General features: G+C 26.6%; 46 protein-coding genes and 3 tRNA genes (2 of these 49 only partly in view). 18 read left to right on the top strand and 31 right to left on the bottom strand.

Annotated elements, in window-relative coordinates; all coding sequences use genetic code 11:
- Both BLBCPU_RS01675 and BLBCPU_RS01670 read left to right on the top strand, forming a co-directional pair.
- Positions 1-822: the 3' portion of a diphosphomevalonate/mevalonate 3,5-bisphosphate decarboxylase family protein gene (locus BLBCPU_RS01675; protein WP_014246269.1), read on the top strand. Its footprint begins 243 nt before the window's first position; the window shows 822 of its 1065 coding nt (coding positions 244-1065); the start codon falls outside the window, past its left edge; the stop codon is at positions 820-822.
- A gap of 57 nt (positions 823-879) precedes the next feature.
- Positions 880-956 (top strand) — tRNA-His (locus BLBCPU_RS01670).
- 9 nt (positions 957-965) lie between these two features.
- Here the strand turns inward: BLBCPU_RS01670 and BLBCPU_RS01665 are convergent.
- Positions 966-2162, bottom strand: coding sequence for a pyridoxal phosphate-dependent aminotransferase (locus BLBCPU_RS01665; protein WP_014246268.1), 1197 nt, complete (start codon positions 2160-2162; stop codon positions 966-968).
- Between the two features lie 76 nt (positions 2163-2238).
- Between BLBCPU_RS01665 and rsmG the strand changes: the two genes are divergently transcribed.
- Positions 2239-2859, top strand: a complete 621-nt coding sequence (gene rsmG / locus BLBCPU_RS01660; protein ID WP_014246267.1) for a 16S rRNA (guanine(527)-N(7))-methyltransferase RsmG — start codon at positions 2239-2241, stop codon at positions 2857-2859.
- A gap of 28 nt (positions 2860-2887) precedes the next feature.
- Entirely contained in the window at positions 2888-3847 is a 960-nt protein-coding gene (locus BLBCPU_RS01655) for an amidohydrolase family protein (protein ID WP_014246266.1), read from the top strand.
- A 29-nt stretch (positions 3848-3876) separates the two neighbouring features.
- Here BLBCPU_RS01655 and lysS read toward each other — a convergent pair whose 3' ends face one another.
- Positions 3877-5394, bottom strand: a complete 1518-nt coding sequence (gene lysS, locus BLBCPU_RS01650) for a lysine--tRNA ligase (RefSeq protein ID WP_014246265.1) — start codon at positions 5392-5394, stop codon at positions 3877-3879.
- A gap of 97 nt (positions 5395-5491) precedes the next feature.
- On the opposite strand from lysS, the gene lipB reads away from it, so the two are divergent.
- Positions 5492-6193 carry a lipoyl(octanoyl) transferase LipB gene (gene lipB / locus BLBCPU_RS01645; protein WP_014246264.1) on the top strand — a complete coding sequence of 234 codons (702 nt, stop codon included), beginning with the start codon at positions 5492-5494 and terminating at the stop codon, positions 6191-6193.
- Here lipB and mtaB read toward each other — a convergent pair.
- From mtaB to BLBCPU_RS01595, 10 genes are all read right to left on the bottom strand, one after another.
- The gene (gene mtaB, locus BLBCPU_RS01640; protein ID WP_014246263.1) at positions 6186-7505 is read right to left on the bottom strand and encodes a tRNA (N(6)-L-threonylcarbamoyladenosine(37)-C(2))-methylthiotransferase MtaB; all 1320 of its coding nucleotides are present in this window, start codon (positions 7503-7505) and stop codon (positions 6186-6188) included. The genes lipB and mtaB overlap by 8 nt on opposite strands.
- Before the next feature lie 57 nt (positions 7506-7562).
- On the bottom strand, positions 7563-8192 hold the full coding sequence (locus BLBCPU_RS01635) for a peroxiredoxin (RefSeq protein ID WP_014246262.1): 630 nt from the start codon (positions 8190-8192) through the stop codon (positions 7563-7565).
- 109 nt (positions 8193-8301) lie between these two features.
- Positions 8302-10140, bottom strand: coding sequence for a DNA primase (gene dnaG / locus BLBCPU_RS01630; RefSeq protein WP_014246261.1), 1839 nt, complete (start codon positions 10138-10140; stop codon positions 8302-8304).
- A gap of 41 nt (positions 10141-10181) precedes the next feature.
- A complete protein-coding gene (rpe, locus tag BLBCPU_RS01625; protein ID WP_014246260.1) occupies positions 10182-10838 on the bottom strand; it encodes a ribulose-phosphate 3-epimerase in 657 nt (218 codons plus the stop codon).
- A gap of 42 nt (positions 10839-10880) precedes the next feature.
- Positions 10881-11681: an enoyl-ACP reductase gene (locus BLBCPU_RS01620; RefSeq protein WP_014246259.1), complete on the bottom strand. Its 801-nt coding sequence runs from the start codon at positions 11679-11681 to the stop codon at positions 10881-10883.
- Between the two features lie 39 nt (positions 11682-11720).
- Complete coding sequence (gene metK, locus BLBCPU_RS01615; RefSeq protein ID WP_014246258.1) at positions 11721-12977, bottom strand: methionine adenosyltransferase; 1257 nt, start codon at positions 12975-12977, stop codon at positions 11721-11723.
- 46 nt (positions 12978-13023) lie between these two features.
- Positions 13024-14100 carry a bifunctional 3-deoxy-7-phosphoheptulonate synthase/chorismate mutase type II gene (locus tag BLBCPU_RS01610; protein WP_041178610.1) on the bottom strand — a complete coding sequence of 359 codons (1077 nt, stop codon included), beginning with the start codon at positions 14098-14100 and terminating at the stop codon, positions 13024-13026.
- Between the two features lie 33 nt (positions 14101-14133).
- Entirely contained in the window at positions 14134-14967 is an 834-nt protein-coding gene (locus tag BLBCPU_RS01605; protein WP_014246256.1) for a prephenate dehydrogenase, read from the bottom strand.
- Positions 14964-16121, bottom strand: a complete 1158-nt coding sequence (locus BLBCPU_RS01600; protein WP_014246255.1) for a pyridoxal phosphate-dependent aminotransferase — start codon at positions 16119-16121, stop codon at positions 14964-14966. Before BLBCPU_RS01600 ends, BLBCPU_RS01605 begins: the two co-directional genes overlap by 4 nt.
- Positions 16121-16954: a prephenate dehydratase gene (locus tag BLBCPU_RS01595; RefSeq protein ID WP_014246254.1), complete on the bottom strand. Its 834-nt coding sequence runs from the start codon at positions 16952-16954 to the stop codon at positions 16121-16123. The genes BLBCPU_RS01600 and BLBCPU_RS01595 overlap by 1 nt, the downstream gene beginning before the upstream one ends.
- 287 nt (positions 16955-17241) lie before the next feature.
- Here BLBCPU_RS01595 and BLBCPU_RS01590 point away from each other — a divergent pair, with 287 nt between their 5' ends.
- Positions 17242-18576 carry an Nramp family divalent metal transporter gene (locus tag BLBCPU_RS01590; protein ID WP_014246253.1) on the top strand — a complete coding sequence of 445 codons (1335 nt, stop codon included), beginning with the start codon at positions 17242-17244 and terminating at the stop codon, positions 18574-18576.
- 17 nt (positions 18577-18593) lie between these two features.
- On the opposite strand, the gene rplI is transcribed toward BLBCPU_RS01590, so the two are convergent.
- From rplI to mnmE, 5 genes are read right to left on the bottom strand one after another with little or no spacing between them, the layout of a single operon-like run.
- Positions 18594-19043, bottom strand: coding sequence for a 50S ribosomal protein L9 (rplI, locus tag BLBCPU_RS01585; RefSeq protein ID WP_014246252.1), 450 nt, complete (start codon positions 19041-19043; stop codon positions 18594-18596).
- Position 19044: 1 nt separating this feature from the next.
- The gene (gene rpsR / locus BLBCPU_RS01580; protein WP_041178609.1) at positions 19045-19353 is read right to left on the bottom strand and encodes a 30S ribosomal protein S18; all 309 of its coding nucleotides are present in this window, start codon (positions 19351-19353) and stop codon (positions 19045-19047) included.
- A gap of 4 nt (positions 19354-19357) precedes the next feature.
- Positions 19358-19705, bottom strand: a complete 348-nt coding sequence (gene rpsF / locus BLBCPU_RS01575; protein ID WP_014246250.1) for a 30S ribosomal protein S6 — start codon at positions 19703-19705, stop codon at positions 19358-19360.
- A 39-nt stretch (positions 19706-19744) separates the two neighbouring features.
- Entirely contained in the window at positions 19745-21271 is a 1527-nt protein-coding gene (gene gltX, locus BLBCPU_RS01570; RefSeq protein WP_014246249.1) for a glutamate--tRNA ligase, read from the bottom strand.
- A gap of 16 nt (positions 21272-21287) precedes the next feature.
- Positions 21288-22709: a tRNA uridine-5-carboxymethylaminomethyl(34) synthesis GTPase MnmE gene (gene mnmE, locus BLBCPU_RS01565; RefSeq protein ID WP_014246248.1), complete on the bottom strand. Its 1422-nt coding sequence runs from the start codon at positions 22707-22709 to the stop codon at positions 21288-21290.
- Between the two features lie 70 nt (positions 22710-22779).
- Here mnmE and BLBCPU_RS01560 point away from each other — a divergent pair, with 70 nt between their 5' ends.
- The 6 genes from BLBCPU_RS01560 to BLBCPU_RS01535 all read left to right on the top strand — a co-directional run bounded on the left by BLBCPU_RS01560 (position 22780) and on the right by BLBCPU_RS01535 (position 29631).
- Complete coding sequence (locus BLBCPU_RS01560; protein WP_014246247.1) at positions 22780-23664, top strand: HemK/PrmC family methyltransferase; 885 nt, start codon at positions 22780-22782, stop codon at positions 23662-23664.
- Positions 23665-23677: 13 nt separating this feature from the next.
- Positions 23678-25726: an NAD-dependent DNA ligase LigA gene (ligA, locus tag BLBCPU_RS01555; RefSeq protein ID WP_014246246.1), complete on the top strand. Its 2049-nt coding sequence runs from the start codon at positions 23678-23680 to the stop codon at positions 25724-25726.
- Positions 25727-25888: 162 nt separating this feature from the next.
- Complete coding sequence (lon, locus tag BLBCPU_RS01545; protein WP_014246245.1) at positions 25889-28291, top strand: endopeptidase La; 2403 nt, start codon at positions 25889-25891, stop codon at positions 28289-28291.
- Positions 28292-28346: 55 nt separating this feature from the next.
- A complete protein-coding gene (locus tag BLBCPU_RS02995; RefSeq protein WP_148256102.1) occupies positions 28347-28532 on the top strand; it encodes a hypothetical protein in 186 nt (61 codons plus the stop codon).
- A gap of 401 nt (positions 28533-28933) precedes the next feature.
- Positions 28934-29197: a hypothetical protein gene (locus BLBCPU_RS02990; protein WP_083817733.1), complete on the top strand. Its 264-nt coding sequence runs from the start codon at positions 28934-28936 to the stop codon at positions 29195-29197.
- 346 nt (positions 29198-29543) lie between these two features.
- Positions 29544-29631, top strand: a tRNA-Ser gene (locus BLBCPU_RS01535).
- A gap of 453 nt (positions 29632-30084) precedes the next feature.
- Here BLBCPU_RS01535 and metG read toward each other — a convergent pair.
- Positions 30085-31770 (bottom strand): methionine--tRNA ligase, encoded by a 1686-nt coding sequence (gene metG / locus BLBCPU_RS01530; RefSeq protein WP_014246244.1) that lies wholly within the window; start codon positions 31768-31770, stop codon positions 30085-30087.
- Between the two features lie 39 nt (positions 31771-31809).
- Between metG and BLBCPU_RS01525 the strand changes: the two genes are divergently transcribed.
- A complete protein-coding gene (locus BLBCPU_RS01525; protein WP_014246243.1) occupies positions 31810-32709 on the top strand; it encodes a 5'-3' exonuclease H3TH domain-containing protein in 900 nt (299 codons plus the stop codon).
- 12 nt (positions 32710-32721) lie between these two features.
- Here the strand turns inward: BLBCPU_RS01525 and nadD are convergent, their stop codons facing one another.
- Both nadD and BLBCPU_RS01515 read right to left on the bottom strand, forming a co-directional pair.
- Positions 32722-33315 carry a nicotinate (nicotinamide) nucleotide adenylyltransferase gene (gene nadD / locus BLBCPU_RS01520; RefSeq protein WP_014246242.1) on the bottom strand — a complete coding sequence of 198 codons (594 nt, stop codon included), beginning with the start codon at positions 33313-33315 and terminating at the stop codon, positions 32722-32724.
- Between the two features lie 67 nt (positions 33316-33382).
- A complete protein-coding gene (locus tag BLBCPU_RS01515) occupies positions 33383-34486 on the bottom strand; it encodes a porin (protein ID WP_014246241.1) in 1104 nt (367 codons plus the stop codon).
- 58 nt (positions 34487-34544) lie between these two features.
- Here BLBCPU_RS01515 and BLBCPU_RS01510 point away from each other — a divergent pair, with 58 nt between their 5' ends.
- The 3 genes from BLBCPU_RS01510 to ribB are packed head-to-tail and all read left to right on the top strand — an operon-like array spanning position 34545 to position 38507.
- Entirely contained in the window at positions 34545-36470 is a 1926-nt protein-coding gene (locus tag BLBCPU_RS01510; protein WP_014246240.1) for a DNA translocase FtsK 4TM domain-containing protein, read from the top strand.
- Between the two features lie 48 nt (positions 36471-36518).
- Entirely contained in the window at positions 36519-37826 is a 1308-nt protein-coding gene (locus BLBCPU_RS01505; RefSeq protein ID WP_014246239.1) for an LptF/LptG family permease, read from the top strand.
- Between the two features lie 33 nt (positions 37827-37859).
- Entirely contained in the window at positions 37860-38507 is a 648-nt protein-coding gene (ribB, locus tag BLBCPU_RS01500) for a 3,4-dihydroxy-2-butanone-4-phosphate synthase (protein ID WP_014246238.1), read from the top strand.
- A gap of 22 nt (positions 38508-38529) precedes the next feature.
- Here ribB and BLBCPU_RS01495 read toward each other — a convergent pair.
- The 11 genes from BLBCPU_RS01495 to dnaE all read right to left on the bottom strand — a co-directional run bounded on the left by BLBCPU_RS01495 (position 38530) and on the right by dnaE (position 54469).
- A tRNA-Asp gene (locus BLBCPU_RS01495) sits at positions 38530-38603 on the bottom strand.
- Between the two features lie 16 nt (positions 38604-38619).
- On the bottom strand, positions 38620-38940 hold the full coding sequence (gene trxA, locus BLBCPU_RS01490; RefSeq protein ID WP_014246237.1) for a thioredoxin: 321 nt from the start codon (positions 38938-38940) through the stop codon (positions 38620-38622).
- A 52-nt stretch (positions 38941-38992) separates the two neighbouring features.
- On the bottom strand, positions 38993-40072 hold the full coding sequence (locus tag BLBCPU_RS01485; protein WP_014246236.1) for a M20 family metallo-hydrolase: 1080 nt from the start codon (positions 40070-40072) through the stop codon (positions 38993-38995).
- Entirely contained in the window at positions 40063-40854 is a 792-nt protein-coding gene (argB, locus tag BLBCPU_RS01480) for an acetylglutamate kinase (RefSeq protein ID WP_014246235.1), read from the bottom strand. The genes BLBCPU_RS01485 and argB overlap by 10 nt, the downstream gene beginning before the upstream one ends.
- Complete coding sequence (locus BLBCPU_RS01475) at positions 40851-41810, bottom strand: N-acetylornithine carbamoyltransferase (RefSeq protein ID WP_014246234.1); 960 nt, start codon at positions 41808-41810, stop codon at positions 40851-40853. Before BLBCPU_RS01475 ends, argB begins: the two co-directional genes overlap by 4 nt.
- Positions 41811-41817: 7 nt before the next feature.
- Positions 41818-45036 carry a carbamoyl-phosphate synthase (glutamine-hydrolyzing) large subunit gene (gene carB, locus BLBCPU_RS01470; protein WP_014246233.1) on the bottom strand — a complete coding sequence of 1073 codons (3219 nt, stop codon included), beginning with the start codon at positions 45034-45036 and terminating at the stop codon, positions 41818-41820.
- Positions 45037-45080: 44 nt separating this feature from the next.
- Entirely contained in the window at positions 45081-46154 is a 1074-nt protein-coding gene (gene carA / locus BLBCPU_RS01465) for a glutamine-hydrolyzing carbamoyl-phosphate synthase small subunit (RefSeq protein ID WP_014246232.1), read from the bottom strand.
- Positions 46155-46157: 3 nt separating this feature from the next.
- On the bottom strand, positions 46158-47291 hold the full coding sequence (locus BLBCPU_RS01460; RefSeq protein WP_014246231.1) for an aspartate aminotransferase family protein: 1134 nt from the start codon (positions 47289-47291) through the stop codon (positions 46158-46160).
- Between the two features lie 11 nt (positions 47292-47302).
- Positions 47303-48277: an N-acetyl-gamma-glutamyl-phosphate reductase gene (gene argC / locus BLBCPU_RS01455; RefSeq protein ID WP_014246230.1), complete on the bottom strand. Its 975-nt coding sequence runs from the start codon at positions 48275-48277 to the stop codon at positions 47303-47305.
- Entirely contained in the window at positions 48277-50049 is a 1773-nt protein-coding gene (locus BLBCPU_RS01450; RefSeq protein ID WP_014246229.1) for an argininosuccinate synthase domain-containing protein, read from the bottom strand. The genes argC and BLBCPU_RS01450 overlap by 1 nt, the downstream gene beginning before the upstream one ends.
- A gap of 121 nt (positions 50050-50170) precedes the next feature.
- Positions 50171-54469: a DNA polymerase III subunit alpha gene (gene dnaE / locus BLBCPU_RS01445; protein ID WP_014246228.1), complete on the bottom strand. Its 4299-nt coding sequence runs from the start codon at positions 54467-54469 to the stop codon at positions 50171-50173.
- Between the two features lie 263 nt (positions 54470-54732).
- Here dnaE and rpsA point away from each other — a divergent pair, with 263 nt between their 5' ends.
- Positions 54733-56550 carry a 30S ribosomal protein S1 gene (rpsA, locus tag BLBCPU_RS01440; RefSeq protein WP_014246227.1) on the top strand — a complete coding sequence of 606 codons (1818 nt, stop codon included), beginning with the start codon at positions 54733-54735 and terminating at the stop codon, positions 56548-56550.
- A gap of 24 nt (positions 56551-56574) precedes the next feature.
- Positions 56575-57671, top strand: partial view of a ribonucleoside-diphosphate reductase subunit alpha gene (locus tag BLBCPU_RS01435; RefSeq protein ID WP_014246226.1) — the 5' portion only. Its footprint extends 598 nt past the window's final position; the window shows 1097 of its 1695 coding nt (coding positions 1-1097); the start codon lies at positions 56575-56577; its stop codon lies beyond the right edge, outside the window.

The following is a 57671-nucleotide window of genomic DNA, read 5'->3' as shown; positions in this document are numbered from 1 at the left end:
GGAAAAGAAAAAACTAATTTTCTCCCAAAAATTTTTGAATTTTTTCATAGAATATCATTTTATTGTTCTTATTTACGATATTTTAATTTTGTTATAAAAACCGATAATACTTTCCCCCACAGTAGTGGAATTGCTTCTTCTGCTTCTTCTATGAGTGCTTTAGCTTTATGTATTATGGAAATAGAAAAAAAATTAGATTCTTCTTTAAAAGAAGCTTTTTTTTTAAAAAAAGCTTCTTTTTTAGCTAGATTAGGATCTGGAAGTGCTTGTAGATCAATATATCCAGGACTTGTAGTTTGGGGAAAACATAAATCAATAAAAGGGAGTAATAATCTTTATTCTATCCCTTATCCCTATAAAATACACCCAATTTTTAAAAAAATTTGGGATACTATTTTAGTAATAGATGAAGAACCTAAAAAAATTTTAAGTTCAAAAGGACATCAATTAATGAATCACCATCCTTATGCTAAAGAAAGATTAAAATTCGCTAATAGAAATATGGATCAACTGATATCTATATTAAAAATAGGAGATTTTCCAAAATTTGGAGAATTAATAGAACATGAATCTTTAAATCTTCATGCTATGATCATGACCTCAAATCCCTATTTTTTATGGATGAGACCGAATACACTTCACGTACTTCATAAAGTATGGGATTTTAGAAAACAAAGTAAAAAAAACATCTATTTTACACTAGATGCAGGTGCAAATGTTCACCTTTTGTATCCTATTCAAGAAAAAAAGGTCATAATAAGGTGGATATATAGTGAACTTATCTATTATTGCAAAAAAATTATTGAAAGTTTTTGTCAATAAATTATAATTGATTGTCTATATTTGTTATTTATTATTACAATCTAATATAATAGTGATGGTGGATGTAGCTCAGTTGGTTTAGAGCATCAGATTGTGGTTCTGAGGGGCGCCGGTTCAAATCCGGTCTTCCACCCAAAATTAAATTATTTTAATACTTTTTTTATCCTTGTAAGAGCTTCTATAATTTGATCTTCTGTAGTAGCATAAGAAATACGTAAATATTCATTATCTCCAAAAGCACTTCCACTAACAGTGGCAACTTGAGCTTTTTCAAGAAAAAAAGAAGATAAATTTTCTGAATTTTGAATAATTTTTCCATAGAACTTTTTTCCAAAAAGATTTGAAACTTTTGGAAATACGTAAAAAGCTCCATTTGGTTTATTGATTATTTTAAATTCAGGAATTTCCTTCATCATATCCAAAATTAAATTTCTTCTTTTTTTAAATTCTTTGATCATATATTCTATTTTAATTGGTGAAGCGTTTAATGCAGAAATAGCTGCACGTTGTGCAATAGAATTAGCACAAGAAGTTATTTGTCCTTGTATTTTTTCACAAGACTTAGCAATCCATTCAGGAGCTCCAATATAACCAATTCGCCATCCAGTCATAGAAAAAGCTTTAGATAATCCATTTAGTGTTATGACTCTATCATAGATATCAGGAAAGATGGCAATACTAGTATGTTTTACTGAATAACAAATATGTTCATAAATTTCATCAGAAAGAATAATTATTTTTGGATATCTCTTAAAAATTTCTACTAAATTTTTTAATTCTTTATAAGAGTAAACACTCCCTGTAGGATTGCATGGTGTATTTAAAATAAATAATTTTGTTTTTTTTGTAATAGATTCTTCTAATTTTTTTGGATTAATTTTAAAATTTTTTTCCATAATCGTTGGAATAATAATAGGAATAGCTTCACATAATTTTACCATTTGATAATAACTTACCCAATAGGGTGCGGGAATAATCACTTCATCTTTTGGATTAAGTAAAGATAAAAGAACATTCATAATAGATTGTTTACCACCAGTAGAAACCACAATTTGTGATGGAATATATTTCAATCCATTATCACGATAAAATTTCTTGCATATTATTTCTCTAAGTTCTAAATATCCAGATACTGGAGTATAGTAATGATAGCTACCTTCATCAATAGCTTTTTTTGCATCGTTTAAAATAAAATTTGGTGGATAAAAATTAGGTTCTCCCAAACTTAAGTTAATAATGTCATACCCTTTATTTTTTAATTTTATAGTTTTATTAGACATAGCTAAAGTTTGCGAATAAGATATATTTTGTAATCGTTTGGATAATAATCTATTTTTCATGGATAGATAATTTGAAATGATTGCAAATCTAAATAAATTTGATTATAAATTTGGATTCATTTATCAATAATATGGAATGGAATTAATTAAAAAGTATTTTCCAAATCTATTGGATTATCAAATACATCAATTATCTTCTTTAAAAAATTTATATGAATATTGGAATACTTATGTAAATATTATTTCTAGAAAAACATTTTATAATTTTTATCAACAACATGTTCTTTTTTGTTTAGGGATTGCTAAAGTGTTTCCTTTTTTTCCTGGATCCTTTGTTATGGATTTAGGTACAGGAGGTGGATTTCCAGGAATTCCTTTATCTATAATTTTTCCTAATACACAATTTATATTGGTTGATTCCATTAAAAAAAAAATTAAAATTGTAGAGAAAATAATCTATGATCTACACTTAAAAAATGCACATGCTATTTGTATACGTGCAGAAAAATTAGAATATCGATTTGATTTTGTTGTTAGTAGATTTGTAACAAAAATATCCAAAATTCAAAAATGGATAAAAAATAAATTTAGATATAAATCTAACTATATAATCCAGAATGGATCCTTATATTTAAAAGGTGGTGACCTTTCTAAAGAATTAGAAAAATTTCCTCATGCAGTAGAATATCCTCTCATTAATTATTTTAGAGAACCATTTTTCATTTCCAAAAAAGTTATTTGGATTTCCAATATTTAATATTTGTTTATTATAAATAAAAATAAAAATGAATCCAAAAAAAAAAATTATTGAAAAAGTAAAACAGAAAGGAGGGTGGGTAAATGCTCATTCTCACTTAGATAGAGCTTATACTCTGACAAAAAAAAATTTTAAATATTCTTATTATCCCCTGAATAAAAAATGGTATTTAGTTGATGAAATGAAACGTTTATCTTCAGAAGAAGACATTTATATCCGAATGGAAAAAGCTTTGGAATATTTTCTAAAACAAGGGACACAAGCTTTATGTACTTTTATTGATGTGGATGAAATTATTGAAGATAGGGCATTAAAAGCAGCTAAAAAATTGAGAAATAATTATGGAAATTTAATTCATATTCGTTTTGCAAATCAAGTACTTAAAGGAATTTTGAATAAACAATCGAAATATTGGTTCGATAAATCAGTGGAATTTGTAGATATTATTGGTGGATTACCAGCTAAAGATTATGGAAAAGAAAATGAACATTTAGATGTATTATTACAAATAGCTAAAAAAGAGGGTAAATTAGTACATGTCCATGTAGATCAATTTAATACAAGTGAAGAAAAAGAAACTGAAAAACTAGCAAAAAAAACTATTGAACATGGGATGCAAGGAAAGGTAGTAGCCATACATTGTATTTCTTTAGCAGCACATGATAAAAAATATCGTTATGAAATATATAGATTAATGAAAAAAGCTAATTTAATGGTAATATCTTGTCCTATAGCTTGGATTGACCATACTAGAAGTGAACGTTTGACTCCGATCCATAATTCGATTACTCCAGTAGATGAAATGATTCCTGAAGGAATTATAGTTGCTTTTGGAACAGATAATATATGCGATATATACAAACCTTTTTCTGATGGGAATCTTTGGATAGAATTACGAGTTATGTTAGAAGCTTGTCATTATTATGACATAGACCATTTGGTGGAAATTTCTACAAAAAACGGATTAAAAGTGTTAGGGTTATGTTAGGGCGGGTTAGAAGAATAGACCTATTTATTTTATTTTTTTTCTGGTCGCATTTGCGGAAAAAATAAGACTTCTTGAATAGAACTTTTCTGCGTAAATAACATGACCAATCGATCTATTCCAATTCCAATACCTGCAGTAGGAGGCATACCAAATTCTAAAGATCGTATAAAATCTTTATCAAGAAACATAGATTCATCTGTATTTTTTTCAGATAATTTGATTTGTTCTCTAAAACGATCGAGTTGATCTATAGGATCATTAAGTTCTGAATAAGAATTAGCAATTTCTTGTCCATTGATAAGTAATTCAAAACGTTCTGACAAATTTTTATTCTGACGATGTCTTTTCGTTAATGGGCTCATTTCTATAGGAAAATCGATAATAAAAGTAGGATTGATGTAATTTTTTTCGCATTTTTCTTCAAAAATTTTTTCAATCATTTTAGCTTTGCTCATTTTTATATTTTCCTCTATCTCTATATGCAATTTTTTACAAACTTTTCTTAATTCTTCCTCTTCCATATCTATAAGATTAAATCCCGTATTTTTTTGAATAGAATCTAATATAGGAATTCTTGGAAATGGAGTTTTAAAATTAATACGATTTTTTTCTATTAAAATATCCTTATCCTCCTTTTGAACTTTTTTGTAAATACACTTTAAAAGTTCTTCTGTAAATTTCATCATCCAATAATAATCTTTATAAGCAACATAAAGTTCTAATACCGTAAATTCTGGATTATGAATACGATCCATCCCTTCATTTCTAAAATTTTTAGAAAATTCATATACTCCGTGAAATCCACCAATGATTAGTCTTTTTAAATAAAGTTCATTAGCAATACGTAAATATAATGGAATTCCAAGTGAATTATGATAGGTAATAAAAGGACGAGCTACAGCTCCACCAGGAATAGATTGTAGAATAGGAGTATCCACTTCTAAATAACCTTTATGGTCTAAAAAATTTCTAATTTCTCGTATTATACGAGTACGTTTTAAAAAAATATTTCTAACATGATCATTCACAATAAGATCTACATAACGCATACGATAACGTTGTTCAGTATTAGAAAAAGCATCATATATTTTTTTATTTTTTTTATCTATTTTTACTTGTGGCAATGGTCGTAAAGATTTAGATAGGATAGTTAATCTATGGACATGGATAGTAATTTCATTCATTTTTGTCTTAAATAAATTACCTTTAATTCCAATAATATCTCCTATATCTATAAGTTTTTTTAAAAAAATATTGTAGGATTCTTCTTTTTCCATTTTTTCTGAGTAAAAATGATTCTTATTAAAGTATATTTGTATACATCCAGTGTGATCTTTCATTTCTCCAAAAGAAGCTTTTCCTAAAATTCGCAAACGTATTAAACGTCCAGCTATGCTGATTGGGTCTTTTTCTCTAAAATTTTTTTTTATATCAAAAATTGTGTTTGTAATGAAATATTCCTCTGGAGGATAAGGATTTATACCTAATTTTCTTAGTTGATTTAATTTTTTTATACGTATAATTTGTTGTTCTGATAAATTAGGCATAAAAATATTTCATGCAGATAATTGTACGATTGTAAAAACAATACGAAGGTACATTTGTTTTTTTATTGTATTATTAATTTTTCAAAATTAAAAAATTATGAAAAAAAAAATACTTTTTTTCGAAGATTTAGGAAAAAAAGAATATAAAGAAACTTGGAAATATCAAAAAATATTATTTGATGATATTATCCAAAAAAAAGTAAAAAATATATTTTTTCATAATAATAAAAACGAAATAGCAGGATATTTACTATTTGTAGAGCATCCACATGTATATACGATAGGAAAAAATGGAAAAAATAAACATTTATTAGTATCATCGGATTTTTTTAAAAAAATAGATGCTACATTTTATCAAACAGATCGAGGAGGTGATATAACTTATCATGGGCCAGGACAATTAGTTGGATACCCAATTTTAAATATGGACTATTTTTTTACTGATATTCACAAATATTTACGTTTATTAGAAGAAGTCATTATTCATTTTCTAAAAAATCATGGAATAAAAGGAGAACGAGAAAAAGGAAAAACAGGAGTTTGGTTAAAGAAAAAAAACGGTAAATATAAAAAAATATGTTCGATAGGAATTAGAATGAGTCGTTGGGTTACCATGCATGGTTTTGCTATAAATATAAATACAGATTTACGGTATTTCGATTATATCATTCCTTGTGGCCTTTTCAATAAAGAAGTTACTTCGTTAGAAAAAGAATTAAAAAATAAGATATCCTTTTCCGATACAAAATATCTAGTAAAAAAATCTTTTCAAGAAATTTTTAATGTAAAATTTATCTAATAGATTTAGCAATCATGATCCCATCTTGATCTACTTCCGTTAAAAGTACATTTTGTAATGTATTTTTTAATATTGGATTTGAAGATATTTTTGTTCGAATATAATTTTCTGTATATCCATATAAATATTCATTATTAGTAGAATTTTTTTCAAACAAAACAGTTTTTTTTGTATAAATTTGTCTTTCACAAAAAGAAAGATATTTTTTTTTTGAAAGTGCTCTTAATATTTTATTCCTTTTCCATTGTATTTTTTTAGAAATTTTCTCCTGTATAGTTATAGATCTAGTATTGGGTCTTTGAGAATAAGAAAATATATGTAAAGAAGAAATTTCTAATTTTTTCAAAAAATGAAAAGTTTCTAAAAAATGTTTATGTGTTTCTCCAGGAAATCCAACAATAATATCTGAACCTATATAAGCATCTGGTAGAATTTTACGGATAATTTTCACTTTTTCTTGATAAAGTTCTCTTCTATAACGTCTTTGCATTTTTCCCAATATATCGTTACTTCCAGATTGTAAAGGAATATGAAAGTGAGGAACAAAATGTTTACTTTTTGATAAAAATTCAATACATTCTTTGTTCAATAAATTAGGTTCTATTGAAGATAAACGTATTCTTCCCTTTTCTTTTATTTTATCTATTGCCTGGATCAAATCAAAAAATGTATAGAAACGATGTTGATGGATCCCATCTATTTTCTTTCCATAGTCTCCAATATTTATCCCCGTTAATACTATTTCTTTTATTCCTTTATTAAAAAGAAACCTTATCTTTTTTAAAATATTTTCTATACTATCCGATCTAGATACACCTCTTGCCATAGGAATAATACAATAACTACATTTATAATCACATCCATCTTGGATTTTTAAAAAAGAACGAGTTCTATCTCCAATAGAATACGATGAAAAATAAGAAGATGTTTTTTTTGAAATAATTTTTGCAGGATATCTTTTAAATAAATAGATCGGATGGATATAATCGATTATTTTAAATTTTTCTTCAGACCCCAATACCATATCTACACCACGTATATAAGAAATCTCTTTAGGATTAAGTTGTGCATAACATCCTACTGCAATAATAAAAGATTTTGCATTTTTCTTCATAAAAAAACGTACCATATACTTAAATTCCAAATCTGCATTTTTGGTTACAGAACAACTATTTATAACATAAATATCTGCAACTCCCTTGAAAGAAACATGTTCATAATTTAAATTAGAAAATTTTCTCGCTATAGTGGAAGTTTCAGCATAATTTAGCTTACACCCCATTGTATAAAATGCAATTCTTTTTTTACCCATTTCGATAAAAAATAATATTCATTAACGGAAAGGAACCTTTTTTTACAGAGTTTTTTTTTAAGAAGAAAAATAATCTAAAAGTCCACTATGACTAGCTTCTAGAGATTTTTCACCTTTTTTCCAATTTGCTGGACAAACTTCACCACTTTTTTCATAATACTGAAGAGCATCAATCATCCTAATTGCTTCATCTACATTTCTACCCAAAGGGAAATCATTAATTAAAAGATGTCTGATAATCCCATTTTTATCTATTAAAAACAATCCTCTATAAGCAATAATTTCTCCTGTTGCTTTTAATTCTTCATTATTATTGCAAATCCAATTTTCAGATAAAACTCCATAATTATGGGATATAGTTTTATTGATATCGGAAACAATAGGATATGTAACACCAGATATCCCACCTTTTTCTTTTGGAATTTGCAACCAAGCCCAGTGCGATTGTTCTGTATCTGTAGATATAGCTATTATTTGTACATTTCTAGATTCAAAATCATTCATTTTTTCTTGAAATGCATATATTTCTGTTGGACATACAAAAGTAAAATCTTTAGGATAGAAAAAAAGCAATACATATTTACTTCCCTTAAATTGTTCCAAAGTAAAATTGGGAACAATATCTTTTCCATTCAATACTGCATTAGCTGTAAAATTAGGTGCTTTTTTTGCAATTAATGTATTCATTTTTCTATATTTTTATATGCACGAATTTACCAAAATTATTATAAGAATCAAAAATAAAACAAGTAATTTCCCCTTTTACATCCATTCTATAATGAATATTTTTTCATTTTTATACATATCTATGTAATTTTTTATTCAGTTCATTTTTTAAACTTGTTAAATTCATTATCTTTTGCAAAAGATCTTTCTTATCCTCAATTTTAATATTTTTTCGAAAATTACTGATTTCGTTTTGAATTAATTTCAAAAAATATTGGGACTTATATCTTAATAAAAGGTCGATAAGATATCGATCTATGTTGTCCTCTTTGGAGGATACTTCAATTCCTTTTTTATCCCATTTGGATAAGGAATAGGATTTCGTATTTTTATGATACAAAAATTTCCATTTTTTTATGGAATTTTTTTGTAAATAAATTTGGTCAAATATTTTCTGATGATAATCTAAAGAAAAACGAAAGTTATGGAATTTAAAAGTCTGGAATATTTTTTCGGAAACTGTAGTCTTAGATCCTTCTATTTTTATTTTTTTATCTCCATAATTTAAAATTAACTGAATCAACTTTTCTTCAATTAGAATAAGAATATTTTTGTTAGTTTTTTCTGAACTAATACTAATAGTAGAATTTTTCTTATAAATTTTTTTATGACTTATTCTTTTCAATTCAGAAATTAAAATTTCTTTACGAATTTTTAGATTTTTGGAAGCGACTTCTATATATAATTCTCTTTGGATAAGATTGGATACTTTTGAAATGCTATTCAAAATATTCAAAACTAAAAATGATTTTTTAATTGGATCATCTTGACAGAATTTTTCAAACATTTTTTGTTTAAAAGAAACAAAATTATAACTTTTTTTTTCTAAAAAATATCTCAATTGAGAATAAGAATATTTTTTCGAAATAGTATCTGGATCTTCTCCATTATGAGTAAATAATATACGTAAATTCATTTTTTGTTCTAATAACATATTTATTCCTCTTAAAGAAGCTTGAATTCCAGAACGGTCCCCATCATAAAAAAGAACAATATTTCTTGTAAATTTCTTAATTAACAATATTTGATCAATGGTCAAGGAAGTCCCCGAAGAGGATACCACATTTTTTATTCCAGATTGATGCAAAGAAAGTACATCTGCATATCCCTCTACTAAATAACAAAAATTTTCTCTTAAAATAGTTTTTTTAGCTTGAAATAAACCATACAAAATTTTACTTTTTTGAAAAATATCGTTTTCAGATGAATTTAAATATTTCGTTGTACGGGAATAACTATTAATCGTCCTACCACCAAATCCTATTACCCAACCTGATAAATCATGTATAGGAAAAATGACACGTTCACGAAAACAGTCAAAATTATTGGATTTTTTGAATCTAGTAAGACCAGATTTTTTTAAATCACGTATTTTAAATCCTTTTTTTAAAGCTGTTTCCGTAAATAATATCCAAGAGGAATGGGCATAACCTAATTCAAATTGATGAATCGTTTTCATATCAAATCCTCTTTTTTTTATTAAATAATTCAATCCCTTTTCTTGACCTTCTTTTGTGGAATGCAATTGTTTAATGAAAAAACATTTTGCATAATTCTGTATTAAGTATAAAATTCCATATTTTTCATGATAAATTTTCCTAAAATCTGTATTTTTTTCAGATTCATGAATCTTTATATTATACTTTTTAGCTAGATAATATAAGGATTCTACATAAGTAAATTTTTCGTATTCCATAAGAAAAGTAATAATATTTCCACCTTTTCCAGAACTGAAATCTTTCCATATTTTTTTTGTAGGAGAAACGATCAGAGAAGGTGTTTTTTCATTAGAAAATGGACTAAGACCTCTATAGTTTAGACCACTTTTTTTTAAAAAAACAAAATCTCCGATAACTTCTTCTATACACGAAGTAGAAAATATTCGTTTTATAGTTTCTTTAGAAATCATGATTATTAAAAAAAAAAGAATAATAATACAAAAATCTGATTTTAAATGCTTTCTAATTTCATTCTATGAATAATTTTTTTTGGGTTAGAATTCGAAAAAATAGTAGTTCCTGCTACCAATATATCTGCCCCATTTTTGAATAATAAAGAAGCAATTTCTAAATTAATCCCTCCATCTACTTCGATAAGTGCAGAAGAATGTTTTTTTAAAATCAAATCTTTAGTATCTTCTAGTTTTTGATAAGTTTGATGAATAAATTTTTGTCCGCTAAAACCAGGATTTACGCTCATTAATAAAACAAAATCTATATCTTTAATAACATCTTGTAAAAGAAAAACTGGAGTATGAGGATTTACTGCTACACCTACTTTCATACCATATTCTTTAATGGAATAAATAGTTCTATTTAAATGTATACAAGCTTCATAATGAACATGTAAGTTATCTACCCCACAAAATTTAAATTCTTCTATATAGTATTCTGGGTGCATAATCATTAAATGCACATCTATAGGTTTATGAGTATATTTTTTTACATGTTTGATAAATAAAGTACCAAAAGAAATATTAGAAACAAAAGAAGAATCCATAATATCAATATGGAACCAATCTGCTTCACTTTTATTCAGCATTTCTATATCACGATATAAGAATGCCAGGTTTGCTGAAAGTAAAGATGGAGAAATAATTTTTTTCATATTTTATATTTTTCTAAAAAAATTGAAATGAATAAATAAAGATTATGAAATCATCGTTTCATTAATCCCTGTTTTAGAAAAACCTCCATCATGATACAAATTTTGCATTGTTACTTTTCTTGTAAAATCTGAAAATAGTGTAATTATATAGTTTGCACAATCTTGTGCCGAAGCATTTCCTAAAGGAGATATTTTTTCAGATAAAATAAAAAATTGATTGAATCCTTTAATAGATTTTGCGGCCTTTGTAACACTAGGAGATTGTGAAACCGTATTCACCCTAACTTTTTTTTTTATTCCCCAATGATAACCAAAATTACGTGTAATACTCTCTAGATAAGACTTATAATCCGACATATCTCCATAATATGAAAAGCTTCTTTTAGAAGCAATATAAGTTAGAGCTACAATAGATCCCCATTTATTCATGGCATTTTTACTCCAAGCCGTTTGCATGATTTTATGATAGGATACGGCAGATATTTCCCATCCTTTTCTTAAAAATTCATAATTAATAGAGGTATAAGGAATTCCTTTTCGAATATTTATGGACATAGCGATGGAATGCAATAGAAAATCTATTTTTCCTCCAAAATGATCTAAAGCTTTATCAAATAAAATATTAAGATCTATAATAGAAGTAGCATCTGCTGGGACTACCATGGATTCTGTTTTATGAGATAATTCATAAATTTTTCCCATTCTTAAAGCAGCAGGGGTATTTGTTAAAATAAAAGACGCTTTTTCTTTATAAGCACGTTCTGCTACCTTCCAAGCAATAGAATTTTCATCTAAAGCTCCAAATATAATCCCTTTTTTTCCTTTCAATAAATTGTAAGACATAGTTAAAAATTTAACCAAAAATACCTATTTTTTATTGAATTAAATATCAAAAATTTCTTTGATTATAGGCAAATAGTCCAATTTTTCCCATGTAAAAAGTTCTACTTCTTGTTTTTTTTTATTTCCTTCTATATCCGAAAAATATTTCCATACTTTTTTTGGAATTTTTCCCATATGGCCATAAACAGCTGTTTCCTCATATATTGGGTTACACAATTTTAATCTCTTTGTTATAGCGTAAGGACGAAAATCAAAAATTTTTTTAATTTTTAGTAAAATCTCTTCATCAAGAAGTTCTTTTTTAGATGTACCATAAGTATTCACAAAAATTCCTATCGGTTTTGCAATACCAACTGCATAAGATATTTGTATTGATAATTCATCTGCAACTCCTGCTGCAACAAGATTTTTTGCAATATGCCTAGCAGCATAAGCAGCAGATCTATCCACTTTAGAAGGGTCTTTTCCAGAAAAAGATCCTCCTCCATGAGACCCTCTACCTCCATAAGTATCCACGATAATTTTTCTTCCGGTAATTCCAGTATCCCCGTGAGGTCCACCAGTAACAAATTTACCTGTAGAATTTATGTAATATTTCGTTCGATCGGTAAATAATTTTTTTATATCCTTCGATAGTATATTCTTGACCCTTGGAATTAAAATATTTTTAATATCTTGAACTATACGTTTATGCATTTTTTCTTTTTTATCAAATTCATCATGTTGAGTTGAAATTACAATAGTATGAATATGTATAGGGATATTTTTATCAGAATATTCCAGAGTAACTTGTGATTTTGCATCTGGACGTAAATAAAGCATTTTTTCTCCTTCATTTCGGATGGATGAAAGTTCCCTTAATAAATAATGAGATATTTCTAATGATAAAGGCATATAATTTTCTGTTTCCTTAATAGCATATCCAAATACCATACCTTGGTCTCCGGCACCTTGATTTTCTTTTTTTTTATTTTGTATTATCCCCTGGAATAAATCTCTAGATTGTTCTTGAATAGAAGAAATTACCCCACAAGAATCTGCATTAAATCTATATTCATTTTTAGTATATCCAATCTTCCTAAGGGTATCACGAGCTACTTTTTGAACATTAACCCAAGTTTTAGAATTTACTTCTCCTGCTAATACAATTTGCCCCGTAGTAACTAAAGTTTCTATAGCAACTTTTGCTTCTGAATCATAGGCCAGAAAATGATCTAATATAGCATCCGATATTTGATCCGATATTTTATCAGGATGTCCTTCCGAAACAGATTCGCTAGTGAATAAATAAGGCATTTTTTTTATTTGATGACTTAGCTTGCTATTATCCTAAATTTTATTTTTAATATTTTTGAATATTAATAGATTCTTTATGCAAAATTTTGAAAATTTCTTCAATAATTTCTTCCGAAACACCTAATTCTTTTCCTAATTTTATAGATTTATTTAAAATATACTCCCATCTATTTTTCTGTAATAAAGCTATATTATATTTTTTTTTCAGAATTCCTAATTTTTTGGAAATTTTCATTCTTTCTGCTAAAAGAGTAATAATATTTTCATCTATTTCATCAATAAGTATTCTTAAAGAATCTAACTGATTTTGATATTTTTCATCATCATAATTAGAATATATCAAATTTTTTAACATTTCCAAAAGTTTTTCAGGAGTAATTTGTTGTTTAGCATCACTCCAAGCATTATCAGGATCACAATGACTTTCTATCATCAATCCCTCACATCTAAAAAAATGAAAAGCTATTTTTGAAATTTCTAAAATTCCTTTTTTATTTCCACAAATATGTGAAGGATCACAAATAATAGGAATTCTAGGAAGAATACTATTAAAATTCAATAATATATTCCAGTTGGGTTGATTACGATATTTAGATGTTTTATAAGTATAAAAACCACGATGTATAACTCCTAATTTTTTAATTCCTTTGGAAAATAAACGTTCTAAAGCTCCTATCCATAATTCTAGATCAGGATGTATAGGATTTTTTACTAAGATAATTTTCTCCTCTTTTCCTTTTAAAGAATCCGCAATTTCTTGGACAGTAAATGGACTTGCTGTACTTCTTGCTCCTATCCAAAGAATATCTATATCAAAAGATAACGCCAACTTTACATGTTCTGCATTAGCTACTTCCGTAGCAACCATTAATCCTGTATTTTTTTTTACATTTTTTAGCCATTGAAGTCCAACTTCCCCAATCCCTTCAAAATTATTCGGTTTAGTTCTAGGTTTCCAGATACCTGCTCTAAACACTTGTACATAGGATGTGTCCATCCTTATAGCTGTTTCTTTGATTTGTTTTTCGCTTTCTGCACTACAAGGTCCAGATATGACTAGGGGTTTATCAAACTTTTCAATCCAAGATCTGTCTATACTATTATTTAGAATATTTTTTTCCATCATAATACAATTTATACATTAAACATATTTTTTTTATTTTATATCATTTGCTTTTTTTATATACCGATCAATTTGATGAAATTCTTTTTTTCTTAAATATTTACGAAATATTTTTAAGTGATCTATATAAACATCCATAGCTTGAATCAGATTATTTTTATTAGAAATAAAAATAGGTAACCACGTTTCAGGGTTGCTTTTCGCTAAACGTGTAGTAGAATCCAATCCACTTCCCCTCATATTATTAAAAAATTTTTTTTCATTTTTAAATCTTTCTAAAACAGTACTAGCTAAAGAAAAGGAAACTACATGAGGTAAATGAGATACGTAAGAAATATAAAAATCATGTTCTTTAGATGTGATATAAATCATCCGCATATCCATTATAGAATAAATTTTCTCTACGATAAATATCGCATCTGGATCACTAAGTTCAGAATCACAAAGAATACAATTTTTTTTATGGAAAAGATCTGAATGAGCATATTCTGGTCCAGAATTTTCTATTCCTGCAATAGGGTGGGTAGCCACAAAACGACTTCTTTTTGGATGAGAATAGACACTATTACAAATTTCATACTTAGTAGATCCAGTATCTAAAATAACTGTATCATTACTGATTTTATTAAGAATAATTGGAAGTATTTTTTTTATTCCATCTACAGGAATGGATAAAATAATAACGGAAGATTGTATAATAAGATCTTGAAAAGAAATTATTTTATCTACAATTCCAAGTTTTACAGCATGAATAGCATTTTCTTTATTAGAGTCTATTCCTAGAAATTTATCTCCAAAATTGGATTTTCTTAATCCTAAACTAATAGATCCACCGATTAAACCTAATCCTATAATTCCAATATTCATGAAAAAATTCTATTTTTTGCTTTTTCCAAAGTTTTTACAGGACAACACATAGATAATCTTACATACCCTTTTCCATTATTTCCAAAAATGCTTCCAGGTGTAATAAATATGTGATAATTTTTGAGAATTTTATCGGACCATTTCCGATCATTTTTTTCTAAATCTAGAATCTTAGCCCAAACAAATATTCCAGAACTTTTTTTTCTATATTTTAAATATAGACGATCACATATTTCCAATATAATTTTTTTACGTTTTAAATATTCTAGATTGAGTTTTTTAAACCATTCTGAATTTTGATTCATTGCTTCTATAGCCCCAATTTGTATTGGATAATACATTCCAGAATTGATGAGACTTTTTACTTTTAAAATATTTTTAATATATTCGTGTTTTCCTATTATCATTCCAATTCTCCATCCAGCCATATTATAACTTTTACTTAAAGAATTTAATTCTAAAGCAATATCTTTAGAACCTCGAATATTAAATATACTCAAAGGACGTTTATTATTATTTAATATTAAACTATAAGGATTATCGTGCACTAGTAAAATACGATTTTTTTTCGCAAAAAAGACTATTTCTTCCAACTTTTCAAAAGTTATAGTTGCACCTGTTGGCATATGAGGATAATTGATCCACATAATCTTAACCTTAGATAGATTTTTATTTTCCAATAGTTTTATATTAGGACACCAATCCTCCCTATCATAAAGATCATAATAAATTACTTCCGATTCTAAAAGTTTGGATATAGAAGAATAAATAGGATATCCAGGATTTGGAATTAGAACTTGATTACCTTTGTTCAAATAAGAAAGGCTTATATCCATAATTCCTTCCTTTGACCCCATCAAAGGTAACACTTCTTTTTGATAATCTACATCCACTTTATACGTATTTCCATACCAATCTGCAATAGTTTTACGTAACCTTTCTATACCAATATAACTTTGATAAGTGTTCGCATTTTTTATTTCTGATGCTTCTTTCATTTTAGGAATAACTCCGTATGGAGGAAGAATATCCGGATTCCCAATTCCTAAATTAATGATATCTATTCCCTTATTTTCAAGAGTCTGAATCTCTTTCATTTTTTCGGAAAAAAAATATTCCGATATTTGATGTATTCTTTTTGCTACAACAATCATTAAGATCTAATTCTTCCATTTTTATATTCTCCAATAATAGAAAGTTTATGAAGATTGGGGTTACTTTGTATACATATTTTCATTCTCTCATAATCTTTTATATTATTGAATATAATATCCACATAAAAAAAATATTCCCAAGGTTTTTTTATTATAGGAATAGATTGTATTTTAGTCATATTTATTCCAAGATTTGATATAAGACTCAATATTTGAGATAAACTACCAGTAGTATGGAAAATTTTGAATCTTAGTGAAGCTTTATTAAAATTATCTTCTTTATTTGAAAAATTTTTAATAATAAAAAACCTGGTAAAATTTCTTCTAATGGTTTGGATATTTCTAGAAATAATTTCTAATCCATATTCTTTAGCTGCATATTCTGATGCAATCGCAGCTAATCCTTTTTTTTTGCATATAGAAATGTATTTAGCGGCAGAAGCCGTATCAGAATACTTGGATATTTTTACATAAGGATGTGAATTTATAAAAAACTCACATTGCAAAATGGCCATTGGATGAGAGTAAATTTCCTTTATTTCTTTCATATTTTGTCCAGGAACAGCCATCAAATGATGTCTTATAGGCATATATATTTCTCCAACTATTCTTAAGTTATATTCAGATAAAAGACTATAATTAGTCAATATAGTACCTGCTATAGTATTTTCTATAGCCATTACCCCAATATCTACATTAGATTTAGCAACCGAAAAGGCAAGTTCTCTAAAGGAATAACATTCCATTAATTTGTAATGAGATCCTTCAAAGTATCTAGAAACTGCAGCATGATGAAAACACCCCTTTATCCCTTGTATAGCAATTTTTTTCATGTTGTAAGAAATATTTAATTTACCTCATAATACTATATACTATACTCCTCCATAAACCGATTCACCAATTCTATAAAAAAATAATAATAATAAGGAGTCCTATTCATTTTCTTTTTATTTCTTACTTACTTCGCGGAATCAAAAAAATAAAGAATAAAGGTAAAAAATAATTTTATTTTATACAATTTTTTTTAAAAAATTTTATCCTAAAGAAGATAATCGTAAAAAAAAATAAAAATAGTAAAACGGTTAACTTTATATTTTCATACTCTACTAATTCTATTTTTATGCTAAAAAATAAAGATCCAATAAAAGGATGGAGAAAAAAGAATAAATCTCCTTCCCTTTCTGAGGTTTTTTCTACTGTTTATGTTCCTAAAAAAAAAGGAATATGGAGAAAATTTTTTGCTTTTACTGGACCAGGACTATTAATTGCTGTAGGGTATATGGATCCAGGAAATTGGGCAACAGATATTGCTGGAGGGTCGAAATTTGGATACATGCTTTTATCCGTTATTTTTATATCCAATATTTTTGCTATCATTTTGCAACATTTATCTTTAAAATTAGGAATTGTTTGTGAACGAGATTTAGCACAAGCCTGTAGGGATCATTATCCTCCCTTTATTAGTTTTATATTATGGATTTTATGCGAAATTGCTATTGCTTCATGTGACTTAGCAGAAATTATTGGTTCCGTATTAGCCTTAAAATTACTTTTTGGAATTCCCATTACGTGGGGGGTATTAATTACGACCATAGATGTTTTACTCATTTTATTTTTTCAATATAAAGGATTCAGATATATTGAAAGTGTAGTAGCTGTATTAATTTTTACAATTTTGATTTGTTTTAGTTTTGAAATTATTAGTTCTAAACCCGAAATTTTACCTATTTTAAAAGGAATTATTCCAAATCCTGAAATCATTAAAAATTCACATTCTTTCTACATTTCTATTGGAATCTTAGGAGCAACTGTAATGCCACACAATCTTTACCTACATTCAAGTATCATACAAACAAGGAACTACCAACGTACTATTGAAGGTAAAAAAATGGCCATAAAATATGCAACGATAGATAGTACATTATCTTTATCTTTAGCTTTTTTTATCAATGCAGCAATATTAATCATATCTGCAGCAACTTTTCATAAATATGGGCATACAGAAGTAGCAGATATTCTGGATGCACATAAACTTTTATCGCCTATACTAGGATCTAGTCTTTCAGGAGTTTTTTTTGCACTAGCTTTACTAGCCTCAGGACAAAATTCTACACTTACTGGAACTTTATCTGGACAAATTGTGATGGAAGGATTTCTTCATATACGATTAAAACCTTGGGTTAGAAGACTAATAACTAGGTTAATTGCTATCGTTCCTGCTATGATCGCCTCGATTATTTATGGCGAAAAAGGAACTGCAGAATTACTAATAATTAGTCAAATAATTTTATCAATCCAATTAAGTTTTGCAATTATTCCTTTAGTTAATTTTACAGGAGATTATAATAAAATGGGATTATTTGTTAATGGACCTTTTTTAAAAATATTATCTTGGTTTATCACTATTATCATTGTTCTATTAAATTTAGTTTTATTATACAATACTTTTCAATAATTTAAAATTAAGTCGTATCAGGAAGACAATACTTCAAAATTGAGAGTGAACTCTTTTTTATGATGTAAACGTATACTTACCTGATGTTTTCCAATTGTCTTAATGACTTTATTACCAGGAATTCTTATAGATTTTTTTTCTATAGAAATTCCTTTTTTATTTAAAACTTTCATTAGTTCTTGATTGTTAATGGAACCGAATAGTTTTCCTCCTTTTCCTACTTTAGCTTTTATTTTTATAGTTAATTTTTTTAATTTTTTTTCTATTTCTTTGGATTTTTCGATTAAAAAACTTTCCTTTTTATAGCGTTGTTTCAATATTTCATGAATATTTTTTATTGTTCCAGGAAGTGCTAAAATAGCATAATCATTAGGAATTAGATAGTTTCTAGCATACCCGGGTTTAACATCTAATTCATCGTATTGAAACCCTAAATTTTCCACGTCTTTTTTGAGAATAATTTTCATATTATCTTAAATCATCTGTCACAAAAGGTAAAAGACCAATTTGTCTACATCTTTTTATAGCAGAATTTAATTTATTTTGATTTTTTTTTCGAGTACCTGTAATACGACGTGGTAAAATTTTACCTTGTGCATTCAAAAATTTTATTAAAAATGTAGGATCCTTATAATCTATATACTTTATATTACTTTTTTCAAAAAAACAATATTTTTTTTCTAATTTTGTTTCTATTTTAAGAGGAGATAAGTATCTTAAATCGCTATCACCTCCTTTTTTTTTTATATTTTTTTGATCTATATATTCTAAAATCATAATTCTATTCTTTGTCCTGTTTAAAAAATTTATTTCTTCTCCTTTCTGCATATTCTATTCCATATTTATTTAATTTTACAGTAATAAAACGTAAAATTCGTTCATCTTGTCTTAATTTCAATTCTAAATCAGATACTAAGTTAGAATTGAATAAAAATTCAAATAAATGATAACAACCACTTTGTTTTTTTTGAATTGGATAAGCTAATTTTTTTAACCCCCAATGTTCTTGATAAACTATTTTTCCATTTTTTTTTATTAGATAATTTTCATATTCCTTTGCCGTTTTTTTTGCTTGATCATCAGACAAAACTGGTGTAATTATCATTATATTTTCATAATGTTTAAGCATTTGAATTTTTTTTTCAAAAATGTAAATCTATATTTTTTTTCAACAAAAAGAATCATTTTTTTCTTTAATTTTTTTCATCATATTTTCTATACGGCGTATACTTTCTTCTTTACCTAACATTTCCAATATCATGAAAAGGTCAGATCCTTTTAAAGATCCTACTAAAGATAAACGAAATAGTTGCATTATTTCACGGATATTTTTATCGTAGATTCTTTTTTTGAACAAAAATCGTAAATTTACGGATGTAAATTTCTGAACCTTGGATAATAATTCTTTACAAAGTTTTAATTGATCAATAGTATTTTGATGACAAATTTTATCAAAAAAACTGGGATCATAATAACTAGGATAAACAAAAAAGTAAAAAGAATGTTCCCAAATTTCATGAATAAAATTAATCCTATTTATTGTTAGATGGATCACTTTCCATAAGTAATCTTTTTCATAGAAAAGAGAACGATTTTGGAGTTCTGTACAAAGAAATGAAAATATTTCTTCTTTTTTTTTATTTAAATATTGTTTATTGAACCAATTTGCCTTTTTTAGATTAAAAGTAACTCCAGATTTATTGATTTTTTCTAAAGAAAAAGAATTTTTTAATTCTTGTAAAGAAAAAATTTCTTTTGTCCCTCCAGGATTCCATCCTAAAAAAGCTAGCATATTAACAAAAGCATCTGGAAAATAACCTAGCTCTCTGTATCCTTGAATAATGGTTTTATGACCGGGGACTTTCCATTGCAAAGGAAATATAGGAAAATCTAAACTTTCTGCATTTCGTTTGCTTATTTTTCCTTTTCCATCATCTCTTAATATTAAAGGTAAATGTGCAAAAAGAGGAGGTATCCAACCCAATGAACGATACAACAATAGGTGAACTGGCATGGAGGGGATCCATTCTTCTCCTCTTATTACATGAGTAATTTTCATTAAATAATCGTCTATAGTATTAGCTAAATGATAAGTAGCAACTCCATTAGATTTTAATAATACTTTATCGTCTAAAGTATCTGTATTTACCATAATATTTCCACGTATCATATCCTGGATTTTCAATTTTTCTCCAGGTTTAATTTTAAATCTAATGACATAGGAAGTCCCATCATTTAATTTGTAAGATAATTGTTTTTTTGTCATGGTTAAGGAATTATTAAGGTACATTCGTACTCTTGCATTATAAGAAAAAGTTAATCCACGATCGGAATATTCCTTCCTTTTTTTATTAAGTTCTTGATCGGTGTCAAAAGCATAATAAGCATATCCTTTATCTAACAGTTTATTTAAATAAATACGATAAATATATCCACGTTGAGATTGATAATAAGGAAAATATTTCCCACCATAACCAACTCCTTCATCAGGTTCTATCTGGCACCATTTTAATGTTTCCAAAATATAGGATTCAGAATTTGGAACAAATCTTTTTCTATCCGTATCTTCTATTCTAAGAATAAATGTTCCTCGATTTTTTTTAGCAAAAAGATAGTTATATAAAGCAGTCCTTATTCCACCTAAATGTAGTGGGCCTGTAGGACTAGGGGCAAAACGAACTCTTATACATGACATTACTTTTTTTTTTTCTTTATTTTCCAATACAAAATTTGGAGAATATGTTTTTTAGTACCTCTTCATTAGTTATTTCACCGGTAATTTTTCCTAAATGATGTAAAGCTTCTTTGATATGTATAGAAACTAAATCTTCTGGTACTTTTTTACTTAATGCATCATGAGCAAGTAATACTTCCTTTAAGGATTTTTTCAATGCTTCATAATGTCGATTTTGTGTCACAATAATATTTTTTTCTTTTAATTTTTCAATGAATAACTGACTTAAAGTATAGAGAATTTTTTTTATACCGTGATGATTTTTTGCAGAAATTTCAAAAAAATAAGAAAACTTTGATTTTAAGTTATAGAAGTCTTTAAAAGAGGATAAATCCGATTTATTAGCAATCACTAAAATTTTTTTAAGTGGATTTTTTTCGTGTATAATTTGAATTTTTTTGAGAATTTTTTTCTGTTTTTTTCTATCATTTTTAGAGGAATCCAAAAGGTATAATAGGACTTGAGCTTCTTGTATTTTTTCCATAGTCTTTTTAACCCCCATTCTTTCAATTGTATCTTTCGGATCTCTAATTCCTGCTGTATCCACAAAATGAAAATGTATACCATTCAAAATCAATTCTCCTTCTATACTATCTCTAGTTGTACCTTCTATGTTAGATATAATCGAACGGCTTTCCTTAATTACGTAATTGAATAATGTAGATTTACCTACATTTGGTTCTCCAATAATGACTACATAAATTCCTTTTTTTATAGAATTTCCTAGAGAAAAAGATTCAATTAAATCTTTTAAAGTTTCTTCTAAATCCTTTAAGAAAGAAAAAAGATCGGATCTTTTTGCAAAAATCACATTTTCTTCAGAAAAGTCCAGTTCTAATTCTAATAAGGAATAAAAATCCAATAATTTTTTACGTAAATTTTTAATAGTACTAGTTAAGGCTCCCTTTATTTGTTGCAAAGATAATTCATGAGAGGCTTGATTATCCGATAATATAAGATCTGCTATAGCTTCTGCTTGAGATAAATCCATTTTTTTATTTAAAAATGCACGAAATGTAAATTCTCCAGGCCGAGCTAAACGGATTCCTTTTCTGATTAACAATTGTAAAATATTTTGTTGAATATAATAAGATCCATGACAAGATATTTCTATCATATTTTCTCCTGTATAAGAAAAAGGAGATTTAAATATAGATACTAAAACTTGATCCAAATAATTCCTTCTACTACTATCACTTCTATCATCTATATTATCATCTACAATATATCCTAAATGAATAGTATGAGTAGATTGATTTTCCAATTTTTTTCCATAATGAACGGAACTAAAAATAGTTTCAACGGTAGATATAGATTTTTTTCCAGAAATACGAATCACCGAAATTGCACTGGAACCAGTAGGAGTAGCTAAAGCCACAATGGTATCATCATCAAACATAAAAAATTATTTATTAATCAAATAAAATTCCACAAAAAATAAGTATTTTTTTGAATTCATTTTTTATTTTATGATGTATTTATATGAATTTTACCATTTATTTTATGATACTCTTAAAAAAGTATATCCAGAAATCCAGGAATTAAATCATCTATTTTTTATTCTAACAACTCATGTTTTGAAATGTGATAAAATAAAAATAATCTTAAAATTAAGTATAAAGGAAAAAATAGATGATTTCATATACAAAAAATTAATAAGAAAATTATGGGAATTGAAAAAAAACAGACCCATTCAATATGTAATTGGAAAGACCAACTTTTTTGGAATGGATTTCATTGTTAATGAAAAAGTTTTTATCCCAAGACCAGAAACAGAAGAATTAGTATATTGGATAATAAATGATTACAAAATAAAAAATAGTGAAAATATTCAAATATTTGATATTGGAACAGGATGTGGATGTATTAGTATTACTTTAAAAAAAAAACTTCCTAAAATACGTTCTATTCATGCAATCGATCTTTCTCATGAAGTCCTTTCTATAGCAAGAATAAATTCAAAATTACATAACGTAAAAATTTTTTTAAGAAAAGTGGATATTCTTCATAATTTAATTTTTTTACAAAAAATAAAAAAATATCCCGTTAATATTATCGTGAGTAATCCTCCATATGTAAGAGTCTCTGAGAAAAAATTTATGCATCCAAATATTTTTCAATATGAACCTTTTCAAGCATTATTTGTTCCAGATGAGGATCCATTCATTTTTTATAAAAAAATTATTTATTGGATAAAAAAAAAGTTTACTGGTGTAGTAGTATATGTTTATTTTGAGATCAACCAATTTATTCATTTAGATTTTATTCATTTTATGAAAAAATATGGGTTTACGGATATAGAAATTAGAAAAGATTTTCAAGGGGGGTTCCGAATGATTCGTGCAAAATATTAATTAAATGAATGAAATGAATAATAAAAAAAAATATATCAAAGAAAAAATATACAAACTAAGAAAAGAATTATCAGAATACAATTATCAATATTATATTTTAGATACTTATAATGTATCGGATTACGAATTTGATAAAAAATTGAGAGAATTATATTTATTAGAAAAAAAAAATCCAGAATTCTATGATCCTAAATCTCCTACAATAAGAATAGGTGGAAATATTCACCCCAAAAAATATGGATCTACAATCATTCATCATAAATATAAAATGTACTCCCTTCAAAATACCTATTCTAAAAGTGAATTAATGATTTGGAAAAATCGAATTGATCAATCTATTTCTTTTTATTCTTTCGTGTGTGAACTAAAATATGATGGAGTATCCATTAATTTAATCTATCAAAATGGATTATTAACCAATGCCGTAACTCGTGGAGATGGGAAAAAAGGAGAAAATGTTACAAAAAATGTACGAACCATAAAATCAATTCCCATAAAATTAATTGGAGAAACCTATCCTAGGTATCTTGAAATACGTGGAGAAATTTTTATTTCTAAAAAAAAATTTATAGAAATTAATATAGGAACGAAAAAAAAAGGAATAATTCCTTATTCTAATCCAAGAAATACAGCTAGTGGGACCCTAAAAATTAAGGATGCCAAAGAAGTATCTAAAAGAAATCTATCTTGTATTGTATACACGGTTATAGGAAAAAATCTTCCTTTTGATACACAATATCAATCTTTCAAATATCTACGAAATTGGGGATTCAAAATACCAGAAACGGCTATGCTTTGTAAAACAAAAAAGGATATATTTCATTTCATGGACTATTGGAATCTATGGAAGAATCATCTACCCTACCATATTGACGGGATAGTAATTAAGGTTAATGAGTACCAAAAACAATATCTTTTAGGATTTACGAATAAATATCCAAGATGGGCCATTTCTTATAAATTTAGACAAATATTATCAGAAACAAAGTTGTTAAACATAAAATTTCAAGTAGGACGTACTGGGATCATTACCCCTGTAGCTTATGTACGTCCTACAAATATTTCTGGAACCATGGTTAAAAAAGTTTCTCTTTATAATGATCGTTTTATACAAAAAATGGACCTCCATTATGGAGATTCTATTTTTTTGGAAAAAGGAGGGGATGTCATTCCTAAAGTGACCAAAATAAATGTAAAAAAACGATTGATCAATGCAAATCCGATATATTTTTTAAAAAAATGTCCATCATGTGAGAGTTATTTAATAAAAAAAAATAAATTGTTATACTGTTCCAATAATAATAACTGTCCTTCTCAAAGGATTGGAAAAATCCAACATTTTGTAAGTATACAAGCAATGAATATACAAGGAATTGGAAATAAAATGATTAAAAAACTATATAAAAAGGGTTTTTTATACAAAATTTCCGATTTATATAGATTAAAAAAGGAAGAATTTCTTCAACTGAAGGGAGTTAAAGAAAAATTAACAGATAATATAATAAAAAATATAGAAAAATCTAAATATAATTCTTATTATAGAGTTTTATATGGATTAGGAATTCCTCATGTAGGAGAATATATTTCTAAAAAGTTAACAGAAACCTTTACAGATATAAATTATTTGATAAATGCAGATTATAATATTTTAACGTCTATTTCAGGTATAGGTAAAAAAATAGCAAAAAGTATAAGTACTTATTTTTCAATCATGGAAAATAAAAAAATGGTCGAACAACTTATAAAATATGGATTAAATTTTTCAAAAAAACAATATTCTATAATTGAAGGAAAATCTATAATTGAAGGAAAATCTATAATTGAAGGAAAATCTTTTGTTTTTACAGGAAAACTATCTTGTATGTCACGGAATATAGCTAAAAATATGGTAGAAATTTTAGGTGGAAAAGTATTTAGTACTGTTACTAATCAAACTAATTTTATCGTTGTTGGAAAAAATTTTGGTTCAAAATTAGAAAAAGGAATGAAAAAAAATAATGTTAAAATTTTGACTGAAGATATTTTTATTGAGCTCCTTAAAAAGGAAAATAAAGAAAAATAAATCAAATCTTAACAGAATTATTAAGAATAGTATAAAAAAAGGGATATGGAGTCTATATTTAAGGTTTTTTTTTCATATAGAAAACAGTATATTTAAAAATAAAGGTGATGATTATTTTATTAATCATCATTTGCATCATTTAAGTAAGAAATCTATTTTTTTATGTTACTAAAAAATATATTTACCGAATCTGGATTCGAGTCTGAAGCAGAATTTATCCCTTTAATTAGTCAAGATGAAGAAGATCAGCTTCTTAAAGATGAGATACCAGAACAATTATGTATATTAACAGTGAGAAATATGGTTTTGTATTCTGGGATCGTTTTTCCTATTATAGCCGGAAAAAGTGGATCAATTCAGTTATTACAAGATGCTTATGGATTGGATAAAACGGTTGGGGTATTAACACAAAAAAATTCTGTAATAGAAAATCTTAGTGAAAAAGATTTATATACTATAGGAACAGTAGCTAAAATATTGAAATTGTTAAAAATGCCTGATGGAAATACTACTGTAATTTTACAAGGAAAAAGGAGATTTAAAGTGAACCGTTTTATTCAAAACGATCCATATTTTAAAGCAGAAATTATAGCGTTAAAAGAAAATAAACCGTCTTGCAAAGATAAGGAATACCTTGCTTTGGTAGAATCAATCAAGGAAATTTCCATAAAAATTATTCAGGATAATCCCAATATTCCATCAGAAGCTAGTATTGCTATTCGTAATATAGAAAGTCCTTCTTTTTTAATCAATTTTGTAGCTGCTAATATGAATTTAGCTACTAGAGATAAACAAAAATTATTAGAATACAATGATTTAAAAAAAAGAGCTATGGAAACATTACGTTTCCTTAACGTAGAACATCAACAAATAAAGTTAAAAAATGATATTCAGTCCCGTGTTCGTAGTGATATGGATCAGCAACAAAGAGAATATTTTTTACATCAACAAATTAAAGCTATACAAGAAGAATTAGGTGATATATCTTATGAAAAAGAAATTGATGAAATGCGTGCTAAAGCTTCCAGAAAAAAATGGCCTAAAGAAGCTAAAAAACAATTTGATAGAGAATTACTTAAAATGCAAAGAACTAACCCCCAAATGCCAGAATATACGGTTCAAAGAAATTATTTAGAATTAATGATTGATCTTCCATGGGGTCGATATTCAAAAGATAATTTCAATTTAGAATTTGCACAAAAAATATTGGATAGAGATCATTACGGATTGGAAAAAGTTAAAGAAAGGATTATAGAATATTTAGCTGTATTAAAATTAAGAGGGGATATGCGTTCTCCTATTTTATGCTTTTATGGTCCACCTGGAGTAGGAAAAACATCTTTGGGTCGATCTATAGCTACCGCTCTTAAAAGAAAATATGTACGTGTTTCTTTAGGAGGATTACACGATGAATCGGAAATACGGGGTCATAGAAGAACTTATATTGGAGCTATGCCAGGACGTCTGTTACAATCTATACGAAAAGTAGGAACTTCCAATCCAGTTTTTGTAATTGACGAGATCGATAAAATGGGATTAGGAACAAATGGAGATCCATCTTCGGCAATGTTAGAAGTTTTAGATCCGGAACAAAATACTTCTTTTTACGATAATTTTTTGGAAATGGGTTATGATCTATCAAAAGTATTGTTTATTGCTACAGCAAATTCTCTTTCTAATATCCAAGCGGCTCTTATAGATCGGATGGAGGTAATCGAAATGAATGGATATACGGTGGAAGAAAAAACTCCAATTGTAAAAAAACATATTTTACCTAAGCAATTGAAAGAAAATGGATTGAAAAAATCTGATTTAATACTTGGTAATAAACAAATTGAAAAGGTAATTGAAAGTTATACCCGAGAATCGGGTTTAAGAACTCTAGAAAAACATATTGCTAAATTAGCACGTTATGCAGCAAAGCATATTGCTATGAATAAAAAATATGTAAAACGTTTAAATATTGAAAAAATAGAGGAAATTCTTGGAATTCCCAATGATCCAGATCGTTATGAAGGAAATAATATTACAGGAGTCGTTACAGGTTTAGCTTGGACTAATTTTGGTGGAGATATTTTATATATTGAATCCAGTCTTTCCAAAGGAAAAGGAAATTTAAGTATTACCGGGAATTTAGGAGATGTAATGAAAGAATCTGCAACAATTGCTTTGCAATATATTAAAGCTCATTATGAAGAATTTCATATTGATCCTAAAATGTTTGAAGAACAAAATGTACATGTTCATGTCCCGGAAGGTGCTGTACCTAAAGATGGTCCCTCTGCAGGAATTGCTATGTTAACTTCTCTTGTATCCAGTTATAAAAATAGGAAATTAAAACCTCATTTAGCTATGACTGGAGAAATAACTTTAAGAGGAAAAGTACTACCTGTAGGAGGAATTAAAGAAAAAATATTAGCTGCTAAAAGGGCTAATATCAAAGAAATTATTCTTTCACAAGATAATAAAAAAGATGTAGAAGAAATTAAACAAGACCACTTAAAAGGATTAATCTTTGATTATGTTAGAGATATGAATGATGTAGTTCATTTATCCCTATTATAATAGATTTTATAATAAAAAATACATTCTATTTTTTTTATATATGTTTTTTAAAAATATGAATCATACAATTCATAAAGAACAGTTAATTAATACAAATAGGAATACAATTCAGTACTCCACTTACTTTATATATATGATTATGGAAAAATATAGATACAATATCTCTAAGATTAAAAAAGCTTTTAGTAGTGGAAAAAATTTAAAAATTAATGATGCTTGTATAAAGAAAACACAAATTTGAATATTTTAAAATTTTTATAAAACTTGAGAAGTGGATTATATACCGGATCTATTCAAGAAATCGAACTAGGATTAAAATCTGGATTTCATACAAAAAAATATTATATTTACTCCTGTTTTTTTATACAAAAAATAAAAAAAGCGGTTGATTTCGGAATTTGAATCAAAATAGAAGATAATCTATCTATTTTAGAACAGTTGTTTTGGGAATTATTATCAAGATTATCCTGTAGTAAAATAAGAATAAATCTACAACATATTATGGATGGAGTAAATTATAAAATTTCAGTGACTATGTAGATTATAAATTTGGAATATCTTACCATAAAATTACTCATATGAAAAGAATATTAAAAAATACAGTACTAAAAATAGAGGGTATTCATATATTATATATAATATATGCATACAGGATCTTATATTTTAGATATCAATTTTTTTTTACGAGCAGCTAAAATCTTATTTCAAATAGCTATCGATTTTACCAATTTTGATTATATTGATTTTGTAATTGGATTTTCCGTTCCATATAAAAAAAATGATATAAAAACGGATCTTTATTTTTTAAGTAATTATTTTACAGAGGAGTTTCAATCTTTTTGTAAAGATTATGATAGTCATGGGACTTTGATATTGGAACCAGAAAAATTTTTGGTTAGTGAATAATATACGGATATTTTTTAGTTAATGTTAATGTGATCAAACCTACCACTTATACCGTATTTTATGGGGAGTATATTTTCGTTTTTATCCAGTAGTATGATATATTGGTGAATCGTATATCCCTTTGGGTAAAATCGGAAGATTTCATAAATCAGGGAAGGGTATATTTTGTGGATTCAAAATGTGGGGGGTTCCCGTTTTTCTATGTCCTCAAAAAATTATTATAATTCTCGTTATATACCTTATTAGGTAATGATTATTAAAGGAAAATATTTTCTTATAATAAGAAGATAAACTATGCAAGATATTATTAGAAATATCGTGTATATAATAAAAATATAAAAAAAATGGAGAGATGGCAGAGTGGTTAATTGCGGCGGTCTTGAAAACCGTTGAGGTTTTTTATTCCTCCGGGGGTTCGAATCCCTCTCTCTCCGCAAATTTTAATATGGATTGAAATAAATTTTGATATGATTCAATTACATACTTAAAAATTTTTAATTTTCCTAAAAATAAGATGATGGAATTACACTTTTTTATAGAATATTTTAAATCTAGTTTATCATTTTTTTTACTGTAAATTTGAACTAAAAATTACCTTTTAAGTCTAACTTGTATGGAAAAAATATCTGAAATAATAATATTCCTAAGGAATCATGGATAAATATAACTTTACCATAACTGATATTTTTATATTTTTTTTCCCTTAATTAAGGTTTTTACTCAATTTCATCCAAAAAAATATTAAAAATTATCCATCCAAATAAACTTTAATAATACTACTTACACTATATTCGTAAAAAATGGATATTTATGTATATTTTCGCTATCAAATAAGAAAAAATAATTCCTTTTTTGGAATCATTTTCTAATGAAAATACATTCATTACTCATATATTTATTTTTTTTAATTTTTTTAGTTGTTTTTCAACCTTTTCATTTGTTATTTTTTTAAATAACAATATGGATTTTCCCAATACATGTCCTGGACATAAAATTTCTTCTTTGTTTTCGATTTTTTTCCAAAAAAACGCTTTTAAACGTAGCATTTTTAATAATTTTTTGGCTGTATATGGAAGAAAAATATCGGATAATTGCGCTAACATTCCAACAATTTGGAAAGAAACATAAATAATGGGTTTAAATCTTGGATTAGATAAACCTTTCCAAGGTTCTTCTTTTGTTAAATACTTGTTTCCAAGTCTAGCCAAATCCATAAAGCATACTAAAGCATCACGAAATTGAAAAGCTTCGATCAAATTACCTATATTTTCTGGATATTTTCTTACTTTTTTTAAAATATCTTTATCCCTAATCGATAGAATTCCAGGATTAGGAATAATTCCATTATTATATTTTTGAATTAAAGTTATACTTCTATTCACGAAATTTCCTAATATAGCTACTAATTCCGTATTATTTTTTCTTTGAAAATCTGTCCAATTAAAATTATTATCTTTTTTTTCTGGCATATTTGCTATGAGAATGTAACGAAGTGAATCCTGTTGATTGGGAAAATCATCCAAATATTCATGTAGCCAGACACCCCAATTTCTAGAAGTAGAAATTTTCTGATTTTCTAAATGAAGAAATTCATTAGCAATAATCTTATCCGGTAAAATATATCCCAGATTACACGCTTTAAGTATAACTGGAAAAATAATACAATGAAATACAATATTATCTTTTCCTATAAATTGAATTAATCGAGTATTCTTATTTTTCCAATAAGGCTTCCAGTCGATTTTTTTACGATTTGCCCATTCTATGGTAGAGGAAATATATCCTATGGGTGCCTCAAACCATACATATAGAACTTTTCCTATTTTTTTCGGAAAAGGAATAGAAATCCCCCAATTCAGATCTCTTGTTATAGCACGAGGTTGTAATCCTTTATCTAACCATGATTTTGATTGTCCATAAACATTGACTTTCCAATCTTTTTTATGATCTTTTAAAATCCATTTTTCTAAAAATTCTTGATATTCGTTTAAAGGTAAATACCAATGTTTAGTTTTTTTTAAAACGGGTAAACTACCACTGATAGTAGATTTTGGATCTATTAATTCATCAGAACTTAACGAAGAACCACAATTTTCACATTGATCTCCATAAGCATCCTTTTTTTTACAATGAGGACATTTTCCCGATATATATCTATCTGCTAAAAATTGTTTAGCTTCGTTATCATAATATTGTTCAGATACTTTTTCAAAAATTTTTTTTTCTTTATAAAGTTTTTTAAAAAAATAAGTCGAAATTTCGTGATGAATCATTGTAGAAGTTCTGGAATAGTTGTCAAAATGTATTCCAAAATTAGTAAAACTATCTTTAATCATGAAATGATATTTGTTTACTATTTCTTTAGGAGTAGTATTTTCCTTTTTAGCTTGTATAGTAATAGGAACTCCATGTTCATCCGATCCACATATAAAAACAACCTCTTTATTTTTTCGTCTAAGAAAACGAACAAAAATATCTGCAGGTAAATAAACTCCTGCCAAATGTCCTATATGGATTGGTCCATTTGCATATGGAAAGGCCGCTGTTACTATATATTTATTTGATTTTTTCATAAATTATAACTACCTAATCTTGCAAAATTATTATGAAATATGAATAATAAAAAATTATTTTTAATAGATACATATACAATCCTTTATCAAGGATATTATGCATATATAAATAATCCTCTTTGTACTTCTAAAGGCCTAAATACTTCTCCTATCTTTAATTTTACTTATTTGTTGATTAATACCCTTAATGAAGAAAAACCTTTCTATATGGCTGCAATTTTTGATAGCAGTAAAAAAACTATTCGTAAAAAAGAATATCATAAATATAAAGCTCATAGAAAAAAAACACCAAAAGATATTTCTATTGCTATTCCTTATGTGATAAATATTTTAAAATCTTTTAGTATTTCCTTTTTTTATGCTAAATATGGCTACGAAGCAGATGATCTTATCGGAACTATAGCAAAAAAAGCAGAAAAAAAAGGATATATAATTTATATAATTACTTTAGATAAAGATTTTTTCCAACTTGTTACAAAAAATATAAAAATTTTAAGACCGCCTTTTAAAGGAAATCCAAAAAAAATATTAGGTATTGAAGAAATAAAAGAAAAATTTGGGGTAAAAAACCCAAAACAAGTTATAGATTTATGGAGTATGATGGGGGATAATTCGGATAATATTCCAGGACTACCAGGAATAGGAGAAAAAAATGCTAGAAAATTTATTCAAAAGTATGGAACTCTTGAAAATTTTTTAAATTCCACTCATGATCTTAGTGGAAAAATTAAAAAAAATATTGAAGAAAATAAAGAATTAGGTTTTTTATCTAAAAGATTAGTAACTATTGTTACTAATATTCCTCTTTTTTATTTTCATGATGAAAAATTTTATATAAAAAAACCAAATTGGAATTCCATAGAAAAAATATTTTTGGAATTAGAATTTCGAATATTATTAAAAAAGGCCTATCAATATTTTCTTTTTAGAATGAAATAAAAAAAATACAATCTAATTTTTTGTTCTATAAAAATTATGTTTTTTTATATACTTCCAAACTTCTGTTTGAAGTAAATGGTTCATATTCTTTCCTTTTTGAATAGAATTTCGAATGAAAGAAGAAGATATTTCAATAATTGGCGCTTTCAAAAAAATATTTTTATTATGTTTAATAGGAATAAAAAAATGATTATAGTTAGAGAAAGTACCAATACGAGGGTATACAAAAATATCATATTTATTTAAAATTATTTTATAATTTTTCCATTTTTTGATAGAATATAAAGTATCTATTCCTATAATGATAGTAAATTTATCTTTAGGATATTTTTTTTCTATAACATAAAGTGTATTAATTGTATAAGAAGGGGAACATCCAGATTCTATATCTAGAACACTCATTTTTTTATAACCGAAAACGGCTATACGAAGCATTTTAACTCTATGAACATAATCTAAAAGATTCGTTTTTTTTTTTAGTGGATTTTGTGGAGAGACTACGAACCAAATATGATCTATATCTAAAAATTCTACTATATGGTTAGCAATAATAATATGTCCTAAATGAATCGGGTTAAAGGATCCAAAATAAAGTCCTATTTTCATAATACCGAAAAAAAATAAAAAAAAATACCGAGCTGCATTGCAGACTCGATATTTTTTGTGTTATCTTTTAAAATAACTTCACACGATAACTCAATCCTAAAGAAATAAAATGATTATTTTTGTTTTCTTGTTCAACTATATCCATATATTTTACATTTTTTCTTTGATATACAAAATATAAATTTAGATCCTCATTATGTTTAATAGGTTGATATTCTATACCACCATAATAAGTATATCCCTTTTTGAATAATTGATTTTTTCCAATAATTTTATTAATTTCTTTTTTAGATCTTCCTAGTTCATACACACCTTTCGCAAATAAGTTCCATCTTGGAATAAAGTTGTATTTAAATTTAAGTAAATATGTTCCATATTTTATAGAGGATACCTCCTTGGTAAGGGAACTAAAAATTTGTGTAAAATATCTATTTTTTTCTATATCTTCATCACTCAATATATAATCTGATTCCAGAGAAATAGGTTTGAAATCTAATTTACTTCCCAATGCTAAAACTTTCCAAAAGTGATCCTTTACCATCTCTTTAAAAATAGAATATGACCATCTATTTTGGATTTTATTATGTAATAAATTCCAATTCCAATTCAAAGAATATCCCATAGGATGACTTTGAATTGAATTATTTTCCTTATTCAAATGATTTACAATTTGAAATCGAAATTCATGATTTTTTTTTGGAGTATAAATAAAATTTATCCCAATAGGATTCTCCTCATTTTTGTATATATCTGGATACTTATATACCTGAAGAGCTTTTGAATTATATTCCATACTTCCAAAAGAAATTGGTTGTTTCCCTATCAAAAAAGATAGTTGATTATTGAGTTTGCATTTCAAATAAGCTATATCCATTTTTGTATCAATATTATAAGATTCAGGATACAGATTAATTTTTTGTACAAAACGATAATCAATATTTTCATTGGCCTTTCCTATCAAGTCTAATTTCAAAAATTCTTCAGAAAAAATTCCTCCATCAAAAACCTCTTTTTCAACTTTAGAAGAAATATTACTAATAAAATCTATATACATGTTCAAATTCCGATCTTCATTTTTTTCTATGTTTTTTTTTATTTTGCTATGTATACCATCAAAAGGATAGAAAAAAACTAAAAGAAGAAAAAAAAAGATAGTTTTTATTTTTTTCATTGTTTTCAATATTTTTTTATATAATATAATAATTAAATTCCTTTATCCATAATTAATTATGGATAATAAAATTCAAAATAAAAGAATGTACAAAAATTTTACGAAAAAAAAGAAAAAAAATATTATGGAAACTATTTTTGGTTTTTTTTTATTAGGGAATAGCCTATTCTTATTTTTAAGCTTTTTTTCTTTTATTTTTCATTGGAAAAATGATCAAAGTCAAATTAACCAACTCTTTGATAAAGATATAGTAGCAGAAAATTTACTTGGAAAAATCGGAGCAACTCTATCTCACTATTTTATACACTGTGGAATAGGAATTAGTTCCTTTTTTTTTCCAATATTCTTTTTATTAATAGGGTTAAAAATACTTTTTAGAGGAATCCTTCTATTGAATATTTATAAATTCATAACATATAAATTTTTATTTTTTAGTATATGGATACCAATCACATTTTATCTTATTTTTCCTAATTATGGAATATTAAGTGGGATTTTTGGGTTTGAAATAGGAAATTTTTTGATAAGTTTATTGGGAAAAGTAGGATTAGGAATTCTAGTATTGACTAGCTTTTTACTTTATTACGTAATCATATTTAGTCATATAAAAAATACTAAAAAATTAAAAAAAGAAAAGGAAAAAAATTTCAAAGACAATAAGGGTCTATTCCTCAAATTATTCCATAATTTTAAAAAAAATTTTTTCAATTATAAAAAATATGAAAAAAAGGAATATGCTATTAATAATCATCCATTTTTTATTAATTTTAAAGAAAAAAAAAGAAGGATAGATATCCCTATTTTATCTTCTTCTATTTCTATTCATGAAGAAAAAAAAGAAAAATATATAGAAAAAGATAATAAAAAAAAAATACTACAAATACTTAACTATTATAAAATAGGAATCGATCAAATAAAGTCCACTATAGGACCTAATATCACTTTGTACGAAATATTTCCTAAGGTAGGTGTACGAATTTCAAAAATAAAAAATTTAGAAAATGAGATAGCTTTAAATTTATCTTCTTTAAGTATAAGAATTATAGCTCCAATACCGGGAAAAGGGTCTATTGGAATAGAAGTTCCAAATAATCCAACTACTACCGTATATATGAAAAATATCCTTTATTCAGAAGAAAGTTTCAATAAAAGTACCAATATGGAACTTCCCATTGCCTTAGGAAAAACAGTATTTAATGAAACTTTTATTGTAGATCTAACAAAAATGCCTCATTTGCTGATAGCAGGATCCACTGGACAAGGAAAATCAGTAGGATTAAATTCTATAATTGTATTCTTATTATGTAAAAAAAATCCAGAAGATATTAAATTTATTTTGATTGATCCAAAAAAAGTAGAATTATCTATTTACAAAAAAATTTCCAAATCTTATTTTGCTATGTTGCCTAATTCCAAAGAACCTATCATTACAAACATATATGAAGTAAAAAATATATTAAATTCTTTATGCAAAGAAATGGATAAACGATATGATCTTTTGGAAAAATCTATGGTAAGAAATATCAAAGAATACAATATAAAATATGAAAAAAAATATCATTTTCCTTATATTATCCTAATTATTGATGAATTTGCAGATTTAAGTTTTTCTTTTCAACAAAAAAAAATAGAAATATATATCACTCGTTTAGCACAGTTATCCCGTGCAGTAGGTATTCATTTAATTATTTCTACACAACGTCCATCGGTAGATGTGATTACTGGATTAATTAAATCTAATTTTCCTGCAAGAATTGCCTTTAGAGTTAGTTCTAAAATAGATTCTAGAACCATACTAGATTGCACAGGAGCGGAACAACTCATTGGAAGAGGAGACCTGTTATTTTCCAATAAAAATGAATTAATCCGATTACAATGTCCTTTCATAGATCTATCAGATCTTCAAAATATTATTTCTTTTTATGGAAAAAAGAACTTAAAAAAAACGAATACTTTTTTTTACCGTATCCGGATGAATAATTGATAAAATACTTTTTTATTATCTTAATAATTAATTAATAAAATTAACATAATGTTAAAACTAAAAAAACTGGATCTATATATGATTCGTTTATTTATAGTTCCTTTTTTAGTTATTTTTTTTTCGGTAATTTTTGTATTTATCGTTCAATTTTTTTGGAGTAAAATTGATGAATTAACAGGAAAAGATATTAATATTTTCATCATCCTAAAATTTATATTTTATTTTGGTATTACGATAGTTCCTTTAGTAACTCCAATTTCAATATTGTTAACTTCTATCATGACTTATGGAAAAATATCAGAAAGCCAAGAACTTATATCAATTAAATCTTCTGGAATTTCCCTTTTTAGGATTATGAAACCTATTTTAGGTTTAACATTGCTCCTTTCCTTAGGTTTATATTTTTTCTCTGATTATGCCATTCCAAAAGTAAAAAAAAAAGCGAAAGAATTAGGTTATCAAATTTCAGTAGCCCATCCATCTTTAAAGTTAAAGGAAGGAATTTTTGTTAACATTTTTCCCGATTTTTTCATAAAAATAGATAAACAATCAGGAAAAGATAAAAATCATATGAATGGGATATTCATTTTTTTTTATGAAAAAAATTTATTTATCAATACTATTCTTGCTAAAGAAGGAATTTTGATACCAAATAGAGAAGATGGGTCCTTTAGGATCAAACTCATTAATGGTTTTTTTTATAGTGACCACCATGATGAAAAAAAAAGACCATCTTATCAAATCGTTCAATTTGATACTTTAATTCAATATTTTAAAATACCTTTGATAGAAAATAAAATAAAAAACTTAGAGGATTATGATTCTTATCAAACTTTTGATACAATCAAATTGATCGAAAAAATCAATTTTTTTAAAAAAAAACAAAATCAATTGGATTCTGAATTTAAGAAAAAAAATTACGATTTTCTTTTTTTTAAAAAAAAATTGGAAAAAATTTCAAATAATAGATCTATTATCCTATATAATAAAATGATAGATCGTTTATCCTTTTGGATAGAAAAACTTAAACATCAAAAAAAAATTCTAAAAAAAAGAAAAATAAATTTAGCAAAGTATCAATTAGAATTGCAAAAAAAATTTATATTTCCAGTAACATGCATTATAATGTTTCTTACGGGTGCTCCAATAGGAGCTCTTATACGAAAAGGAGGAATTGGTTTTCCAACTATTATGGCAATAACTATATTCATCATTTATCATACTTTACTTACCATTACACAAAATCAAGGAGAGAAAGCTGATATTTATCCATGGATAAGTGCTTGGATCCCAAATTTTACTTTTTTTCCTATCAGTATATGGATTACTTATAAAACTGTAATGGATGATTTTTAAATCATACTAATAAAATAAAAATAGATAATTTAGATGGCTTTTTATTTTTATGATAAAAACAAAAAATTGTTTAATCTAAATGGGATTGAAGAATCATTACAGGATATCCAAAATGGAAAAATGATTATTGTGGTTGATGATGAAAATCGTGAAAATGAAGGGGATTTTATTGTTGCAGCAGAAAAAATAACTCCTAAAATTGTTAATTTTTTGATCACTCATGGAAGAGGATTAGTTTGTGTTTCTTTAACAGAGGAAAGATGTGATCAATTAGAACTTACAATGATGGTAAAAAATAACACAGATCCTAGAAAAACGGCTTTTACGGTATCTGTAGATGTCCGAGGTTATGGAGTTAGAACAGGAATATCTGTTTTCGATAGAGCAAAGACAATCCTAGCACTAGTACATGAAGAAAACCCAGAATCTTTTAATAAACCAGGTCATATTTTTCCTATTCGAGCAAAAAAAGGTGGTGTCCTAGAAAGACCAGGACATACAGAAGCTGCTATTGATATAACTAGATTATCAGGATGTATTCCAGGAGGTGTTTTAGTGGAAATTCTTAATAAAAACGGATCTATGGCACGTCTTCCACAATTAATTCAAATGGCTAAAAAATTTCATATGAAAATTATTTCCATAGAAAATCTCATCCAATATCATAAAGAAGCATCATAGAGTAGTTTATTTTTTTTAAATGCGGTCTGGACGGGATTTGAACCCGCGACCCCATGCGTGACAGGCATGTATTCTAACCAACTGAACTACCAGACCAAAATTTATTGAATTCTTATTTTATTAAAGAATCTAATTTTTTACTTATCTCCTCTTTAGAGGCAACTCCAATATGCATATCTTTTTTTTCTCCGTTTTTAAAAAAAAACATGGTAGGAATACTTCGGATTCCATATTTAGAAGAAGTTTTTGGATTTTTATCTACATTTAACTGGAAAACCATAGCTTTTTCTTTATACTCTATGTATAGATCTTTTAATATAGCAGATAAAGTTCTACATGGAGCACACCATGGAGCCCAAAAATCTACTAAAATCGGTTTATCCGATTCAAGAACAACTTTTTCAAAGTTATCATCGTTTATTTCTTGTATCATACTTTTTTCCATTTAAATAAAATAATAACAAGACAAATTTACCTTTTTTGTTTTAAAATTGAAAGTCTTTTAACAAACGTATGTAAATATCTATTCCATCTAGAATTTCTGAAATAAGAACATACTCATTAGGAGTATGAGAGCGTATGCTGTCTCCTACACCAATTTTAATGGTTGGAAATGGCATAATACTTTGGTCAGATAAGGTAGGAGATCCATAAGTTTTTATACCTATTAATTTTGCTTTTAATACAATGGGATGTATTGGATTTATGAAAGAAGAATGGAAATGTAAAGAACGTGGTTTTATTTTAGAACGAATTTTTTTTTGTATTATTTCAATTAATTCCTCATTGGAATATAATTCATTAGTTCTAATATCAATGACAAAAGAGCATAAATCAGGAATAACATTATGCTGTATCCCCCCTTTTATTTGAGTAACCGTTAATATTGGAAATCCGAGCAATTTAGATTTTCGATCAAATTGAAAATTTCTTAAAAATTCTATATCTTTTGTAGCAATATAAATGGCATTAACCCCTTGATTACTTGCAGAATGTCCAGTTTTTCCTTCTGAAATTCCATCTAATATGATCAATCCTTTTTCAGCTATTGCCACTTTCATTTTTGTTGGTTCTCCTATTATTCCTAAGTCAATATATCCTAATTCAGGTAAAATTGATCTTACGCCTAATGATCCCGAAATTTCTTCTTCTGCAGTAATAGAAAGTACCAATTTGTAAGGTAATACATAGAAATTACTTAAATAGATAAAGGTAGAAATTAAGGAAACAACGGAAGCTCCCGCATCGTTACTTCCTAATCCTATTAACTTATCCTCTTTTTTTATTGAAGTAAAAGGATCAGTTTCCCAATTTTTTCCTGGTTTTACTGTATCATGATGAGAATTCAATAGGATAGTACGAATATTTTTTTTTTTATTATAATTAGTATTTTCTGTCCATATATTGTTAAATTTTCTTTTTATGTAAAATCCATATTTAGAAATATAGTTTTCTATCAGATAAGAGACCTTTTTTTCTTTTTTAGATAGAGATGGAGTATTAATTATTTGTATAAGAAGTTTTATAGCTTCTTCCTTTAAAACTTTCAATTTCACTACAGACATATAATGGTCTTATTATTAAGATCATTTAAATAATATGGATGACCAATACTTACCTTAGATACTCCATTTTTTAATGCAAGGAAGGCATTTTCTAATTTTGGTATCATCCCATTTTTAATAGTATGATTTTTTTTTATTATTTGAAATAAAGTAAAATCTATTTTTTTTAAATAGGATTCTTCATCATGTAAATCTCGTAATACCCCCTTTTTTTCGAAACAAAAATGTAACTCTATTTCATCCTTAAAATTCTTTTTCAATGATATAGCAATCCATGCAGCTATAGTATCTGCATTCGTATTTAGAAGATTTCCTTTACCATTATGAGTGATAGAACATAATACAGGAACAATATTATTTTTCAAAAGAAATTTTATAAAATATGTATTAACACTTTTATTGGTGATATCCCCTACATATCCATAATCAATATCGGTATTTTTTTTTTTTAAACGGAAGCATGACTTAAGACAATTTCCATCTGCACCACATAATCCCAAAGCATTACAGTAATAAGATTGTAATCTTGCGACAATATTTTTATTTATAAGACCAGCATAGGTCATGACAACTAGGTCAATCGTTTCTTTATCCGTAATCCTTCTTCCTTGTATAAATTTTGGAGTAATCCCCATTTGATCAGAAATAAGGGTAGCCTTTTTTCCTCCACCATGAATTAATATCTTATTCCCTTGTAGTTTTACAAATTCTTTTAAAGAAAAATTAAGCCATTTTTGATCACTAATTAAATTTCCTCCAATTTTTACTATATGTATTTTCATGAGAAAGATTGTAAAATTTTCAAGAAAATTATTTGCGAAGCATAAATTCTATTTTCTGCTTGTTGCAAAACAATGGAATTTGGACTATCCAAAACTGAATCTTCCACTACCATATTTCTCCTTACAGGTAAACAGTGCATAAATTTTGCTTTATTTGTTATTTTCATTTTTCTTTCGGTAATCATCCAATCATTATTATTACAGAGTATTTTTCCATAATTTAGATAACTACTCCAATTTTTAGCATAAATAAAATCTGCATTTAAAAATGCTTCATTTTGGTTATATGTAGTATAAACTCCATTAGAAAATTCTTCATATAAATCATACTGTTCTGGACAAGTAATGGTTAAATCTATTTCTTCAATTTTGGATATCCATTGGGAAAAGGAATTTGCCACAGAATGTGGCAATGGCTTTACATGAGGAGCCCAACTTAACACTACTTTACATTTTTTTTTAGAAAAAAAAGGTATAAATTCTGCAATAGTCATTACATCCGCTAAAGACTGCAAAGGATGCAAAGTAGCACTTTCCATGTTAACTACGGGTACTTTAGAATAGCTCAATATTTTCTTAAAAAGAACTTCATTATAATCATAATCTCTGTCTATAAGATGAGGAAAAGTTCTTACTGCAAGAATGTCACAATATAAACTCATTACAGAAATAGCCTCCTTTATATGTTCTTGAGTATCTTTCATCACATTTCCATCTTTCATTTCGATATTCCAGGAATCCCGATGAATATTTAACACCCAAGTATTACTTCCTAAGTTAAAAGCAGCTTTTTGACAACTAATTCTTGTACGTAAACTAGGATTAAAAAATACCAATCCAATTGTTTTATTCTTCCCAATATGTTGAAAACAATATGGATTTTTCTTCAAATTTATGGCTTCTTTAATGATATCATATACGTTTATAACATCTTCAACGCTAAAAAATCTTTTCATAAATTTATTAATATTCATCCCAAGAATTTATGGATAGTTTATCCATAGATAAATTACAAAAAGCTTGTATAAAAGCTTTTGCCAAGCGCGTATTAGTTAGTAGAGGAATATTAAAATCTACGGAAAAACGTCTTATCGCATAATCATTATCTAACTCGAATTTACTTAAATTTTTAGGAATATTGATAATAAGATCGAATTTTCTATCTTTGATCAAGTCAATTACATTAGGATATTTTCTTTCATTTGGCCAATGAACTCTTATTGATGGGACTCCACAATCGGAAAAAAAATTATTTGTTCCTTCTGTAGCAAATAATATATATCTTTTTTTATGCAAAAGTTTAACCATATTTAACAAATCTAATTTAGAATCCATCGGACCACTAGATATAAGAATATTCTTTTTTGGAATAGTATAACCAACAGAAAGCATAGATTTTAAAAGAGCTTCATCAAAGGAATATCCTAAACATCCTACTTCTCCCGTTGAAGTCATATCTACACCTAATATAGGATCTGCATCTTTTAACCTAGAAAAAGAAAATTGAGAGGCTTTTATCCCTAAAAAATTAGTAGTAAAAAAATTAGGATCCTTTTTCTTTTTTTTCTTTCCAAGAAGTACTTGAGTTGCGAGTTCTATCATATTGAACTTAGATATTTTTGATACAAAAGGAAAACTCCTAGAAGCTCTCAAATTACATTCAATTACTTTTACTTCATTTTCTTTAGATAAAAATTGAATATTAAAAGGTCCAGATATATTAAAATATTTTGCTATTTTATTAGATATACGTATGATTTCCTTTAATGTAGATAAATATAAATTATGTGGAGGATATACCAAAGTAGCATCTCCTGAATGAACTCCAGCAAATTCTACATGTTCTGATATAGCATAATATAATATCTCTCCATTTTGAGCAACAGCATCTAATTCCATTTCTTTGGCATTTCTAATAAACTCTGTGATCACCAATGGATGATCCACCGATTTTTTATTACGAATAAGATAGTGCTGTAGTTCTTCATAATTGGAAATAACATTCATATACGAACCTGAAAGAACATAAGAGGGTCTAACTAATATAGGATAATCTACTTCTTCTACAAACTGATAAATACTATCAAAATCTGATAATTCTTTCCATCTAGGTTGTCCAATACCTAAAAGATCCATAGCGTTAGAAAATTTATATCTATTTTCCACTTGATCTATAGAAATAGGAGATGTCCCTAGAATTTTTACTCCTTTTTGATAAAGTTTTAAAACTAAGTTATTGGGAATTTGTCCTCCCATAGATACTATTGTTCCTTTTGGATTTTCTAAATCAATAATATCTAATACACGTTCTAAAGTAATTTCTTCAAAATATAAACGATCACAAACATCAAAATCTGTGCTAACTGTTTCTGGATTGTAATTAATCATTATTGATCTATAAGATTCTTTATTAATAGTATTTAATGTATTTACACAACACCAATCAAATTCAACACTACTTCCAATTTTATAAACACCAGATCCTAAAGTAATTACAGATTTATAATCTTTTTCATAAATAACGTCATGTTGAATTGAATGGTAGGTTAAATACAAATAATTTTTATCTGATGTATATTCAGAACCCAAAGTATCAATTTTTCGAACATATGGAATAATTCCTTTTTCTTTTCTATATTTTCTTATTTTTTCTTCCATCGCATCAATATTATCTTGATCCTTATTATCAATAATAAAAAGGTTAGCAATTTGCATATCAGAAAATCCTTCTTTCTTAGCTTGACGTAATAATTCATCTGGAATATCCCTCCAATCGTTATAAGAAGAAATCTCTTTTTTTGTTTGAAATATGTTATCTAACTGGTATAAAAACCATGGATCTATCTTTGTAAGATCATGTATTTCTTTTATAGAAATTCCTTTTTCGAAAGCTTCTTCTAAAAATAGAATTCTTTGATCAGTTGGTTTTTTCAAAAATTCCTTAAGTAAAAGAGTAGATCCAATTTTTTTTTTAGAATTTATGAATCCTAGCATTCCAATATCTAACATTCTAATTCCTTTTTGTAAGGCTTCTTCAAACGAACCTCCAATAGCCATAACTTCTCCTATACTTTTCATACTACTTCCAATTCTATTGGAAATACCATAAAATTTATTTAGATCCCACCTGGGAATTTTACATACTACATAATCTAATGCGGGTTCAAAAAACGCATAAGTTTTTTTATTCGAATTCTTTAATTCATGCAATCCATATCCTATAGATAATTTTGCAGAAACAAAAGCTAATGGATAACCAGTTGCTTTAGAAGCAAGAGCACTAGAACGAGAAAGACGTGCATTCACTTCAATAACACGATAATCTTCCGATCTAGGATCTAATGCAAATTGAACATTACATTCTCCAACTATCTCTAAATCCCTAGCTATATGGATAGCTAAATTTCTTAAACCATAATATTCTGAATTTGTTAAAGTCTGCGAAGGAGATACCACAATACTTTCCCCAGTATGAATTCCTATAGGATCAAAGTTTTCCATATTGCATACTGCAATACAATTATTATATTTATCTCTAACTATTTCATATTCAATTTCTTTCCATCCTTCTAAATATTCTTCTACAACAACTTGAGAAGAGTAATCGAAAGCTTTACGGACGATTTTCTTTAAATCATGAATATCTTTGGCAAACCCACTACCTAAACCTCCAAGTGTATAAGAAGACCTAATTATAATAGGAAACCCAATCTTTAAAGAATAGGATATGGCATGATCCATGGAATGGACTACAAAGCTTTTTGCCGTTTTTATATTAATACGACTTAACCGATTTCGAAATAGATTTCTATCTTCACTGTTCATTATAGATTCAATAGATGTTCCTAAAACTTGAATTTTATATTTTTCTATAATTCCTTCTTTAAAAAGTTTTATTCCACAATTTAATGCAGTTTGTCCTCCAAAAGAAAGAAAAATTCCTTTTGGTTTTTCCTTTTCAATGACGTTTTTTATAAAAAAAAAGGTGAGAGGTAGAAAATAAACTTTGTCAGCAACTTCTTTCGAAGTTTGAACAGTTGCGATATTTGGATTAATCAATATAGTATAAATTCCCTCCTCTTTAAGAGCTTTTAAAGCTTGTGTTCCAGAATAATCAAATTCACCAGCTTCTCCTATTTTTAATGCACCTGATCCAAGTATAAGTATTTTATCTATTTTCATTTCATACTATCTATTTTTGTAATTTTCTTGAAGATCCAATCAAATTAATAAAAAAAATCGAATAAAAATTCGGTATCGGTCGGTCCACTGGATGCTTCTGGATGAAATTGAACCGAAAAAAAAGGTTTAAAATCATGAATGATTCCTTCGCAAGTGTTATCATTTAAATTTTTAAAGAATATCTTCCATTCTCTAGAAATATTGGTAGTGTCTAAAACATATCCATGATTTTGGGATGTAATAAAATTTTGTCCTGTTTCTATAAATACAACCGGTTGATTATGTCCTCTATGTGCATACTGAAGTTTATAAGTATATCCTCCTGCAGCAATACCCAAAAGTTGATTTCCTAAACATATCCCAAATATAGGTCGTTCTTTTTTCATAGCAATACGAATATAGGAGATAGGTTTTTCATAAATATGGGGATTTCCAGGTCCATTAGAAAGGACTAGTCCATCATATTCTTCCTTCGTAAAATCATAATCCCATGGGACCCTTATTATGGTACAATTTCTTCGCAATAAACAACGTAAAATATTATTTTTTAATCCAAAATCTACAAGTAATATTTTATATTTTCCATTTCCATATATGATTTTTTTAGAGGTAGAAACTTTTTTAGAAAGATTCTCTTTATTAGGATCATAAAAGGGAATATTTTCTTGTTCCATTATTAAAATTTTACCTAACATGGATCCTCCTTTATTTATAAGTTTTTTTGCAATAAATCTAGTATCTATCCCATATAATCCAGGAATTTCATTTTCTTTTAACCAATCAGATAAAGTCGTATACATATTCCAATGATACGGACGGTTGGAATAATATGAAATAATCAGGCCGGATACTTGAACCTTATCAGATTCGTAAAATTCATGGATAGATTCTTTAGAAGATGGAGCAGGAATGCCATAATTTCCTATTAAAGGATAAGTATAAGTCAAAATTTGACCTTTGTAAGATGGATCCGTCATACTTTCCGTATATCCGGTCATAGCAGTATTAAATACTACTTCTCCGGAAGAGGAAACTGGAGCTCCAAAATGATAAGCTTCATACTTAGTTCCATCTTCCAATATAAGCATAGCCTTTTTACTCCTATTATTTTTTTTCATTTTTTATATATATGATAAGGCCTTTTTTAGTTTTTTAATAAATAATTTTATATGACTTAGGTTGATACTAAGTGGAGGTAGCAATCGTAATATATATGAGTTATTGGATGTTCCTACAAATACTTTTTCATTGTAAATTAAAATATTTTTTAAATCATCAATAGGAAAATCAAATTCTAACCCTAACATAAGTCCTCTACCACTTATTTTTTTTATTTTAGGAATCCTACGCAATTCGTTTAATAGTATTTCTCCCATTTTTTTTGCATTTTCAATTAAATTTTCTTTGAGAATAATTTTTAATACAGCAATACCAGCTACACAAGCTAAATGATTTCCACCAAATGTAGTTCCTAACATTCCGTAATATGGTTTAAATTTAGGATGGATAAGAACCCCTCCTATGGGAAATCCGTTTCCCATACCTTTAGCAATCGTGATTAAATCTGGTTTTATAGAATATAATTGGTGAGAAAAAAAAGATCCAGTTCTTCCATATCCACTTTGAATCTCATCAATAATAAAAATTGTGTCATATTTTATACAAAGTTCCCAATATTTACGAAAATAATTTAAACCAGGATCTATAATTCCAGATACCCCTTGTATTCCTTCCGTGATTAAGGCACAAATATCACCATTTTTTAATTCCTTTTCTAAGGAATTAAGATCTTTATAATCTACAAATATAGTTTTATGTTGCGTATTAAAAGGAGATATAATTTTATGATTATCCGTTACGGATAAACTACCGCTCGTTCTTCCATGAAATGCCCCTTTAAAAGCAATAACTTTTTTTTTTCCTGTATGAAAAGAAGCTATTTTCAATGCATTTTCATTAGATTCAGAACCAGAATTGCAAAGAAATAACGAATAGTTTTCATATCCTGAAATACAGCCAAGTAAATAGGCTAATTCTTTTTTTTGAGAAATAAAAACACTATTTGAATAATAGGATATCTTATGAATTTGTTCTGTTAAGGATCTTATATAATATGGATGAGAATGACCAATGGAAATGACTGCATGTCCTCCATAAAAATCTAAATACATATGTCCTTTTTTATCAAAAACATAGATTCCTTTACTCTTGGTTAATTCTATATCTAAAACTGGATAAACGTCAAATAGTTCCATTTTTTTTTCTATTAAAAACGAATGGATTTTAATTTTAAACCACAAGTTTCATCTAAATTAAATAAAAGGTTCATATTCTGTATAGCTTGTCCAGAAGCTCCTTTTATCATATTATCTATAACACTTATAACAATCAGTTGATCCTTTTCTTTAAGAAGATGCAAAATACACTTATTGGTATTTACCACTTGTTTTACATCAACATTTATGTTCGATATTTCTACAAAAGGATGATTTTTATAATATTCCTTATATATTTCCTTATTTTTTTCTAAAGAAAAACTAGAATAAGTATATAAAGTAACTATAATTCCTCTAGAGAAATTTCCTCTATAAGGAATAAGATAAATTTCCGAATGGAAATTATTTTGCATTTGAAGAATAGTTTGTTTTACTTCTTGTAAATGCTGATGTTTAAATATTTTATAAGAAGAAATATTATTATTTCTCCAGCTAAAATGATTTGTATCGAGATTTCTTTTTCCAGATCCTGTGGAACCAGTTATTGCACTTATATGAATATCATTTTTTAATAATTTTTCTTTAGCTAAAGGTAAAATAGCTAAAAGAATAGCTGTAGAAAAACATCCTGGATTAGAAATATTACTAGATTTTTTAATGATATCTTTCTGTAATTCTGGTAATCCATAAATAAAATTTCTATTTCTGAAAACTGAATGATTTATAATTCTAAAATCTTGATTAAGATCAATTACTTTTATACTTTCGGATATATTTTTTAATTCTTTGATAGATTGTCCATGGCCGGAACATATAAATACTACATCAATTTTTTTGCTTAAGGAATCAGTAAACTTCAAATCATCTATTTCTCCTAATAAATCTTGATGTACCGAATGAATTAATTTTCCTGGTTTACTTCTGCTAACCACACTATTAATCCTTGCTTTTGAATGATTAATTATTAATCTAATTAATTCTCCCGAAGTATATCCAGTACCTCCTATAATTCCTATTTCAATCATTATTTTTTTTTATTTTTATTTAAATTATGATACATTTTCATTTGATTACTCAATATTTTTGTAAATCCTTTAACATCTTCTGCAGTCCAAGAATAATTCATTTCTCCGTACTTAGCCATATTAGATTCCATTAAATCAAATTTAGATTTAATTCCAATTAAGTGAAATCTATAAGGATGTAAAATTATATATACGGTTCCAGTAAGTCTTTTTTGGGTACTTGTTAAAAACATTTCTATATCCCGCATGACAGGATCTAAATATTGAGCTTCATGAAGTAATATTCCATACCAATTGGATAATTGTTCTTTCCAATGAAGTTGCCATTTTGTAAGAATATGCTTTTCCAATAAATGATGTGCTTTAATAATAATAATAGCTGCAGAAGCTTCAAATGCTACTCGCCCCTTAATACCTAAAATAGTATCTCCTATATGTATCCCCCTTCCTATAGCAAATTGAGAGGCAATTTTTTCAATTTTTAGGATATTTTTTATAGCTTTTCCCTTTTCTTTATTAACACTTACTAATTCTCCTTTTTCAAATTCTAATTCTAGATTTTCACTTTTTTTTCTACTTAATTTAGTTGGATAAGCCTCATCTGGAAAATCTTGATAAGAAGTTAAAGTTTCTTTTCCTCCTATACTAGTTCCCCAAATTCCTTTATTAATAGAATATTCTGCCTCATTCCAACAAATGGATATACCACTATTTCGTAAATATTGAATTTCTTCAGTTCGGGAAATTCTTAAATCTCTTATTGGGGATAAAGTAATTTTATCTGGACAAATAATTTGAAAAGCTATATCAAATCTAATTTGATCATTTCCTGCTCCTGTACTTCCATGAGCAATTGCTTTTGCCTTAATAAAAGTCGCATATTGTGCAATTTTAATAGCATGAAAAATTCTTTCGGAGCTTACTGAAAGTGGATATGTATTGTTTTTAAGAATATTTCCAAATATCAGATATTTTATGCAATTTTGATAATAATCTTCTATAGCATCGATGGTTTTGTGGGATTGAGATCCAATATTTAAAGCTCTTTCTTCAATTTTTTTCAATTCTTCTTCTTTAAATCCTCCTGTATTAATAATCACCGTATGCACATTGTATCCTTTTTGTAGAAGATATTTTAAACAATAAGAGGTATCTAATCCACCACTATAGGCTAAAATAATTTTATCCCCACGAATTAAATTATCTATGTTTTTTTTTTGAACGTTTTTATCTTCATAAGATGATTCAGATGGTTTATATAAAAGACCTGTACAAAGACACATATTTCTTTGATTTCTGGTTAATATATCGAAGTTAGCACAACTTTTACATCCTTTCCAAAATTCTTCTGAATTAGTTAATTCACTAAAAGAAACAGGATTAAAACCCAATTTTGTATTCATTTTAATCACGGAATGGCTGGTGGTAATGCTAAAAATTTTAGAATTTGGAAATTTTTTTCTAGAAAGTTTAAATATTTCAATTTTTATAATATTTGCTAATCCTTTTTTTCTAAATTCAGGAAAAACAATTAAACCAGAATTAACAACAAATTCTTTATTTTGATAAACTTCAAGGTAAATAAAACCTGCAATTTTTCCATTATAGAAAGCCATTACGGCATTTCCATTAATCATTTTTGATTTAATATATTCTGGATCTTTTTTAGCAATACCAGTTCCTCTAATTTTTGCGGATTCTTGGATTTTTTTGCAAATTAAGGAAGCATATTTTGTATCCTCTTCATGAGATACTCTAACTTTTATTCTCATCTTAAAAAAAACCAATAACTACTAAAAAAAAATGTAATTTATTGATTTATAAAAAAGTGAATTCATAATATTTACTTTATTATTTTAAGTGTAAATTTAATAAAGTCTTATTAATTAAGTTTTAATTCAAAGCAAAATCTAACCCTTTTATTTTTTCCAACTTTTTTAAAAAACTGGAATTAATGTCAACTCCATACTTTTTTGATTCAAAATTTAAAGAAATATGATTTTCCTTATCATAAAGAAGAATATTCAGCTTTTTATATCCTATTGGTTGTTCAGAAAATAATTTTTCTAGATCATTAATAATTATGCTATCTAAGTTTTTTATATTTATCCTAATTACCAATTTATGGGAAAATTTTTTTAAAACATTTTGTAGACTTTCGATATGAAATATATGTATTTTTCGTTCTTTAGAGGGTTCCATAAAAATATATAAATATAATAGGCTATTACTAAATAGTAAATGTTCATACTTTAAATATTGTTGTCCATAAATACGAAATAATTTAGAAGAATGATCATCTTCTAATAAAAAAATTCCATATTTTTTTCCACTTTTGATATATATTTTTTTTTCAATTTTAGATAAAATTCCACATATATATATTTTTTTTCCTATAAGTTTTTGTTCATTTTTATTTAATTGGTCTAAAGATATATTTGTAAAATATTTTCTTTCATAAAAATAATCATCTAAAGGATGTGAAGTCACATAAATTCCCAATACTTCTTTTTCTTTATATAATTTATATAGATTACTCCATGGTTTACATTCAATAATCCTGGGTTTTTCTATTTCCATATTTTTTTTGGAAATATTATTTATTTTGTTTATTTTCTTGTATTTAGATCCAAATTGAATGATTTTTTCTAAAATACTTAACTTACTTTTTTCTTCAAAGTGGAAATACTGTTCTCTACGTAAATGGAATTGATCTAATCCTCCAGATAAAACTAAACTTTCTAAAGTTTTCTTATTCACTATACGTAAATTAATACGTTTGACCAGATTAAAAATAGAAGTGAATGGTCCATTTTTTTTTCTTTCCTGAACAATCATTTTTACAGAATTTTCTCCTATACCTTTTATTCCTCTAAGACCGAATTGAATACAATTTTTATCTTTTACTTTAAAAAAATCATCACTTTCATTAATATTGGGACCTACAATCGATAGATCCATACGCTTACATTCTTTTATAAAGTAAGTGAGCTGTTTAATATTGTCCATGTGATTACTTAATACAGAAGCCATATATTCACAGGGAAAATGCGTTTTAAGATAAGCTGTCTGAAATGCTATATAAGCATAACAGGTAGCATGAGATTTATTAAAAGCATAGCAAGAAAAATACTCCCAATCTTTCCAGATTTTTTCTAATATATTTTTGGGATATCCTTTTTTAATAGCTTGATTAAGAAACTTATTTTTCAATTTATTTAGTTCCTCTTTTTGTTTCTTTCCCATAGATTTTCTAAGTAAATCGGCTTCTCCTTTGCTAAAACCTGCTATTCTCTGGGATATTAACATAACCTGTTCTTGATATATAGTTATCCCATAAGTTTCTTTTAAAAATTCTTTCATTTCTGGTAAATCATAGGTAATCTCTTCTTTTCCCTGTTTTCTGGAAATAAAGTTAGGAATGTATTGTAATGGTCCAGGTCGATATAATGCATTCATTGCAATTAAATCATCAAATTTATCAGGTTTAAGTTGGCGTAAATATTTCTGCATTCCTGGAGATTCATATTGAAAAATAGCTACGGTTTCTCCTTTTTGAAAAAGAGAATAAGTCTTTAAATCTTCTATAGAAAATGAAAATTCTGTAATATTGATGTTTTTTTTTATAAGATTCAAGGAATCTTTAATAATAGTAAGAGTTTTTAATCCTAAAAAATCCATTTTTAATAATCCAGCATGTTCTACTACATTGTTATCAAATTGTGTTAACAATAAATCGGATTCTTTAGAAATAGAAACTGGAATATATTCTCTTATATCGTATGGACTGATAATGATTCCACAAGCATGTATACCCGTACTTCTTATAGATCCTTCTAATTTTTTTGCTTTTTGCAAAATTTTTCCCTCTAAAGTTTCTTCATTTTCTGCAATTTTTCTCAATTTTTTGATATTTTCTATTTCTTCCTTATTTCTATTTTCTAATACTTCCGAAGATAAAATAACTTTTAATGATAGAAAATTAGGTACCATTTTTGCTATACGATCTGTATCTTTTAAAGATAAATTTAATACCCGAGCAGTATCTCGAATAGAAGATTTCGCCCCCATTTTTGAATATGTAATGATTTGTGCAACTTTATTTTTTCCATATTTTTGTACTACCCATTCAATAATATTTTCACGTCCTCGATCATCAAAATCAATATCAATATCTGGTAAAGATATTCTATCTGGATTTAAAAATCGTTCAAAAAGAAGATGATATTTTAGGGGATCTATTTCAGTAATACCTATACAATAGGCAACTACAGATCCAGCCACAGACCCTCTTCCAGGTCCTACTGAAATATTCATTTTTCTAGCTTGAGAAACTAAATTATGAACAATCAAAAAATAACCAGGATATCCAATTTTTTCAATGGTTTTTAATTCGAAGTGAATTCTTTCTTCTATTTCCTTAGTTATATTTTTATAACGTTTTTTAGCCCCTTCATATGTAATACTTCTTAAAAAAGAATTTTCCCCTACTATATCTACTCCATTTTTTTTATCTAAAGGAATTTCAAAATTTTTTGGTATCTGAAATTTTGGAAGTAATATTTTTTGTGATAGATTATAAAATTCAATTTTACTGACTAATTCATCTAAGAAATCAAAAGATTCTGGAATATCTGAAAATATTTCTTTCATCTCTTCTGTACTTTTGAAATAAAATTCTTTATTGGGAAATCCAAATCTATACCCTCTTCCTATACCTATAGGAGTTGATTGTTTTTCTCCATTTTTTACGCAAAGCAAAATATCATGAACATCAGCATCTTTTTGATCTAAATAAAAAGTATTATTTTGTATAATGTACTTTACATGATATTTTTCTGAAAATTTAAGTAGTATCCTATTAACATAGTCTTCTTCTTTTAATCCATGACGTAATAATTCTATGTAAAAATCTTCTTCGAAAAGTTCTTTCCACCATAGAAAAACCTTTTCTGCTTTTCTTTCTCCTTGATTAAGAATAATCTGTGGAATTTCTGCATTGAGATCTCCGGTAAGAGCAATTAAATTTTCCTTATATTTTTCAATCAAATTTTTTCCTATTCTAGGAATTCCACCATAAAGGCCTTCTAAAAATCCATAAGAACAAAGTTTGGATAAGTTATGATATCCTGCTTTATTTTTAGATAATAGAACTTGATGATAACGTTTATCCGGTATTTCTTTAGTAAACTTTTTCTGTAAATAATTTTCGGAAATAAACATTTCACAACCAATAATTCCTTTTATGGATTTTTTCAATGAAGCATATTTTTTGTTGACAGAATGAATGATATTTAAAAAATGGAAACTCCCCATCATATTTCCATAATCTGTTATTCCAATAGCAGGCATATTACAGGATATAGCTTTATTTATCATGGAAAAAAGATCCATAGTTGAAAAAAAGAATAGAAAAAGAAGTATGATTATGAATATGAGAATATTTTTTTTTTTTAATTTTTCCTTATTATTAATTATTTTATTTTCTATTTTTTTTTCTGTATTTTTTTTGGGATTATTATGGGGATTTAAAAAAACTATAGAGGAAGAAATAATAGTTGGAAAAGATTCTCGAAAATTTTTGATGATGGATTCATCTATTCCAATATCATTATAGGATATAATTCCAATCCGTAAAAGTTCTAAAAAACAACGAGAGGTTGCTTTTACATCATTTTCCGCATTATGATGAAAATTAGATAAATCTATTCCAAATAATTTATAGTATAATTCGGTTAATGTAGGCCATTTAAATTTTTTTCTAATACCAGGTAATTTGCAATAATTAACAGAAACTTCTTTAGTATCTAAAAATTTCTTTTCAAGAAAAGAAATTTCTTTTTTCATTCTAAAAAATTCACATTCAATAACTTTTCTATCAAAATCCAAATTATGTCCAATTAAACATTTAGATTTTTCAAATGATTTCTTAAATTGATTCAGCACAAAATCTAAATTTTTTCCTTCTTTTTCTGCTCTTTCATTAGTAATTCCATGAATTTTAAAAGCATTATAAGGAATATCATAACCATCCGGTTTTATAATAAAATTTTTAAATTCTATTATTTTTCCTGAAATATCATGACATTGCCATGCTATTTGTACTACTCTTGGCCAATTATCGGAATTGGTAATAGGAAGATTATAGGAAGAAGGTAATCCTGTAGTTTCGGTATCAACAATAAGATACATTATTTTTTATTTTACTATTTATTAGTTTATAAAATCAATCAATTTACACTATCATAATGAATTTTTGGAATAAGTTTTTTTATAATATATCAAAATAAAAGAAAAAATCAAAAATTTTATGTTCTGAAAAATTATTAGTTTTGTATTCCTAAACAACCTAAACAATAGGCCTAATCATAGTGGATATTTTGAATGTATACTATTCCTAGTATAATATTAAATATTAATTAGTTAGGTTTTTTTTATAAAAAATATAAAAATATATGTCTAATCAAACAGAAGAAACTAAAAAAAAACCTACTCATTCATCTGATAGGATCAATAGTAGTGATAGAAACATAAAATTGAAATATCAGGAAAAAGAAAAAAGTTTCGATTGGACAAAATACGAAACTCATTTAAATAATGAGATAAAAGAAGAAAGAAAAAAGTGGGAAAAAATATATGAAGAAACTTTGCCAGATATCCATGAATTGGAAATATATAAGGGAATTGTTACAAATATTATGGATAATCATGTTATTGTAGATATAGGATTCAAAGCGGAGGGGTCAATTCCAATTAGAGAATTTAAAGAAAATTTGAATTTTGAAGTAGGAAGTAATATGGAAGTTATGATTGTTAAAATGGATTATAAAGGGCAATGTATTCTTTCCTATCAAAAAGCAAAAACGTTAAGAAATTGGCAAAAAATTAATCAAGCATATACAAAAGAAGAAGTTATTTTAGGTTATGTAGCTGCTAGAACTAAAGGGGGCTTAATTGTAGAAATTTTTGAGATTGAATGTTTTTTACCAGGATCGCATATTAATGTTAAACCTGTTCGAGATTATGATACTTATGTTGGGAAAACAATGGAGGTAAAAGTAGTTAAAATTAATAAAAAAACAAAAAATGTTGTCGTATCCCATAAAGTTTTAATAGAAAGAGATATTGAAGAGCAAAGAAAAGAAATGATTTCTAAATTAGATAAAGGTCAAGTTTTAGAAGGAAAAATAAAAAATATTCTTCCTTATGGTGCTTTTGTAGATCTAGGAGGAGTCGATGCTTTATTGCATATTACCGATATGAGCTGGCATCATATTAATCATCCTACAGAAGTAGTTCAATTAGAACAGGAATTAAAATTTGTTGTTTTAGGTGTAGATAAAGATAAAAATCGTGTACAACTAGGGTTAAAACAATTGCTACCTCATCCTTGGAATTCTTTGGATGAAAAATTAAAAGTAGGAAGTAAAGTAAAAGGTAAAGTTAGTGTTTTAGCTGATTATGGGGCGTTTGTAGAAATTATTCCAGGTGTAGAAGCTTTATTGCATATTAGTGAAATGTCTTGGTCCTCCGATTTGTCTTCTACACAAGATTTTGTACAAATAGGAGATGAATTAGAAGCTATTATATTGACTATAGATCGTCAAGAAAGAAAAATGTCTTTGAGTATAAAACAACTTACTTCAGATCCTTGGATCAATATTCATAATAAATATCCTATAGGATCAAAACATATGGGATTGATACGAAAATTTACTAATTTTGGAGTTTTTTTAGAATTGGAAAAAGGAATATCTGGAATTATTTATACAAAAGATCTTTCATGGATTAAAAAGATAAAACATCCTTCTGAATTTTGCAATATTAATGATCAATTAGAAGTAATTATTCTTTTTTTAGATTTTCAAACTAGAAAATTAAATTTAGGGCATAAACAATTAACGGAAAATCCATGGGATAAATATGAAAAAATTTATTATGTAGGGAGTATTCATAATGGAATGATAGAAAATTTATTGGATAAAGGAGCCTCTATTCAATTTAGTGATCAAGAAATAGAAGCATTTGCACCACTTCGTTCATTAGAAAAAAAAGATGGAAGTATTCTTAAAAAAGGAGAAAAAATTAATTTTAAAGTTGTCGATCTTAATAAAGAAACTAAAAAAATTGTAGTTTCTCATACAGCGATTTATCGTGATAGAGATCAAAAAAAAGAAAAACGTATAAGAAATAGAAAATTCGAAAAATCTACTCTTGGAGATATTGTCGGATTAGCTAAATTAAAAGAAAAAATAGAAAAAGAAAAAAAGTAAAAAAAGGAAATTTCAATATTAAAAATGGAAACACACCCTATTGCAGAAAAAAAAGGATGGAAAGTAGGAAAAGATTTACCAGTATGGGCTAATAATGAACTGTATTTAACTACAATTAAAGGTGGATATTTATTAGATGGAGAAACTCCTTTTGAAGGATATAAAAGGTTGGCTATCAATGCTGCAAAAATTCTTAAAAAACCAAATATGGAAGAAAAATTTTTTAAAATTCTATGGAGAGGATGGCTCATTCCTTCCACTCCAGTTATGGTTAATTTAGGAACAAAAAAAGGATTGCCTATTAGTTGTTTTTCTGGACGGATTGGTGATAGTATGTATGAGATATATAGAAAAAATTTAGAAATGGCTATTTTAAGTAAACATGGAGGAGGAACTTCTTATGATTTTAGTATAGTTAGACCTATTGGAAGTCCTATAAAAAATGGAGCATTAGGATATTCGGATGGGATTATTCCTTTTATTAAATCATACGATAGTACTATTATTGCTAGTAAACAAGGAAGTACAAGAAGAGGAGCTGTAGCTATTTATCTAAACATAGAACACAAAGAATATCCAGAATTTTTAAAAATAAGAGAACCTAAAGGGGATATTAATCGACAATGTCATAATCTTCATCAGGGAGCAATTATTTCTAATTCTTTTATGGATAAAGTTTTAAAAAAAAATGGACAAGAAAGATTATTATGGATCAATACCCTTAAAGAACGTGTAAAAACGGGAGAACCATATCTTTTTTTTAAAGATAATGCTAATAAAAATATACCGGATAATTGGAAAAAATATGGATTAAAAATACATCATAGCAATCTTTGTTCAGAAATTATGTTACCTACAGATGAAAGTCATACTCTTGTATGTTGTCTTTCTTCATTAAATTTATATAAATATGTAGAATGGAAAAATACTAATACCGTTTTTTATGCCATTTTATTTCTTGATTCTGTTTTACAAGAATTTATTAATAAAGGAAAAAATATTCGGGGGATAGAAGATTCTGTTCGTTTTGCTGAAAAAAGTAGAGCCTTAGGATTGGGGGCTTTAGGTTGGCATTCTTATTTACAATCTAAAATGATTCCTTTTATTTCCGTAAAATCTGA

It is taken from the genome of Blattabacterium sp. (Cryptocercus punctulatus) str. Cpu (assembly GCF_000236405.1).
GTDB classification, from domain to species: domain Bacteria; phylum Bacteroidota; class Bacteroidia; order Flavobacteriales; family Blattabacteriaceae; genus Blattabacterium; species Blattabacterium punctulatus.
This window is presented reverse-complemented; position numbering and strand designations above follow the sequence as displayed.

Coding starts and splice junctions, on each gene's coding strand:
- BLBCPU_RS01665 (WP_014246268.1), bottom strand. CDS start 2,162: ATGAAAAATAGATTATTATCCAAACGATTACAAAATATATCTTATTCG.
- rsmG (WP_014246267.1), top strand. CDS start 2,239: ATGGAATTAATTAAAAAGTATTTTCCAAATCTATTGGATTATCAAATA.
- BLBCPU_RS01655 (WP_014246266.1), top strand. CDS start 2,888: ATGAATCCAAAAAAAAAAATTATTGAAAAAGTAAAACAGAAAGGAGGG.
- lysS (WP_014246265.1), bottom strand. CDS start 5,394: ATGCCTAATTTATCAGAACAACAAATTATACGTATAAAAAAATTAAAT.
- lipB (WP_014246264.1), top strand. CDS start 5,492: ATGAAAAAAAAAATACTTTTTTTCGAAGATTTAGGAAAAAAAGAATAT.
- mtaB (WP_014246263.1), bottom strand. CDS start 7,505: ATGGGTAAAAAAAGAATTGCATTTTATACAATGGGGTGTAAGCTAAAT.
- BLBCPU_RS01635 (WP_014246262.1), bottom strand. CDS start 8,192: ATGAATACATTAATTGCAAAAAAAGCACCTAATTTTACAGCTAATGCA.
- dnaG (WP_014246261.1), bottom strand. CDS start 10,140: ATGATTTCTAAAGAAACTATAAAACGAATATTTTCTACTTCGTGTATA.
- rpe (WP_014246260.1), bottom strand. CDS start 10,838: ATGAAAAAAATTATTTCTCCATCTTTACTTTCAGCAAACCTGGCATTC.
- BLBCPU_RS01620 (WP_014246259.1), bottom strand. CDS start 11,681: ATGTCTTACAATTTATTGAAAGGAAAAAAAGGGATTATATTTGGAGCT.
- metK (WP_014246258.1), bottom strand. CDS start 12,977: ATGCCTTATTTATTCACTAGCGAATCTGTTTCGGAAGGACATCCTGAT.
- BLBCPU_RS01610 (WP_041178610.1), bottom strand. CDS start 14,100: ATGGAAAAAAATATTCTAAATAATAGTATAGACAGATCTTGGATTGAA.
- BLBCPU_RS01605 (WP_014246256.1), bottom strand. CDS start 14,967: ATGAATATTGGAATTATAGGATTAGGTTTAATCGGTGGATCTATTAGT.
- BLBCPU_RS01600 (WP_014246255.1), bottom strand. CDS start 16,121: ATGATTGTTGTAGCAAAAAGAATACATCAAATATCGGAATATTTTTTT.
- BLBCPU_RS01595 (WP_014246254.1), bottom strand. CDS start 16,954: ATGAAAAAAATTGCTATACAAGGGATAAAGGGGTGTTTTCATCATGCT.
- BLBCPU_RS01590 (WP_014246253.1), top strand. CDS start 17,242: ATGCTAAAAAATAAAGATCCAATAAAAGGATGGAGAAAAAAGAATAAA.
- rplI (WP_014246252.1), bottom strand. CDS start 19,043: ATGAAAATTATTCTCAAAAAAGACGTGGAAAATTTAGGGTTTCAATAC.
- rpsR (WP_041178609.1), bottom strand. CDS start 19,353: ATGATTTTAGAATATATAGATCAAAAAAATATAAAAAAAAAAGGAGGT.
- rpsF (WP_014246250.1), bottom strand. CDS start 19,705: ATGCTTAAACATTATGAAAATATAATGATAATTACACCAGTTTTGTCT.
- gltX (WP_014246249.1), bottom strand. CDS start 21,271: ATGTCATGTATAAGAGTTCGTTTTGCCCCTAGTCCTACAGGCCCACTA.
- mnmE (WP_014246248.1), bottom strand. CDS start 22,709: ATGTTTGATGATGATACCATTGTGGCTTTAGCTACTCCTACTGGTTCC.
- BLBCPU_RS01560 (WP_014246247.1), top strand. CDS start 22,780: ATGATGTATTTATATGAATTTTACCATTTATTTTATGATACTCTTAAA.
- ligA (WP_014246246.1), top strand. CDS start 23,678: ATGAATAATAAAAAAAAATATATCAAAGAAAAAATATACAAACTAAGA.
- lon (WP_014246245.1), top strand. CDS start 25,889: ATGTTACTAAAAAATATATTTACCGAATCTGGATTCGAGTCTGAAGCA.
- BLBCPU_RS02995 (WP_148256102.1), top strand. CDS start 28,347: ATGAATCATACAATTCATAAAGAACAGTTAATTAATACAAATAGGAAT.
- BLBCPU_RS02990 (WP_083817733.1), top strand. CDS start 28,934: ATGCATACAGGATCTTATATTTTAGATATCAATTTTTTTTTACGAGCA.
- metG (WP_014246244.1), bottom strand. CDS start 31,770: ATGAAAAAATCAAATAAATATATAGTAACAGCGGCCTTTCCATATGCA.
- BLBCPU_RS01525 (WP_014246243.1), top strand. CDS start 31,810: ATGAATAATAAAAAATTATTTTTAATAGATACATATACAATCCTTTAT.
- nadD (WP_014246242.1), bottom strand. CDS start 33,315: ATGAAAATAGGACTTTATTTTGGATCCTTTAACCCGATTCATTTAGGA.
- BLBCPU_RS01515 (WP_014246241.1), bottom strand. CDS start 34,486: ATGAAAAAAATAAAAACTATCTTTTTTTTTCTTCTTTTAGTTTTTTTC.
- BLBCPU_RS01510 (WP_014246240.1), top strand. CDS start 34,545: ATGGATAATAAAATTCAAAATAAAAGAATGTACAAAAATTTTACGAAA.
- BLBCPU_RS01505 (WP_014246239.1), top strand. CDS start 36,519: ATGTTAAAACTAAAAAAACTGGATCTATATATGATTCGTTTATTTATA.
- ribB (WP_014246238.1), top strand. CDS start 37,860: ATGGCTTTTTATTTTTATGATAAAAACAAAAAATTGTTTAATCTAAAT.
- trxA (WP_014246237.1), bottom strand. CDS start 38,940: ATGATACAAGAAATAAACGATGATAACTTTGAAAAAGTTGTTCTTGAA.
- BLBCPU_RS01485 (WP_014246236.1), bottom strand. CDS start 40,072: ATGTCTGTAGTGAAATTGAAAGTTTTAAAGGAAGAAGCTATAAAACTT.
- argB (WP_014246235.1), bottom strand. CDS start 40,854: ATGAAAATACATATAGTAAAAATTGGAGGAAATTTAATTAGTGATCAA.
- BLBCPU_RS01475 (WP_014246234.1), bottom strand. CDS start 41,810: ATGAAAAGATTTTTTAGCGTTGAAGATGTTATAAACGTATATGATATC.
- carB (WP_014246233.1), bottom strand. CDS start 45,036: ATGAAAATAGATAAAATACTTATACTTGGATCAGGTGCATTAAAAATA.
- carA (WP_014246232.1), bottom strand. CDS start 46,154: ATGAAAAAAAATAATAGGAGTAAAAAGGCTATGCTTATATTGGAAGAT.
- BLBCPU_RS01460 (WP_014246231.1), bottom strand. CDS start 47,291: ATGGAACTATTTGACGTTTATCCAGTTTTAGATATAGAATTAACCAAG.
- argC (WP_014246230.1), bottom strand. CDS start 48,277: ATGATTGAAATAGGAATTATAGGAGGTACTGGATATACTTCGGGAGAA.
- BLBCPU_RS01450 (WP_014246229.1), bottom strand. CDS start 50,049: ATGAGAATAAAAGTTAGAGTATCTCATGAAGAGGATACAAAATATGCT.
- dnaE (WP_014246228.1), bottom strand. CDS start 54,469: ATGTATCTTATTGTTGATACCGAAACTACAGGATTACCTTCTTCCTAT.
- rpsA (WP_014246227.1), top strand. CDS start 54,733: ATGTCTAATCAAACAGAAGAAACTAAAAAAAAACCTACTCATTCATCT.